At 58.2% G+C, this 56,742-nt stretch carries 55 protein-coding genes and 2 tRNA genes; 26 read left to right on the forward strand and 31 right to left on the reverse strand.

Features of this window, described 5'->3' with window-relative positions; all coding sequences use genetic code 11:
• Nucleotides 1–201: 201 nt before the first annotated feature.
• The 11 genes from EDD77_RS01125 to EDD77_RS01175 all read right to left on the reverse strand — a co-directional run bounded on the left by EDD77_RS01125 (nt 202) and on the right by EDD77_RS01175 (nt 8,867).
• Complete coding sequence (locus EDD77_RS01125) at nt 202–891, reverse strand: FadR/GntR family transcriptional regulator (RefSeq protein WP_058966042.1); 690 nt, start codon at nt 889–891, stop codon at nt 202–204.
• Nucleotides 866–1,474, reverse strand: coding sequence for a cytidylate kinase-like family protein (locus EDD77_RS01130; protein WP_058966044.1), 609 nt, complete (start codon nt 1,472–1,474; stop codon nt 866–868). Before EDD77_RS01130 ends, EDD77_RS01125 begins: the two co-directional genes overlap by 26 nt.
• 18 nt (nt 1,475–1,492) lie before the next feature.
• Complete coding sequence (locus EDD77_RS01135; RefSeq protein WP_058966046.1) at nt 1,493–2,185, reverse strand: LrgB family protein; 693 nt, start codon at nt 2,183–2,185, stop codon at nt 1,493–1,495.
• Complete coding sequence (locus EDD77_RS01140; protein ID WP_058966048.1) at nt 2,178–2,540, reverse strand: CidA/LrgA family protein; 363 nt, start codon at nt 2,538–2,540, stop codon at nt 2,178–2,180. Before EDD77_RS01140 ends, EDD77_RS01135 begins: the two co-directional genes overlap by 8 nt.
• 169 nt (nt 2,541–2,709) lie before the next feature.
• Nucleotides 2,710–3,051 carry a phenylpyruvate tautomerase MIF-related protein gene (locus tag EDD77_RS01145; RefSeq protein ID WP_058966050.1) on the reverse strand — a complete coding sequence of 114 codons (342 nt, stop codon included), beginning with the start codon at nt 3,049–3,051 and terminating at the stop codon, nt 2,710–2,712.
• 40 nt (nt 3,052–3,091) lie between these two features.
• Nucleotides 3,092–4,399 (reverse strand): alpha-amylase family glycosyl hydrolase, encoded by a 1,308-nt coding sequence (locus tag EDD77_RS01150; RefSeq protein WP_058966052.1) that lies wholly within the window; start codon nt 4,397–4,399, stop codon nt 3,092–3,094.
• Nucleotides 4,400–4,516: 117 nt separating this feature from the next.
• On the reverse strand, nt 4,517–5,683 hold the full coding sequence (locus EDD77_RS01155) for an AI-2E family transporter (protein ID WP_242868459.1): 1,167 nt from the start codon (nt 5,681–5,683) through the stop codon (nt 4,517–4,519).
• Between the two features lie 51 nt (nt 5,684–5,734).
• Nucleotides 5,735–6,277: a hypothetical protein gene (locus tag EDD77_RS01160; protein ID WP_058966056.1), complete on the reverse strand. Its 543-nt coding sequence runs from the start codon at nt 6,275–6,277 to the stop codon at nt 5,735–5,737.
• 1 nt (nt 6,278) lies between these two features.
• Complete coding sequence (locus EDD77_RS01165) at nt 6,279–6,929, reverse strand: J domain-containing protein (protein ID WP_058966058.1); 651 nt, start codon at nt 6,927–6,929, stop codon at nt 6,279–6,281.
• 20 nt (nt 6,930–6,949) lie between these two features.
• Nucleotides 6,950–7,816, reverse strand: a complete 867-nt coding sequence (locus EDD77_RS01170) for a DUF5685 family protein (protein ID WP_058966060.1) — start codon at nt 7,814–7,816, stop codon at nt 6,950–6,952.
• 244 nt (nt 7,817–8,060) lie between these two features.
• Nucleotides 8,061–8,867: a polysaccharide deacetylase family protein gene (locus EDD77_RS01175; RefSeq protein WP_058966062.1), complete on the reverse strand. Its 807-nt coding sequence runs from the start codon at nt 8,865–8,867 to the stop codon at nt 8,061–8,063.
• A gap of 105 nt (nt 8,868–8,972) precedes the next feature.
• On the opposite strand from EDD77_RS01175, the gene EDD77_RS01180 reads away from it, so the two are divergent.
• The gene (locus tag EDD77_RS01180; protein ID WP_058966064.1) at nt 8,973–10,157 is read left to right on the forward strand and encodes a DNA recombination protein RmuC; all 1,185 of its coding nucleotides are present in this window, start codon (nt 8,973–8,975) and stop codon (nt 10,155–10,157) included.
• Nucleotides 10,158–10,222: 65 nt separating this feature from the next.
• A tRNA-Leu gene (locus tag EDD77_RS01185) sits at nt 10,223–10,307 on the forward strand.
• 191 nt (nt 10,308–10,498) lie between these two features.
• Here the strand turns inward: EDD77_RS01185 and EDD77_RS01190 are convergent.
• Entirely contained in the window at nt 10,499–12,658 is a 2,160-nt protein-coding gene (locus EDD77_RS01190; protein ID WP_058966066.1) for a beta-galactosidase, read from the reverse strand.
• A 505-nt stretch (nt 12,659–13,163) separates the two neighbouring features.
• Between EDD77_RS01190 and EDD77_RS18250 the strand changes: the two genes are divergently transcribed.
• From EDD77_RS18250 to EDD77_RS17960, 3 genes are all read left to right on the forward strand, one after another.
• Nucleotides 13,164–14,030: a hypothetical protein gene (locus EDD77_RS18250; RefSeq protein ID WP_058966070.1), complete on the forward strand. Its 867-nt coding sequence runs from the start codon at nt 13,164–13,166 to the stop codon at nt 14,028–14,030.
• Between the two features lie 259 nt (nt 14,031–14,289).
• The gene (locus tag EDD77_RS01210) at nt 14,290–14,796 is read left to right on the forward strand and encodes a CarD family transcriptional regulator (protein WP_058966072.1); all 507 of its coding nucleotides are present in this window, start codon (nt 14,290–14,292) and stop codon (nt 14,794–14,796) included.
• A 208-nt stretch (nt 14,797–15,004) separates the two neighbouring features.
• Nucleotides 15,005–15,148 (forward strand): hypothetical protein, encoded by a 144-nt coding sequence (locus tag EDD77_RS17960; protein ID WP_156417385.1) that lies wholly within the window; start codon nt 15,005–15,007, stop codon nt 15,146–15,148.
• Nucleotides 15,149–15,229: 81 nt separating this feature from the next.
• Here the strand turns inward: EDD77_RS17960 and EDD77_RS01215 are convergent, their stop codons facing one another.
• Nucleotides 15,230–17,566 (reverse strand): bifunctional diguanylate cyclase/phosphodiesterase, encoded by a 2,337-nt coding sequence (locus EDD77_RS01215; protein WP_082669660.1) that lies wholly within the window; start codon nt 17,564–17,566, stop codon nt 15,230–15,232.
• Between the two features lie 340 nt (nt 17,567–17,906).
• Between EDD77_RS01215 and acpP the strand changes: the two genes are divergently transcribed.
• The 18 genes from acpP (at nt 17,907) to EDD77_RS01305 (ending at nt 35,322) form a co-directional block, all read left to right on the forward strand.
• Entirely contained in the window at nt 17,907–18,131 is a 225-nt protein-coding gene (gene acpP / locus EDD77_RS01220) for an acyl carrier protein (protein WP_370826156.1), read from the forward strand.
• A gap of 183 nt (nt 18,132–18,314) precedes the next feature.
• Nucleotides 18,315–18,758, forward strand: a complete 444-nt coding sequence (accB, locus tag EDD77_RS01225; RefSeq protein ID WP_058966077.1) for an acetyl-CoA carboxylase biotin carboxyl carrier protein — start codon at nt 18,315–18,317, stop codon at nt 18,756–18,758.
• 3 nt (nt 18,759–18,761) lie between these two features.
• Entirely contained in the window at nt 18,762–20,156 is a 1,395-nt protein-coding gene (gene accC / locus EDD77_RS01230) for an acetyl-CoA carboxylase biotin carboxylase subunit (RefSeq protein WP_058966079.1), read from the forward strand.
• Nucleotides 20,157–21,044, forward strand: coding sequence for an acetyl-CoA carboxylase, carboxyltransferase subunit beta (gene accD / locus EDD77_RS01235; protein ID WP_077138606.1), 888 nt, complete (start codon nt 20,157–20,159; stop codon nt 21,042–21,044).
• Nucleotides 21,028–21,861 carry an acetyl-CoA carboxylase carboxyltransferase subunit alpha gene (locus EDD77_RS01240; RefSeq protein ID WP_394326287.1) on the forward strand — a complete coding sequence of 278 codons (834 nt, stop codon included), beginning with the start codon at nt 21,028–21,030 and terminating at the stop codon, nt 21,859–21,861. The genes accD and EDD77_RS01240 overlap by 17 nt, the downstream gene beginning before the upstream one ends.
• A complete protein-coding gene (locus EDD77_RS01245; protein ID WP_058966083.1) occupies nt 21,861–22,805 on the forward strand; it encodes a beta-ketoacyl-ACP synthase III in 945 nt (314 codons plus the stop codon). Before EDD77_RS01240 ends, EDD77_RS01245 begins: the two co-directional genes overlap by 1 nt.
• 33 nt (nt 22,806–22,838) lie before the next feature.
• The gene (locus tag EDD77_RS01250) at nt 22,839–23,777 is read left to right on the forward strand and encodes a nitronate monooxygenase (protein ID WP_058966085.1); all 939 of its coding nucleotides are present in this window, start codon (nt 22,839–22,841) and stop codon (nt 23,775–23,777) included.
• A 4-nt stretch (nt 23,778–23,781) separates the two neighbouring features.
• A complete protein-coding gene (locus EDD77_RS01255; protein WP_058966086.1) occupies nt 23,782–24,858 on the forward strand; it encodes an NAD(P)H-dependent flavin oxidoreductase in 1,077 nt (358 codons plus the stop codon).
• On the forward strand, nt 24,855–25,799 hold the full coding sequence (fabD, locus tag EDD77_RS01260; protein WP_058966088.1) for an ACP S-malonyltransferase: 945 nt from the start codon (nt 24,855–24,857) through the stop codon (nt 25,797–25,799). Before EDD77_RS01255 ends, fabD begins: the two co-directional genes overlap by 4 nt.
• On the forward strand, nt 25,799–26,539 hold the full coding sequence (gene fabG / locus EDD77_RS01265) for a 3-oxoacyl-[acyl-carrier-protein] reductase (protein ID WP_058966090.1): 741 nt from the start codon (nt 25,799–25,801) through the stop codon (nt 26,537–26,539). The genes fabD and fabG overlap by 1 nt, the downstream gene beginning before the upstream one ends.
• A 29-nt stretch (nt 26,540–26,568) precedes the next feature.
• A complete protein-coding gene (gene fabF / locus EDD77_RS01270; protein WP_058966092.1) occupies nt 26,569–27,810 on the forward strand; it encodes a beta-ketoacyl-ACP synthase II in 1,242 nt (413 codons plus the stop codon).
• Nucleotides 27,811–27,814: 4 nt separating this feature from the next.
• A complete protein-coding gene (gene fabZ / locus EDD77_RS01275; RefSeq protein WP_058966095.1) occupies nt 27,815–28,240 on the forward strand; it encodes a 3-hydroxyacyl-ACP dehydratase FabZ in 426 nt (141 codons plus the stop codon).
• Between the two features lie 160 nt (nt 28,241–28,400).
• On the forward strand, nt 28,401–28,874 hold the full coding sequence (locus tag EDD77_RS01280) for a MarR family winged helix-turn-helix transcriptional regulator (RefSeq protein WP_058966097.1): 474 nt from the start codon (nt 28,401–28,403) through the stop codon (nt 28,872–28,874).
• Nucleotides 28,875–29,027: 153 nt separating this feature from the next.
• Nucleotides 29,028–30,590: a PucR family transcriptional regulator gene (locus tag EDD77_RS01285; RefSeq protein WP_058966099.1), complete on the forward strand. Its 1,563-nt coding sequence runs from the start codon at nt 29,028–29,030 to the stop codon at nt 30,588–30,590.
• A gap of 166 nt (nt 30,591–30,756) precedes the next feature.
• Nucleotides 30,757–31,422 (forward strand): phosphatase PAP2 family protein, encoded by a 666-nt coding sequence (locus tag EDD77_RS01290; RefSeq protein WP_058966101.1) that lies wholly within the window; start codon nt 30,757–30,759, stop codon nt 31,420–31,422.
• A gap of 201 nt (nt 31,423–31,623) precedes the next feature.
• Nucleotides 31,624–32,124, forward strand: a complete 501-nt coding sequence (locus EDD77_RS01295) for an HD domain-containing protein (RefSeq protein ID WP_058966103.1) — start codon at nt 31,624–31,626, stop codon at nt 32,122–32,124.
• A gap of 384 nt (nt 32,125–32,508) precedes the next feature.
• Nucleotides 32,509–33,510, forward strand: a complete 1,002-nt coding sequence (locus tag EDD77_RS01300) for an aromatic acid exporter family protein (RefSeq protein ID WP_058966105.1) — start codon at nt 32,509–32,511, stop codon at nt 33,508–33,510.
• Nucleotides 33,511–33,819: 309 nt separating this feature from the next.
• The gene (locus EDD77_RS01305; protein WP_058966107.1) at nt 33,820–35,322 is read left to right on the forward strand and encodes an IMP dehydrogenase; all 1,503 of its coding nucleotides are present in this window, start codon (nt 33,820–33,822) and stop codon (nt 35,320–35,322) included.
• A gap of 117 nt (nt 35,323–35,439) precedes the next feature.
• Here EDD77_RS01305 and EDD77_RS01310 read toward each other — a convergent pair whose 3' ends face one another.
• From EDD77_RS01310 to EDD77_RS01325, 4 genes are all read right to left on the reverse strand, one after another.
• The gene (locus EDD77_RS01310) at nt 35,440–36,753 is read right to left on the reverse strand and encodes a DUF1015 domain-containing protein (protein WP_058966109.1); all 1,314 of its coding nucleotides are present in this window, start codon (nt 36,751–36,753) and stop codon (nt 35,440–35,442) included.
• A gap of 25 nt (nt 36,754–36,778) precedes the next feature.
• Nucleotides 36,779–37,918 carry a 3-phosphoglycerate dehydrogenase gene (locus tag EDD77_RS01315; protein WP_058966111.1) on the reverse strand — a complete coding sequence of 380 codons (1,140 nt, stop codon included), beginning with the start codon at nt 37,916–37,918 and terminating at the stop codon, nt 36,779–36,781.
• 15 nt (nt 37,919–37,933) lie between these two features.
• Nucleotides 37,934–39,016 (reverse strand): 3-phosphoserine/phosphohydroxythreonine transaminase, encoded by a 1,083-nt coding sequence (gene serC / locus EDD77_RS01320; RefSeq protein ID WP_058966113.1) that lies wholly within the window; start codon nt 39,014–39,016, stop codon nt 37,934–37,936.
• 329 nt (nt 39,017–39,345) lie between these two features.
• Entirely contained in the window at nt 39,346–40,071 is a 726-nt protein-coding gene (locus EDD77_RS01325; protein ID WP_172733300.1) for an acyl-[acyl-carrier-protein] thioesterase, read from the reverse strand.
• A gap of 182 nt (nt 40,072–40,253) precedes the next feature.
• Here EDD77_RS01325 and EDD77_RS01330 point away from each other — a divergent pair, with 182 nt between their 5' ends.
• The gene (locus EDD77_RS01330) at nt 40,254–40,562 is read left to right on the forward strand and encodes a hypothetical protein (protein WP_058966117.1); all 309 of its coding nucleotides are present in this window, start codon (nt 40,254–40,256) and stop codon (nt 40,560–40,562) included.
• Nucleotides 40,563–40,640: 78 nt separating this feature from the next.
• On the opposite strand, the gene EDD77_RS01335 is transcribed toward EDD77_RS01330, so the two are convergent.
• The 12 genes from EDD77_RS01335 to EDD77_RS01390 all read right to left on the reverse strand — a co-directional run bounded on the left by EDD77_RS01335 (nt 40,641) and on the right by EDD77_RS01390 (nt 53,039).
• The gene (locus tag EDD77_RS01335) at nt 40,641–41,888 is read right to left on the reverse strand and encodes an ABC transporter substrate-binding protein (protein WP_058966119.1); all 1,248 of its coding nucleotides are present in this window, start codon (nt 41,886–41,888) and stop codon (nt 40,641–40,643) included.
• Between the two features lie 16 nt (nt 41,889–41,904).
• The gene (locus tag EDD77_RS01340) at nt 41,905–42,765 is read right to left on the reverse strand and encodes an ABC transporter permease (RefSeq protein ID WP_058966121.1); all 861 of its coding nucleotides are present in this window, start codon (nt 42,763–42,765) and stop codon (nt 41,905–41,907) included.
• Nucleotides 42,765–43,577: an ABC transporter permease gene (locus EDD77_RS01345; protein ID WP_058966123.1), complete on the reverse strand. Its 813-nt coding sequence runs from the start codon at nt 43,575–43,577 to the stop codon at nt 42,765–42,767. Before EDD77_RS01345 ends, EDD77_RS01340 begins: the two co-directional genes overlap by 1 nt.
• 4 nt (nt 43,578–43,581) lie before the next feature.
• Nucleotides 43,582–44,622 carry a spermidine/putrescine ABC transporter ATP-binding protein gene (potA, locus tag EDD77_RS01350; RefSeq protein WP_058966125.1) on the reverse strand — a complete coding sequence of 347 codons (1,041 nt, stop codon included), beginning with the start codon at nt 44,620–44,622 and terminating at the stop codon, nt 43,582–43,584.
• Between the two features lie 370 nt (nt 44,623–44,992).
• Complete coding sequence (gene larC / locus EDD77_RS01355) at nt 44,993–46,429, reverse strand: nickel pincer cofactor biosynthesis protein LarC (protein WP_058966126.1); 1,437 nt, start codon at nt 46,427–46,429, stop codon at nt 44,993–44,995.
• Nucleotides 46,429–47,187 carry a nickel pincer cofactor biosynthesis protein LarB gene (gene larB / locus EDD77_RS01360; RefSeq protein WP_058966128.1) on the reverse strand — a complete coding sequence of 253 codons (759 nt, stop codon included), beginning with the start codon at nt 47,185–47,187 and terminating at the stop codon, nt 46,429–46,431. Before larB ends, larC begins: the two co-directional genes overlap by 1 nt.
• A gap of 2 nt (nt 47,188–47,189) precedes the next feature.
• Nucleotides 47,190–47,942 (reverse strand): ATP-dependent sacrificial sulfur transferase LarE, encoded by a 753-nt coding sequence (larE, locus tag EDD77_RS01365; RefSeq protein WP_058966130.1) that lies wholly within the window; start codon nt 47,940–47,942, stop codon nt 47,190–47,192.
• 48 nt (nt 47,943–47,990) lie between these two features.
• Entirely contained in the window at nt 47,991–48,587 is a 597-nt protein-coding gene (locus tag EDD77_RS01370; RefSeq protein WP_058966132.1) for an ABC transporter ATP-binding protein, read from the reverse strand.
• Nucleotides 48,584–49,525, reverse strand: coding sequence for an ABC transporter ATP-binding protein (locus tag EDD77_RS01375; protein WP_058966134.1), 942 nt, complete (start codon nt 49,523–49,525; stop codon nt 48,584–48,586). Before EDD77_RS01375 ends, EDD77_RS01370 begins: the two co-directional genes overlap by 4 nt.
• On the reverse strand, nt 49,525–50,370 hold the full coding sequence (locus EDD77_RS01380) for an ABC transporter permease (RefSeq protein WP_058966136.1): 846 nt from the start codon (nt 50,368–50,370) through the stop codon (nt 49,525–49,527). Before EDD77_RS01380 ends, EDD77_RS01375 begins: the two co-directional genes overlap by 1 nt.
• The gene (locus EDD77_RS01385; RefSeq protein ID WP_341439637.1) at nt 50,367–51,362 is read right to left on the reverse strand and encodes an ABC transporter permease; all 996 of its coding nucleotides are present in this window, start codon (nt 51,360–51,362) and stop codon (nt 50,367–50,369) included. Before EDD77_RS01385 ends, EDD77_RS01380 begins: the two co-directional genes overlap by 4 nt.
• A 75-nt stretch (nt 51,363–51,437) precedes the next feature.
• Complete coding sequence (locus EDD77_RS01390; RefSeq protein ID WP_058966138.1) at nt 51,438–53,039, reverse strand: ABC transporter substrate-binding protein; 1,602 nt, start codon at nt 53,037–53,039, stop codon at nt 51,438–51,440.
• A gap of 404 nt (nt 53,040–53,443) precedes the next feature.
• On the opposite strand from EDD77_RS01390, the gene EDD77_RS01395 reads away from it, so the two are divergent.
• A complete protein-coding gene (locus EDD77_RS01395; protein ID WP_058966140.1) occupies nt 53,444–53,902 on the forward strand; it encodes a hypothetical protein in 459 nt (152 codons plus the stop codon).
• Nucleotides 53,903–54,064: 162 nt separating this feature from the next.
• Here EDD77_RS01395 and EDD77_RS01400 read toward each other — a convergent pair whose 3' ends face one another.
• Both EDD77_RS01400 and EDD77_RS01405 read right to left on the reverse strand, forming a co-directional pair.
• Nucleotides 54,065–55,723 (reverse strand): hypothetical protein, encoded by a 1,659-nt coding sequence (locus EDD77_RS01400; RefSeq protein WP_058966142.1) that lies wholly within the window; start codon nt 55,721–55,723, stop codon nt 54,065–54,067.
• A gap of 155 nt (nt 55,724–55,878) precedes the next feature.
• Nucleotides 55,879–56,133 carry a hypothetical protein gene (locus EDD77_RS01405; protein ID WP_058966144.1) on the reverse strand — a complete coding sequence of 85 codons (255 nt, stop codon included), beginning with the start codon at nt 56,131–56,133 and terminating at the stop codon, nt 55,879–55,881.
• Nucleotides 56,134–56,356: 223 nt separating this feature from the next.
• Here EDD77_RS01405 and EDD77_RS01410 point away from each other — a divergent pair.
• A tRNA-Pro gene (locus EDD77_RS01410) sits at nt 56,357–56,433 on the forward strand.
• The last annotated feature ends 309 nt before the right edge of the window (nt 56,434–56,742 follow it).

Below are 56,742 nucleotides of genomic sequence, written 5' to 3' on the forward strand. Positions count from 1 at the left end.
GCAAGTGATCCTGTGGGACCATATTTTCCAAACTTACAAATTCCAGCTGTCCTCGATTTTCTGCGTTCTTTACCAGCATTTTTATCCCCCCACACTATTATACCGCTTTCTTTTCCTCAATACGAGAAAAAGGCCACCTTTCGGTGACCTTTTTCGACAGGCTGACACCCTGAACCCGTTTTCACGGGATCAGGGTGTTTTTCATTGAATCAACTGGAAGTGTTCCGCCAGCGCGGCGCGGCCCAGAGAAGTGTCGTTGGTTTGAATCGCCTTCAGAATCCGGCGGTGGGTATCCAGCAGAGGGGTGCGGGTGGCCTCGTCCAGCTGGGCAAGCGTCTCCCGCCGGTAAAGATCCCCCTGGCTGGAAAGTGCCTCCATGATCGCGGCGATGAGTTGATTCTCCCCCGCCTCGATCAAGCTCCGGTGAAACCGGCTCTCGGCCTGCTCCAACTGACCCGGCTCCTGCGCCTGCTCCATTGCCTGCACCGCCTGTTCCATTTCCAGCAGCGGCTGCGGGGGTGCAAGGCGCACTGCCCGTTCATAAGCCGCCGCCTCCAGACTTTCGCGCAGGGTAAGAAATTCCCCCCGGTCGCTCTGGCGAAGCAGAAGCATCATGGAAAGAATGGAGGAGAACCCTTGCCCTGCCTCGTTCACAAGAAAACTGCCCTGCCCATGCACACTGCGCACAAAGCCCATGTTTTCCAGCTGGCGCAGCGCCTCCCGCACCGAGTTACGGCTAAGCCCCAGCTCCGCCATCAGGCTGCGTTCCGAGGGCAGCTTTGCCCCCAGCGTCAGCTTTCCCTCCAGAATCTGCCCCTTCAGATATTCCAGCACCAGATCATACGTACGAACCGTGGATTTTTCCTCATCTGCCGGCGGCTTCGTTTTCATCCAGCAATCCCCTCCAGCGCAGATAGTTGAGAATCATTTCCACACAGCCATCCACACCAAGGATGCCGCTGTCCAGGCAGAGCTCGTAGCCCTCGGCCTGACCCCACTGCTCACCGGTGAAATACTTGTGGAACTCGGTTCGCTCCTCGTCCACTTCCTGCATGCGCACCGCTGCTTTTTTCAGCGAGATATTCTCCAGCTGAGCGATACGCTGGCAGCGAATTTCGGGATCAGCATGGATAAACACACTCACGGCGTTTGCATCCGGGCGGAAGATCACGTTGCCGCACCGGCCAATCAGCACGCCGCTGTGATCCTGCATCAATGCGCGGATCCGGCGGAATACCGTTTCGCTTGTTACGGCTGGTTCCTCATTCATGGCAATGGCATAGAGCAGGCTGTTCACCGGGCGTTCTTCATAAAAAGACTTGACCTCGCTGTAATCCGGCGTGCTGCGGGCAATGGTCATCAGCTTTTCCTTGTCGTAAAAATCCACGCCAAGGCGTTCCGCCAGTTTCGCGCCCACCAGCCGGCCGCTGCTTCCGTATTGACGACCTACCGCCACAATCAATGGTTGTTTCATGGTTATCCCCTCCGCATGTTACATGAATTGCGCAAACACCGAGGCGCCTACCACAGTGAGCAGGCCTGCCACCGCAATGGCCAGACTGCTCATGGCGCCTTCCACCGCGCCCAGCTCCATGGCTCTGGCGGTGCCGATGGCATGGGCGGAATTGCCCAGCGCCAGACCCTTCGCCACAGGCTCCTGGATGCGGAACAGCTTGAACACGCCATCCGCGATCACATTGCCCAGAATACCGGTAATGATGATGGAGGCCACGGTAATGGTGACAATGCCGCCCAGCTCCTGCGATACACCCATACCAATGGCCGTGGTGATGGACTTGGGCAACAGCGTCACATACAGCTCGTGATCCAGCCCGAACAGCTTTGCGCAGACCAGAACGCCCAGAAGGCTGGCCAGAATGCCGGACACAATGCCACAGACCACCGCCTTCAGATTCTCTTTCAACAGGCTCAGCTGCTCATACAGGGGAACCGCCAGGCAGACCGTGGCGGGAGTGAGCAGGTAGGCCAGATACTGCCCGCTGGCGTTATAGCTCTGATAGTCCACGCCAAGCACCAGATTCACACCGATCACACAGATCACCGCGATCAGCAGCGGGTTAAGCACTGCAAGCCGGAACTTCTTTTTCAGCACAAGGCCCAGCTCATAGGCCAGCAGGCTGACTGCCGCGCCATAGAACATGGACGAAGCAAAAAACTCACGCATCCTTCTTCCCCCTTCCCCTTCGGATCACAAACTGGGTTGCCCGGCCGGTGACCGCCATCACCAGAACCGTGGTGAACACAACGGTAATCACCACCGGCCAGAACACCGGTGCAAGGCTGGGCCAGGCATCGGTAAGGCCCACCGCCGCGGGAATAAACATAACCGGCATGATCTCGATGAGAAACAGCGCCGCTTCCCGCACCTGGCTCACCCGAAGCAGACCGGTGCACAACAGCACCAACAGAATAACCAGTCCGTAAACACTGGCCGGGATCGGCAGCGGGATGACCGCTTTCAGCACCTCGCCCACAAAGGAGATGGCGAGAATGCGGGCCGTTTGTTTTAAAAACTTCATTCTACTTCCCCACTTTATTCAGGCATTGCGCAACTGGTAGGACCAGTTGCGTTTTTGATTATACGGCGGTGGGACGGCCTTGTCAAGACAGGCAAAAACAGAAAACCGCCCACGGAGAGATTTTCTTCTCCGCAGGCGGTCCATCCACTTTTATTCAAATGGTCGGCAATCAGAAATTACTGCCGTTCCAGCCCCAGAATTCCGTTTCCGCATATTTCACATAGATGCGGTCCGGCTGTACATCCAGTGTACTTTCCAGAATTTCAGTGATCCGGCTGGTCAGATCGTCGTATGCGTCATAACGGGCGCCACCGTACAGGCTCACCTCTGCCAGTGCCGCCGGAGCGTCGCTGCCGGCAAACCACAGATGCGCATCGCCGGTGAAATTCAGCATCAGCCAGTTTTCGTTTTTACCGGGCAGAATCTCGATGGCACGGCCCAGCTGGGTTTTCAGCATCTCTTCGGTATTATCCGGGATGGAAGCGTTGGTCACGATATGGATATAAGGCATGTGGGTTATTCCTTTCTGGTTATGAAATCAAGCGGAATGCTTACTCGGTGCGCCAGTAGGCCACGCTGTACGGCGGCATCTGGCTGCCGCCGCCAAAGTCGTGGTCTGTGCCGGTGATCAGATCCACCGCACGGCCTGCCTGAGCATCGAAATGGGCAGTGTAGGTGTCGCCGGAGGCATTCACCGCCACCAGAACCCGCTCATTCTCAAATTTGCGTTCAAAGATAATCTGGTGGTTGGTCAGCATCACATTGCGGTAGCTGCCGTAGCACAGGGCCTTGCTTGCCTTGTGCGCAGTCGCCAGTTTGGCAATCCATTCCGTAAGCTCATTTTCCTGAGGCAGCTCGATGGCCGGGCGCAGAGCGGCATCACCGTCGCTCTTTTTGCCCTCGATGCCCCACTCGCTGCCATAGTATACCGCCGGAGTGCCGGGCATACCGAACAGAAGGCCATAGGCCGGGCGCAGGTGCTCTTTGTTCTGCAAAATGCTGGCGATGCGCTCCACGTCGTGGTTGTCCAAAAAAGCCAGCAGGTGCTTGCCCTTGTAGAGGGTCCACTGTTCGGGGCCGAACTGGCGGGCCAGGCTGTGGCCGATCTCGAACATATTCATGCAGTTGAAGCTGGAATACAGCCCCTTGTAGCACTCATAGTTGGTGACGGAATGGCACATCTCGTCGTTCATCCAGCGGTTGTAGTCCCCGTGCAGGGTCTCGCCCATCAGCGCAAAATCCGCCTTCAGACCGGCAGTAAAGCTGCGCAGCTGCTTTAAGAACTCCGGAGCCAGACTGTAAGCCACGTCCAGACGCAGACCGTCGATGTCGAACTGCTCCACCCAGCCGCGGATGGAACGGAACAGATAATCCACCACCGCCGGGTTGTGCAGATTCAGCTTGACCAGCTCGTTGTGTCCTTCCCAGCCTTCATACCAGAATCCGTCGTTGTATTCGGTGTTGCCATCGAAGCTGACGTGGAACCAGTCTTTGTAGGGGCTGTCCCACTTTTTCTCCCGCACGTCCTGGAAGGCCCAGAAGCCCCGGCCCACGTGGTTGAACACGCCGTCCAGCATGACGCGCAGACCAGCCTCATGCAGCGCCGCGCAAACCTTTGCAAAGTCCTCATTGGTACCCAGGCGGCAATCTACCCGGGTCATATCGCGGGTATCGTAGCCATGCCGGTCACTCTCAAACAACGGGTTGAACAGCACGGTATCTGCCCCAAGAGCTTTGATGTGCTCCACCCAGTCCAGCACCCGGAGAATCCTGTGTTCCTGCACCCCGTCGTTCTCCGCGGGCGCACCGCACAGGCCCAACGGATAGATCTGGTAAATCACTGCTTCGTCAAACCACATATCGCGTTCTCTCCTTTATGCCCAAAAGGCATCCGTTTCTGCTTTCCAGTATACCATAGATTTGCCTAAAATTACACAAAAAACGCGCACAGAGCGAAAACTCTGTGCGCATTTTGTTTATTGGTTTTCCGGGAGCGTTTCCTCGCCGGGAGCAGCCGCTTCCGGCTCCAGGGGTTCACCGTTTGCGGTAATGCCCTTGGCCTTCAGCCGGTCAGCCAAAAAGTCGCTGGTGAGCGAATAGAGCACCGCGAAGGTGGGCACGCCCACCACCATACCGGCAAAGCCAAACAGGCCGCCGCCCACGATGATGGCCACCAGCACCCAGATGGCGGAAAGGCCGGTGGAATCGCCCAGGATCTTGGGACCCAGGATGTTGCCGTCGAACTGCTGGAGCGCCAGCACAAAGATGGCGAACTTGATGGCATCGATGGGACTTGCCATCAGCAGAATCATAACACTGGGAATCGCACCAATGAAGGGGCCAAAGAAAGGAATCACATTGGTCACACCCACGATCACGCTGATCAGCAGAGTGAAGGGCATCCCCAGCACACTCATTCCCACAAAACAGATCACACCAATGATGGCGCTGTCGATAATTTTTCCGGTGATAAAGCCGCTGAACACCTGGTTGGCATGGCTGCAGACCGTAAGCACCCGCCGGGCCTTGGGCAACGGCAGAAAGGCATAGGTAATCTTGTGCAGCTGGCCCAGCAGCTTGTGCTTGTCCATCAGCATGTAGACCGAAGCGATGAGGGCCGTGAGGGCGCTTACTACGCCGTTGCCCACCGCCATGCCGTAGTTGAGAATCTCCGGCATAAATCTTGTAGCCAGCTGGGTTGCCTGATTCATCAGATCCGCATAAGAGACCAGCATGCCGGAAGTGATCTCCGGATCAATGTTCAGCCGGTTTCCCCAGTTGTTCACCACTCCATTCAGATTGTCCAGATAGCCGGAAGCATTGTTGATGAGCATGGTTACGCTTTGTACCAGCTGCGGGATCACGAAGCTCAGCAGCAGCACCAGAACCGCCACCGCCAACAGGTAGCTGATGAGAATGCTCAGTATCCGCCGTCCGCCCAGCTTCTGTTCAAACCAGCGCACCGGCGCATCCAGCAGGTAAGCAATCACAAAGCCCCAGATAAATGGTGCCAGCACATCCATTACGGTTTTCAAGGCACCGTGGACCAGGTCCAGGTTGGACATGGCCAGATAAAAGGTAATTCCGATCAGAACCACCGCCAGGTTGGAAAAGAAGCGGTGATTCGGCCGCCATTTATTCACACTGTTTCCTCCGTTAAAATCGATTCCTCATTGTTTCACTTCTGCCGGGATTCACAGCATCCGCCGCAAACGGGGCTGCATTTTGAGCACGTACACGTGCAGCAGATTGTTCAGCGCCGCGTCGTAGATCCAGAAGCAGGCATTGCCCATGACCAAAAGCGCCGCCAGCATCCACCGTGCCGTCTGAGCGAATTCATCCACCAGGCTCGGCATCGGAAAAACGAACAGCAGAACGCTATACATTGCCAGCACCGCACCGTTAAAGAATGCCACCTTCACCAGCGCCTGCAGCGCCTTACCGGGAATTCTCTGGATGTACGCTTTTAGAAGCGGATAACACCCGAAGAAGAAGACGAAGATCGCCGCCATCTCCTTATCCGGCACAAAAAGCACCGAAAGCACACTGATGGCCCCGTAGCTCACCCAAGCCAGCCGCATTCCGCATTCCACGGCCACCGGCATCAGCAGAAGGCCGCTCATGGCCGGAGCACAGAAGGTGGCAAAGGGAATGATGCTGCCGCTGAGCATCAGCACAATGGAAAGTCCGCACATCACACCGCACAAAGCGACCCGACCGCTTTGCCGCCTGCGCATCTCAGCAGCACCCCTGCCCGCCGCAGCTGCAGCAAAGATCCATGCAATACATGGCCATGCACATATCGCAGCAGCTGCAGCCCACCGCATTGGCCTGCGCGCCGCCATAGGGTCCATAGGGGTTACCGGACATCTGGCCCTGAGCGCTGCTCTGCAGATTGTGCAGGGCAGCCGCATATTCCCGGTTGCCGGGATCCAGCCGGCAGGCCTGCTGGAAATAACGAAGGGCCTCGTTCATCCAGCCCTTGTAATAGTAGGCACTGCCCATCAAAAAGTTCCACTCGGCACTGGCGAGACCGTTGGGAATGCTCTGCAGCTGAGCCAGCGCCTCGTCCGCCCGGCCTGCACGAATCAGAGCACGGATCTCCGGATAGCTGCCGGTCGCGCCCTGGGGACCGCCGTTCTGCTGCTGGCCGGGATTCTGATTGCCATAGGGGTTCTGCGCGTTGCTACCGGCGGTACCGGTGCGCAGCTCGCTCATTACCGTATCAAACGCCTCGTTGATCTGGTTCATCTTGCGTTCGGCGTCCTCCCGCAGGGGGCCTGCCTCGTAATTCTCCGGGTTATACTTTTGCGCCAGCGCCCGGTAGGCCGCCTTTACTTCCTCTTCGCTTGCGCCCCGCGCAAGGCCTAATACCTGATATGCGTCCATTTCTTTTCTCCTTCTCCCATTCAGTTCAAACCGCCGCGCCGTGCGCCGCGGGCCGGCATTCCCGCCCGCTGGATGCTGCCGGGAATGCCAAGAAAAATAATATTATCCAAAATAGGGCGGTTCAGCCGCAGCTCCAGCAGATTATAGCAGCGGGCCACCTCGCCCGCTGCCAGCCTGCACTGCAGCCTGGCCTGCTCCACGGCCTGTTCTTTGCTCAGGCCGTTTTGCACGAACACATTGTACCGGTGCTTTTCCCGGTCCTCTTCATAGTCCTCCGCCGCGTCCAGCCAATAGAGAATCTTGCCCAGAAACAGACCCAATCGGCGCAGCACACGTTCCTGCTCCGGTGTTTCGGCGCAGGCGGCCAGAATCTGAGCCGTCATATTCCCGGTGGGCTCGGCTGCTTCGTCATAAAAGGTGGTCTGCTTTTTCTCCACCTGCTGCTGCAGCTCGGTCTGCCGCGCCAGCTCCGCGTCGATTGCGGGGTAGGCTGCCGCCGCCCGCTTGTAGGCTCGCCGCAGCAAAAGCCGTAGTGCACGGGCCGCCAGCCGCTTGAAAGAGGTCTCGTCCGCCTCGTCATCCACCAGCTTGTACCAGCTGAGCAGCACCAGCCCCGCAGCCGCCAGCCGCAGGCCCTGGGTACCCTTCTGCATACAGCGTTTCTGCAGAGGATTGGCGATGCACCGTTCCCGGCAGGGGCTGCCGGTCTCGCCGGAAAGGCCGTCGGCCAGAAGCGCCACTGTGACCAGATCGTAGTTCAGCAGCATCCGGGGCAAAAAGCCGTAATCTGCCTTAAGCTGCTTGCACAGCCCGCAGTACATGGCCCGGTAGCTCTCGAACTCCTTCACTTTCATCTCCGGTTTCTCCGGGGTGACATATCCGAACATCCTGCCGTTTCCTTTCCGCGTTTTGTGTGGAATCCTGGGCAAATATTTTGGCAGCACCGCATGCTCCCCTATTCTGGAATTATGCGGTATTGCACTAGGTTATCATACAATATTTTATCGCGCTTTACAACGAGAATGCGCCGTTTCCCGACAAAGTTCCAAAAAAATTTACAAAGAAAAACCCCGGATCTGGCCGGGGTTAAGAACAGGCGGCGAAACACTGACTGCTCCGCCCCTTCTGTTTTCAAATCTGCTGATCCAGTTCGCTGATGCCGCAAAACCGGTAGCCGTTTTCCGAAAACCAGTCAATGATATCCGGTAATGCCTTCACCGTATTTTTCGTGGCTTTGGTATCGTGCATCAGCACCACGCAGGTGGTCTTTCCTTCCGCTTCATTCACCACATTTTCATAGATTGTCCCGGCACTGGGGTGACCTCCCGCCGCATCTTCCGCGCAGACGTTCCAGTCCACATACCGGTAGCCCTTTTCCTCCGCCTGTTCCTTCAGAGCTTTCATGATCCCGCTGCCACCATATTTGTGGCTCACCGTGTTGGTGCTGCCGCCGGGAAACCGCAGCCAATGGATGGTATCCAGATTCACATAGGGTTCAATGGTCTGGCGCAGCTGCTTGATGTCTGCCCAAAAGGCGGTGGTGCTTTCGTAAATGGTCTTGTAGCTGTGGCTATAGCTGTGAAGGCCGATCTGGTGCCCCTCCTCGGTCATGCGCTGCAGCAGCGGAAGATATTTCTGGTTGTTCTCGGCCCCCACCACAAAAAACGTGGCGCACACGCCCTTTTCCTTTAAGATATCCAGCACCGATTCTGTGGTGGCGCTGGGGCCGTCGTCAAAGGTCAGAAATACCCGCTTTTCCTGTTCTGGTGTTTCGCTTTGCCCCGCTGCCGCCGGAACCACCGGCACGTTGGTCAGGTCCGCATTGCTGCATACCGCACTCTGCCCGGCAGCCCAGAGCATTGCCCCGGCCACTGCCGCGCAGCATACCCCCCATGCTGTCAGCCAGAAAATGCGCTTTCGTTTCATGGATGCTTTCATATCCGATCCCCTCGTTTTCCATTGTTGATTTGCCTCGGCAAACCTTTTATACTTATAGCTATGAAGTTCGGGGATGGGTTATCCCCTTTTTTGAAGGAGAAAAATATGGAAATCGCAACCCTTATATTGGCCGCCCTGGCCTGTATCTTCAGTCTGCTGGCTCTGCTGCGCCGCCCGCCGCAGAGCGATTTGTCCGGGGAGGATCTGGAAAAGGTTCGGCAGGATCTGCTGGCGGAAATCCGCCAGACCCGCCAGGAGCTGAGCGGCCGTGTAATGGCCGGCATGCAGGCGGGCGCCAACCAGACTGAGCAGAAGCTGGAAAGCATTCGCACCACCATGGAGGTCCGGCTGAACTCCATGCAGGCCAGCAACGACCGGCGCCTGAACGAGATGCGGCAGACTGTGGACGAAAAGCTGCAGAAAACGCTGGAGGACAAGCTGCAGAAGAGCTTTGGTCTGGTGAGTCAGCAGCTGGAAATGGTCTACAAGGGGCTGGGCGAGATGCGCACTCTGGCTGCCGGAGTGGGCGATTTGAAGAAGGTTCTGAGCAATGTTAAAACCCGGGGCATTCTGGGCGAGATTCAGCTGGGGGCCATTTTGAACGAGATTCTGGCCCCGGAGCAGTTTGCAGAGAACGTGGCCACTGTGCCCGGAAGTTCCGAGCGGGTGGAATTCGCTCTGCGGCTGCCCGGTGACGGAGACGGCCAGGTATGGCTGCCCATCGACGCCAAGTTTCCCTCGGACGCTTATTCCGCCCTGCTGGCCGCCTACGATCTGGGAGACCGGGCCGCAGTGGAGACTGCCGCCAAGGAGCTGGACAAACGCATCCGCAGCTTCGGCAAGGACATTCACGACAAATACATTGCTCCGCCTCACACCACCGACTTCGGCGTGATGTTCCTGCCGGTGGAAGGTCTTTACGCCGAGGTGGTGCGCCGCGGCATTGCCGAGCGGCTGCAGCGGGAATACAAAATCGTAGTGGCCGGCCCTACCACCATGGCCGCGCTGCTGAACAGCCTGCAGATGGGCTTCCGCACCCTGGCGATTCAGAAGCGGTCCAGCGAGGTCTGGAAGGTGCTTGCCAGCGTGAAAGCGGAGTTTGACACCTTTGGCCAGGCGCTGGCTCAGGCACAGAACCGGCTGAATCAGGCCAGCCATGAGCTGGAAAATCTGGTAGGCGTGCGCACCCGTCAGATTCAGCGCAAGCTGCGTCAGGTGACTGAACTTCCGGCAGACAGCGATGTCGCTGCCATGCTCGGCCAAGACAGCCTGGAAGAAAATGAAAGTTAAGTATTGACTTTTTGCTGTAAACCTGATAAACTATCTCTTGCGGTCGCAATCGGCCGCAGGATTATGCGAGGGTGGCGGAATCGGCATACGCGCATGTTTGAGGTGCATGTGGTTTTTACCTTGAGGGTTCAAGTCCCTTTCCTCGCACCAAAGTTGCTTATCAGCCCAGTTGGCAAACAGTTGTTGATTGCCTTTGGTTGTAAGCGTTGAAAAGAGCTCCGGGAAACCGGAGCTCTTTTCTTTTCCTGAACCATTATACGCAAACAGACAGAGCGCCCGGAGGAATTTCTCCCCGGGCGCTCTGTCTGTTATTTCGGAAGGAAGTTTCCAGAAGTTGTCTCTCACATGCAAGATTCATCACACGGGAATGTCTGCCGCTGAATTGAAGCTGCTCCTTCCAGCTGCAGCTCGATTCTGTCCCGCGGGATGGGGCATTCCAGATACACCGGATGATCCTTGTCAAGAGCAGAAACCACCAGCGTAATTTTCTGCCCCTGTTCAATCTGCTTGCGGAACCGTTTCAGGCCAATTTCCCAATGCTGGTCGTAATTGAACCAGTCAGCCATCAGGGTATCGCCGCAGTAAAGCTGCGCCACATTTCCGACAAGCCGGAATGCAACGCGGCAATCCTCACAGGCAGAGAAAATATCCCGGGGAACATGCAGGACATACTCTTTGGCAGGCTGTGCAGAGAACAGATAGTCGTCCCCTTCCATCGGGTGATGCGCCGGCATTTCTTCGAGCCGGATTCCTATGCAGTTCCCGGAAGCCGTTGCCCGATCCACCGTATAGTTCTGCCCGTCGCACGCAAGGACTGTATCATGGCAGAAGAACACCCGACCATTCATTTTCCACAGCGACTCCGCCTGTTGCTGGGTCAGCAGATACAGCTCGGTTTTCTCATTTCCTTTGCAGGCGGTAAATGCCGGAGTCTGCCCCTCATTGGCCACAAGCAACGTTTCTCCGTCGGCATTCTGCCCTGTCAGATGCGCCCCTTCCCCTGCAGCCAGTTTGCCCCGGCACGCAATGCCGTCGGGGACAAAGAAGTAGTAACGGGTTACTCCATCCGCCTTCTCATAGCAGATGGGCTGTGCCAGCAGATACTCCACCCGGATCAGTCCATACTCCCTCTTCATGGGGAACATGGCCGAAACTCCGGATGGAACATCCAGGCGGGGAATGCCGCAGGAGCCCTGTGCCGTGTGCACTGTAATCTCGGCGTTTTCGATAGGATCGTACGGCACAAGGCGCTGATGGTTGTTTACGAACAGATATCCACCGCCTTCGGGATGAATGCGAACCGACACCTTGCGATCAATCTGCCCGCCGGTCTTTTCGCAGAAGAAAGGCTGTGCAGCGGCAAATTCTTCCGCATAATCGGCCAGGAAAAGGTGAAGCAGCCGCAGGCGGTGGTAAGACCGCCGCAAGAAGCCGTATTCCGAAATGGGCGCCTGAAAGTCGTAGCTGGAAATGGGGCAATTGTTCGGGTATCCGGTAGAGCGGCTTTCCTGATAACGTCCCTGCGGATTGCGCCCACCGTGATACATATAATATCCCAGCACATTTACCCACTGTGCCAGATGCATCAGCCCAATGAAATAGGCATCCCGATCCGAAATGATCGGCCGCCGGTGCTCGTACACCTGCACCCCGCAGCCAAGCTCACAGGTTGCATACGGAAAATCGTCATAGGGAAGCTCTTCCCATACAACATCCTTAAGGATATCGACATCGATTCCCTTGTCGATTTTTTCGCTGCTGATGCAAAAGCGGTTGTGCACCGGAAGAGGCTGCGTGTTCTGTACCCAGGGTCGCTCGGGATAACGACCGAACATGGGCAGAAGATCCCCTTTCAGGCTGCCATTTGGCGGCCATGCGGTAATGGTGTACAGCGGCAGACGAAATCCGACTTCAACGGCCATTTTGCGCAGACTGGGAATGTAATCCCGATCCTTGCCGCCGTATTCATTTTCCAGCTGAATGCCGATAACGACCGAGCCATTCTGATAAAAGAAATCCTTCACCTGCTCGTAATAGGCGCGGTACAGATTCCGCACCTTTTCCAGATATTCCGGGCTGGATGTGCGCTTGTCCTGCCGCTCCTGAATAAACTCCGGGAAACCGCCGTACACAACCTCGCCGTGGCACCAGGGGCCAATGCGCAGCAGAACCAGCATTTCGTTTTTCTCACACAGGCTGAGGAATTTGCGGATGTCTCTGTCACCGGCAAAATTGAATTCCCCTTCCCGCTCTTCGTGCAGAATCCAGAACAGGTAGGTGGAGATTACCGTTACTCCGCCAGCCTTCATCTTCCGGATCTCGTCTTCCCAGCATTCCTGCGGACAGCGGCTAAAATGGAATTCGCCAACCACCGGAGCAATGGGTTTTCCTGCCCGTTCCAGATAAAGATTCGTTGCAACAAGATCCGATTCCACCTCTGACAGAGAAAGATGATGGGAATTCAGCGGTTTGAATCGCTGACACTCAAAATGGATGTTCATTTTTTCGTCCTCCCCTAAGGCACGATCCTTGCATTTATGCGAAGCACGCCCCGCATTTTCGAACTAATTCTAGCAAATCAACCGGTACAGTTCCATAGGCTCTTTTTGTCTTTTATCGTCATTAAAATCCTTTTTGGGATTTTCTGTTTTCCCTTGAAAAAACTCCCCCTGCAGTTTTTTTGGGGAGCCCTCGCGCAGCAGACGGTTTTCTCTGCAAATATGTGATCGACCCCATCCCCCATTGATTCAAAGAAAGCGCCGGGTCAGCGCAGATTGCGGCAAGCAAAAGATCAGCCGTGAAAGAACAGTTTCCGGAATTGAAAACAGTCATCCGATCTACCCGCCCACGCCGAACTGTAACGACTTTTGTTGTTTTCTCACTTAAAGAGGAATATAATGGCATTATATCCATATCCGGGAAATCTCTTCCTGCTTGCGGTTTTGGAAGGAAGAGCGGAAATCTTTGTGCCTTTTCTTGCGGGCACATCACAGGAGGAATTACGAGATGAAACGAATGCTGATTATTTTATCCGCACTTATGATATTACTGAGCGGATGTACATCTGCTCCCGTACAACAGGCCCCCGCAATAGAAATGCGGGTTTCCGAGGGCTGGATTGAATACACCAGCGACGGACAGACCTGGATCCAGCTTGTCGCTCTTGACGAGCTGAAGGGTCAGGATGGGCAGGATGGACAAGATGGAAGCAGTGGGCAGAATTCCCAATCCACAGATACGACTACTTCTGATGTGACCGTTATACAGGGCGAAAAAGGCGACAAGGGCGATAAAGGCAAGCCCGGCGCTGCGGGCCCGGCCGGTGCACAGGGAGAAAAGGGCGATACCGGTGCGCAGGGGCCTGCCGGTGAAACCATCGTTATCACACCACAGCCCACCAGTGCCCCCAGTGATCTGCAGCTGGAAAGTCTGAGCATCGGCGGAAAGCCGTTTGTGGGTACCAGCGGAGACTATGTAGTTCTTGTGGCCTGCTTCTCCCCTTCCGACTCTACTCCCGCATTTGAATGGAACTGCAGCGGTGGAGAAATTCTGGGCAACACGGAGACCGTGCTGTTTGTGGCCCCGCCCAACGAAGGATTTACAGACAAAACCTACACCATCACCGTAACTGCCGGCGGAAAAACCGCTTCCAAAGATATTGTGGTAAAAGGGCGACCGCTGCCCACCGAAGCTCCAACTCCGGCGCCTACCGAAGCTCCGTTGCGCACCCTGGCTCCGACGCCTCTGCCCACAGCTGCACCCACACCAGCACCTACTCCTGCACCCACTGCTGCACCCACTGCTGCACCCACTGCTGTACCTACCCCAGAGCCTACCCCAGTCCCCACAGAAGTCCCCTCTCCCCGTTGGTAAAACAGCTTTCTTGTGCAAAAACGCAGAAGAAGCAAAAGGCTCTGCACACAAAAATCTTTTCCAGACATGTCCGCCTTTGGCTTTTTTCGGAAAAAAGTGCTATACTATAATTAAAGAAATATTGCTCGCCCTGCCCGCAACGGAAAGCCCGGTTACGGGCAGGGTGCAGGCATTTTCCCGCGCTTTGCTGCTGATGAATCAGCGGCAAGGCGCTTTCTTACAGGCAAAAATCACACGGGCTTGAACTGCGAGGTGGAACATGTATCAAATCGGGCAATATATCGTTTATGGCAGCACCGGTGTATGCCGGGTGGAAGGACTGGTGGAAAAGCCTCCTCTTGGGCTTTATTATGTTTTAAAGCCCCTGTACGAAAGCGGAACCATTTATACTCCTGCGGAACACCCCAAAGTGTTCATGCGGCCGGTCATCAGTCGTGAGGATGCAGAAGCTCTGATCGACCAGATCCCCGGGATTGTCGTCCAGCCGGACCGCACCAAAAATCTGCAGGAACTGCGGGAACATTACCGCACTGCCACTTGCAGCCATAACTGCGCCGATTTGATCCGACTGACCATGTCGATCTACGCCAAAAAGAAGGAACAGGAACAGATGGGCCGCCGCTTCGGCCAGGTGGACGAGCGCTTCATGAAGCAGGCGGAGAGCATCCTGTTTGGTGAATTCGCAGTGGCGCTTGGTATTCCCCGGGAGGAAGTTCACGATTATATTTCCCGCCGGGTGGAGTGTCTGCGGGCTGTTCAGGTTTAATTTTTTGTGAGCCGCACTTGCATTTTGACCAAGGAGTCGATGCAAATGCGGCTCTTTTTCTACTTTTCATAAAACATGTTCATCATTCCGCCAGAATTTTGTACAATTGTTTGTTTAATTTATCAATTGAAACAATTGCGCAAAATATTTATACTATATACTATCAAATCAACCACTGAACAACAGATTTTAGAAGGGGGTGTACGGAATGAGCGAACCTACCGCACGTGAACTGTTGGTTCAGCTGACCCAGGAGGCAGAACGTCTCCGGCTGTTGGATTTGGCCGATCGCTGCCGTTCTTTGGATGAACTGAAGGACTGCCTGCGCGCCATGCTGAAAGGCGTTGTTTGATTATATCGTTTCTTTTGCTCTCTATCATCTCTACATAGCGAAAGCCCCGGGCCATTGGCCCGGGGCTTTCCTTTTGTCTTTTTATTCCGATTTTTGTGATCTGTCAGACGCTTTTTTCAGATAACGCTGTGCAAATTCCTCCGGCGGAATGGGGCAACTGTAGAAGAAGCCCTGACCGTACTCACAGCCGATGGAATGAACAAATTCCTCGTCCTGCTGCACCTCCACGCCCTCGGCAACGGTGGTAATCTGCAGATCCTTTGCCAGCTTGACCACATTTTTCAACGCCAGCTTGTTCTTTTCCTTTTTGTCCGGCGCGCTTTCCAGCAGGAAATCCTTATCGAATTTCACCTCGTCCACCTGAATCCCCGCCAGCACGTTCAGGGAAGAATAACCGCTGCCGAAATCGTCCAGCGACAGGCGGAAGCCTTTTTCGTGCAGCTGAGCCAGCGTTTTGTTCATCTGCTCGATGTTTTCAATGGCCAGCCCTTCCAGAATTTCCAGTTGGATGTATCCATGGGGAATGTGATAGCGATCCATTACCGCGCACAGACGCTCCACATAGTCCGACTGATAGAACAGCAGCCGGGACTGATTCACCGAAATGCAAATCGGCTCATAGCCGGCATCCATCCACTCCCGCAGCTGGCGGCAGGTTCTGTCCACCATATACAGATCCAGACGGGCACAGAACCCGTTTTTCTCAAACGCCGGGATAAACTCGTTGGGATAAACCAGCGTTTCATCCGGCCGAATCCAGCGCACAAGAGCCTCGGCGCCTTCCACCTGACCATTCTCCAGCCGCACCTTGGGCTGGAGGAACAGCTGAAACTCCTGTTTCGCCAGCGCGCTCTGCATGCTGCTTTCGATGCTGTTCTGGAAGTTTTCCTTCCGGTGCATGGCCCGGTCGTAAAATGCCAGCACATTCTGGTATTTTTTCACTGCATGCTTCTGGGCAAATTCCGCCTTGTGCAGAAGATCCCGCACCAGTTCCTCCGGCGGGGCGCTCTCCTGTACCATTGCGGCGCCCGCATACAGAATAACGGGGTAGCTCACATTCAGCTCCTGGGCGATGGTTCCCGCCTGCTCCATGATTGCCTCCACGCGGGCGCGAACCTGCTCCTCCTGGCTGGAATGCAAAAGCAGATAGAACTGATCCGCATTGGAGCGACAGAAGCACTCCTTCTCCCCTATCATCTGCCGCAGCAGGGCTGCCAGCTTTTTCAGCACCTGATCCGCCTGTGCCTTGCCCAGAATCTCGTTGATGTACTGGAACTGACGGATATTCATGGTAATGAGCGCATAGTTGCTGTCCTCTGCCAGAAGATCCTCTGCACATTGCGTGAACTTTTCAAAATTATAGGTGCCGGTCAGCCGGTCGTAGTAGGCCAGCTTCATAAGCTCTTTGTTGCTGCCCCACATGGCCCACCGCACATAATACAACAGGCCCAGGCAAAGCAGGATGATCATTCCGCTGAGCACATTGGACGTGATCAGAATGGAATAGATCGGGCTTTTGCCGGAATTGATCGTATCGGCATAGCACAGATACCAGCCATTCATACCAAATGGCTGCATATAAACCGTTTGCTCCTTGCCCTCCAGCTGAATGGTAAAATGCAACGCCTCATTATTTTCCATCTGCTGCAGCGCCGACTGAGCCACCTGCTCATCCACACCGGCCTGACTGAGAAAATTCTCCGTGCCCTGCGGTGCCAGCGGAGTGCTTTCCGAGGCAGCAATGATGCGGCCACTCTGATCCACCCACACCACATCCAGCTTGCTCTGAGAAACTGAAGGCTGCGTGAAGATTTTCTGAAAGGCACTCAGATCCTTGGATGCAGCCACCACACCGGTCACGCTTCCGTTGGCCGCCTGTACCGGTGCGGCATACATGATCAGCTGTTGCTGCATTCCTTCATCGTAATATACCTGCGACGCGGATTTTTTACCCTGCAGCGCATAATTGATCAGCTGCTGCACTTCCGGCTCCAGCGCCTCCATTGGGATATTCTCTTCCAGAGTACCATCTGCCCGTACCCGGCTCTGCATACCGGTTCGGGTGTAGTAGCCCATGCGCAGGAAGGAATTATCCTGGCGGGCATCCTGCAGATCCATCGCAAAATCGCGAAATTCCTCGCTGGATTTTCCCTGCATGTATTCCGCCATGATCTGCAGCGCTTCCCGGTCGGTCCCCATTCGATTGCGCATCTCAAGCCAGTATTCATTCATGGAGGTCTGCAGCTGTGTGTTATAAGATTTCCGGTTCGCCTGCTGAATGGATGCAATGCCCATACAGGAAACCACAATCAGTGAAATACCGATCAGCACCGTGGAAAGGGTAATCTGCAAGAAGCGCTGATGCATCCGGGGCCTGGACGCCCGTTTTTCTGCTTTATTTCGTTTTAAAAGCGCCATCTCCCGCCTCCTCTCCCGGCTTTTTGGGATAAAAATCCAGATGGTTCTATTTTACCGCATCCGGCACATTTCCCGCAAGAGTGTTCCTGCCATCCTGGCGAACCTTGCAGAATTTTGCCGGATATTTTTCTTTTATTATATAAGGTATCCCATATCTGCGCAACGCAGGCGCAGCAAAAAAAGATTCAATTTTTTTAAGTTTTCCTCTTGACAATTCCCGGATTCTTGCTAAAATGTACTTAAATAATTTTAGCTAAATTATTTTAATTAAAATTATAAAACCATTTTTCGACACATTTCAACACATCAAAAAATAACCCAAGAAAGTGAGAGTTTTATCATGTTTGAGAAAGTACGCGACATCATTGTGGACACCCTGAGCTGCGACGCTGACAAAGTTACCATGGAGGCCACCCTGGCCGACGATCTGGGCGCTGACAGCCTGGACGCTGTTGAGCTGAACATGGCTCTGGAGGACAACCTGGGCGTTGCCATCTCCGACGAGGAACTGGCCAACATGAAGACCGTTGGCGACATTGTGAATTACCTGGAGGCCAACGCCTGATTTTTGCGGCGTAAGGCAAGGCGCCCCTTCACCGGCGCTTTGCATCAGCTCTGGCAGGGGCGGCCGGGAAGGCGGCGATCCGCCGTTCCGGCTGCTTTTTGCCGGAGCTGATTTTCTTTCGGCACCGGGGCACGCATTGCGCGTCCCCTGCCGCCTATCACGATTTATAAGGAGGTTCCCGGCATGACCTTGGAACAAATCACCAGCCTGCTGAAGGCGTTTGACGAAAGCTCCGCCAGCCGTTTGAAGTACACCTGCGGCGAGGAGCAGATCACTTTGGAAAAAGCAGTCGCCCAGAGCGCCGTTGTTTGTGCGCCGGTCGTGGAGGCTGCCCCTGTTGCTGCCGCTCAGCCCGCAGCCGCACCCGCCGCTGCTGCCCCTGCTGCCGGGGCCACCATCGACGCTCCTCTGGTGGGCACCTTCTATGTGGCCAGCGCCCCGGGCGAAGCACCCTTTGTGAAGCCCGGCGACACTGTGCACAAGGGTCAGACCATCGGTCTGATCGAAGCTATGAAGATGATCAACGAGATCCCCGCTCCCTGCGACTGCGTGATCGAAAGCCTGGTCGCGCAGGACGGCGCTCTGGTGGGCTTTGGCGATCCGCTGTTCCAGATCCGGGAGCTGTGAGCCATGTTCAAACGTATTTTAATCGCCAACCGCGGCGAAATCGCGGTGCGCATCATCCGCGCCTGCCGTGAGCTTGGCATCGAGACTGTGGCGGTGTATTCCACTGCCGACGCCAGCGCCCTGCATGTGCAGCTGGCCACCCGGGCCGTATGCATCGGCCCTGCCAAGGCGGCCCAGAGTTACTTAAATCAGACCGCCATCCTGACCGCAGCGGTGGAAAGTGGCTGTGAGGCCATCCACCCCGGCTACGGTTTCCTTTCCGAAAACGACGAATTTGCGGATCTGTGCGCCCAGTGCGGGCTCAAGTTCATCGGCCCCAGCGGCGATGTGATCCGTAAGATGGGCAACAAGGCCGCCGCCCGTGAACTGATGATCAAGGCAGGAGTGCCGGTGGTGCCCGGCTCCGACGGCGTAATTGAAAGCGCCGAGGAGGCTTTGAAGGTGGCCGAGCGCATCGGCTACCCGGTGCTGCTGAAGGCCAGCGCCGGCGGCGGCGGTCGCGGCATGCGCCGGGTGTTCAGCCCGGAGGAGCTGCCTGCCGCCTTTGCCTCTGCACAGGCGGAGGCTGTGGCCTGCTTTGGTAACGGCGAGATGTATCTGGAAAAGCTGGTTCTTTCCCCCCGGCACATTGAATTCCAGATCATGGCCGACCAGCAGGGCCATGTGGTCCATCTGGGCGAGCGCGACTGCTCGATCCAGCGCAAGAACCAGAAGCTGATGGAGGAATCCCCCTCCAAGGCCCTTTCTCCCGAGCTGCGTCAGGCCATGGGCCGGGATGCGGTAAAGGCCGCCCAGAGCTGCGGCTATGAGGGTGCAGGCACCATTGAGTTCGTGCTGGACCCGGACGGCAACTATTACTTTATTGAGATGAATACCCGCATTCAGGTGGAGCACCCGGTCACCGAGATGGTCACCGGGCAGGATCTGGTCAAGGAGCAGATCCGTGTGGCCGCCGGACTGCCGCTCTCCTTCACGCAGGAGGATGTGAAGCTGAACGGCCACGCCATCGAGGTGCGGATCAACGCGGAGGACCCCGCCAGGAATTTTGCCCCCATGCCCGGCAAGACCGAGTTCGTACACTTCCCGGGCGGCTGCGGTGTTCGGGTGGATTCCGCTTTGTACAACGGCTACGAGCTGAGCCCCTTCTATGATTCCATGGTAGCCAAGCTCATCGTGCACGCCCCCACCCGCCTGGCCGCTATCCGCCGGATGCGCCGGGTGCTGGAGGAGTTCATCGTGGAGGGCTACCCCACCGGCGCGGATCTGGCCCATCTGATCCTGTATCACCCGGATTACCTGAAGGGCGACTACAACACCTCCTTCATCGAGAACAACCTGGACGAGGTGCTGAGCTGGATGGAGAAGGGCGCGCCTCTGGCCGACGAGGAGGAACGCTAAATGCTGAACGAACGATTTTCTGACCGGCGTCAGCGGCTGCTGCGCCTGAAGGTAATGCGGGAGGGCGGACGTCTGCCCTCCTCCAGCCGCATTGACGCGCCGGCCATTTTCGAGCAGTGCCCTGCCTGCGGCGAAGCCGTGAGCAAGCGGCAGTGGGCCGATCAGCTGTACGTCTGCCCCCACTGTGGCCATCACCGGCCCATCGGCGCATACCAGCGACTGGCTCTCACGCTGGATTCCGGCACCTTCCAGGAATTGAACGACGGCCTGTGCGGCGATAACCCCCTTGATTTTGAGGGTTATGACGCCAAGCTGGAGGGCCTGCGCCGCCGCACCGGACTGTCTGAGGCGGTGGTCACCGCCAAGGGACGCATCGGCGGCTGGCCCGCTGTTGTGGCTGTAATGGACGGCCGCTTCCTGATGGGCAGCATGGGCGTTGCGGTGGGTGAAAAGGTGGCGCTGGCCGCCGACACCGCCCGCAAGGCAAAGCTGCCTCTGGTGATCTTCTGCGCTTCCGGCGGCGCCCGGATGCAGGAAGGCATCCTCTCCCTGATGCAGATGGCCAAGACCGCCGAAGCCATCACCCGCTTTCAGCAGGCGGGCGGGCTGTACATTGCCTGCCTGACCCATCCCACCACCGGCGGCGTGACCGCCAGCTTTGCTTCCCTGGGTGACATCACCCTGGCCGAGCCCAAGGCCCTGATCGGCTTTGCCGGTCCCCGCGTGATCGAGCAGACCATCGGTCAGAAGCTGCCGGAGGGCTTCCAGCGCTCCGAGTATCTGGAGGAGCACGGCTTTGTGGACGCGGTGGTTCCCCGCGGTCGGATGAAATCCACATTGATGCAGCTGCTTCGGCTGCACGCCAAAGGAGGTGCCAGCCGTGGCTGAACTGCATACCCCCGCTGAAAAGGTGGCGCTGGCCCGGCATTCGGGCCGCCCCGGTACGGCGGATTACATCAAGGCCCTGTTCACCGATTTCTTTGAGCAGAAGGGCGACCGGCTGTGCGGCGAGGACGCGGGCATTCTGGGCGGCATCGCCATGTTTCATGGCCGCCCGGTCACAGTGATCGGCCACCGCAAGGGCCGCAATCTGGAGGAAAACACCCGCTGCAACTTCGGCATGCCCAGCCCGGAGGGCTACCGCAAGGCCCAGCGGCTGATGCGCCAGGCAGACAAGTTCGGCCGGCCAATCATCACCTTCATCGACACCCCCGGCGCCTACCCCGGTCTGGAGGCCGAGGCCCACGGTCAGGGCGAGGCCATTGCCCGCAGCCTGGCTGTGATGAGTGAGCTGAGCGTGCCCCTGATCGCGGTGGTTACCGGCGAGGGCGGCAGTGGCGGCGCGCTGGCGCTGGCCATGGGCAACACGGTGCTGATGCTGGAAAACGCCATCTACTCGGTGCTTTCCCCCGAGGGCTTTGCCAGCATTCTGTGGAAGGATTCCACCCGCAGCGCCGAAGCCTGTGACGTGATGAAGCTCACCGCACAGGATCTGGAGCAGCTGGGCGTGATCGACGGGATCATTCCCGAACCGCCGGAAGGCGCACACGCCAACCCCGCCGCTGTGTTTGACGCGGTGGACGCGGCCCTGCAGAAGGCCCTGCGCCAGGCGGACCGCATTTCCGATCCGGCGGCTCACCGGCACAAAAAATTCAGAACCATGGGTTCCGCATTCCTGCAAGAGCCCGGAAAGGACCTTTTCTGATGACGGGACTGGAAATTCTGGGCACCGGGCGCTGCCTGCCGCAGCGCTGTGTGACCAACGACGATATGGCCCGCATGGTGGACACCAGCGACGAGTGGATCTCCACCCGTACCGGCATCCGCCAGCGGTATTTCTGCGGGGAAGATGAGGGCGTTGTGAGCCTTTCCGCAGGGGCAGCCCGCAAGGCGCTGGAGAAGGCCGGCGTAAGCGCGGATCAGCTGGGACTGATCCTGACCGCCACCTTCACCCCGGACAGCTTCACCCCCTCGGTGGCCTGCCAGGTTCATGAGGCGCTGGGCTGCACCGCCGCCATCCCCTGCTTTGATTTGAACGCCGCCTGCACCGGCTTCATCTACGCGCTGGAAACCGCCCGCTCTCTTCTGATGGCGGGCAGTGCCGGAGAATACGCTCTGGTCATCGGCGCGGAGTGCATCTCCCGCGTACTGGATATGGCGGACCGCTCCACCTGCGTGCTGTTCGGCGACGGCGCGGCCGCCGCTGTGGTGCATCTGGCGGATGTTCCCTACGCCTGCGTACTGAGCGGCCGGGGCGAGGCGGCCGGGCTGCATGCCAACAGCCTTCTGCCCGGCCAGAACCGCACCCTGTTCATGGACGGACGGGCGATTTTCCGCTTCGCGGTGGACATCATCCCCAAGTGTCTGAACCAGCTGTTCGAGAAGAGCGGCACCAGTCTGGAGCAGGTGGACCATGTGGTCTGCCATCAGGCCAACAGCCGCATCATCGACCATGTGGTGAAAAAGCTGGGCGCACCGGCGGACAAATTTTACAAGAACATGCATCGCTACGGCAACACTTCCGCCGCCAGCATTCCCCTCGCTCTGGACGAGATGCTGGAATCCGGCGTGATCCGGCCCGGTCAGACCGTGGCCTGTGTGGGCTTTGGCGCGGGGCTGACCTGGGGCGCGGTACTGCTGCGTTTCTAAGCAAAGCCCCTCTGATAAAAAAGGAGTAACAATATGCGTTTGAACGAGATTCTCGGAACCGAATTTCCCTTCATCCAGGGCGGTATGGCCAACATCGCTACCGGCACCTTCGCCGCAGCGGTTTCCAACGCGGGTGCGCTGGGCCTGATCGGCGCGGGCGGCATGACCGCCGACATGCTGCGGGAGCAGATCCACATCTGCCGCAGCCTGACCGACAAGCCCTTCGGCGTGAACATCATGCTGATGAACCCGGATGCTGAGAAGATGGCTCACATCGTGGTGGAGGAAAAGGTTCCCGTTGTGACCACCGGTGCAGGCAACCCCGGCGCTTACGTTCCCATGTGGAAGGAAGCGGGCATCAAGGTGTTCCCCGTTGTGCCTGCCGTTGTGCTGGCCCGCCGCATGGCCGGTCTGGGTGTGGACGGCATCATTGCCGAGGGCACCGAGAGCGGCGGCCATGTGGGCGAGATGACCACCATGGCTCTGGTGCCTCAGGTGGTGGATGCCATGAAGGAGTACAACCTGCCCGTGATCGCCGCCGGCGGCATCGCTGACGGCCGCCAGCTGCTGGCTGCCTTTGCGCTGGGCGCCTGCGGCGCACAGCTGGGCACCTGCCTGCTGGTGAGTGAGGAGTGCCCCATTCACGAAAACTACAAGAACGCCGTGCTCAAGGCCAAGGACAACGACACCGTGGTCACCGGACGCATCGCCGGTACCCCCGTGCGTATCCTGAAGAACAAGATGGCCCGCAGCTACGTGGCTCAGGAGAAGGCCGGCGCCGACAAGATGGAGCTGGAAAAGTACACTCTGGGCTCTCTGCGCCGTGCTGTATTCGAGGGCGACACCGACACCGGCAGCCTGATGGCCGGTCAGGTGGCGGGCATGCTGCATGAAATCCGCCCCCTGCGCACCATTTTTGAAGAGCTGAACAACGGCTGCATCGAGCGGCTGCATCAGCTGGAACAGGAGTAAGTTTATGCAGGCTGTAACCATCCGCGGCCGCACGCTGCAGCTGCCCATTCTGCAGGGCGGCATGGGTGTGGGCGTTTCCCTGGGCGGTCTGGCCGGTGCCGTGGCTGCCTGCGGCGGCATGGGCACCATCAGCACCGCAGTGGCCGGTTTCAACGAGCCGGATTTCGACCGCGACCCGAACGGAGCCAACCTGCGTGCTCTGGAAAAGGAAATCAAAAAGGCCAAAGAGCTGGCCGGCGGTCTGGGCATGGTGGCCATCAATGCAATGGTTGCCACCACCCAGTACGCGGACAGCATCCGCACTGCCCTCAGGGCAGGTGTGGACGCAGTGGTCTGCGGCGCGGGCCTGGCGGTGGATCTTCCCGCCATTGCCGGTGACGCAGACGTGGCGCTGGCCCCCATTGTATCCAGCTCCCGTGCTGCGGCCACCCTGTGCAAGCTGTGGTACAAACGCTTCGGCGTTCTGCCCGACTTCATGGTGGTGGAGGGCCCCCTGGCGGGCGGTCATCTGGGCTTTGAGGAGCAGGACGTGAAAAACGGTTCTGCTCAGTGCCTGGAGACGCTGGTTCCGGCCATCACCGAGCAGCTGCGCCCCTTTGAGGAGCTGGCAGGCCGCCCCATTCCGCTGTTTGCGGCGGGCGGTGTTTACACCGGCGAGGATGCGGCCCGGCTGGAACAGCTGGGTGCGGCGGGTGTGCAGCTGGCCACCCGGTTCATCGGCACCTACGAGTGCGATGCCTCCCCTGCCTACAAGCAGGCCATGCTGGATGCAAAGCCGGAGGACGTGCGCATCGTGCACAGCCCGGTGGGCATGCCCGGCCGGGCGCTGAACAGTCCGCTGATTCAGCGGCTGGCTGCAGGCGAGACCTTCCCGCCCAAACGCTGCGTAAACTGCCTGGTCCCCTGCAAAAAAGCCGATACCATCTACTGCATTGCCAATGCGCTGATTGAAGCAGTGCGCGGCAACTGGCAGGAGGGACTTTTCTTCTGCGGCGCCAATGTGGGCCGCATGACCAAACTGGTTCATGTGCGGGAGCTGATGGATGAGCTTGCCGCCGAATGGAGGAAACAGACACAATGAAACTTGCGATTTTGTATGCCGGTCAGGGCGCTCAGCACGCCGGGATGGGCAAAGATCTTTACGAGAGTGAACCCTTGTTCCGCGCCGCGCTGGATGCCGCGGACGCTTCGGTGGATTTCGATCTGAAGCAGCTGTGCTTTGAGGGGCCGGACGAGACCCTGAGCCAGACCCAGTTCACCCAGCCCTGCATGGTAGCCTTCGCCGCCGGCCTGACCGCCGTGCTGAAGGATAAGGGCATCGAGCCTGCCGCTGTGGCGGGCCTGAGCCTGGGCGAGTATTCCGCCCTGTGCTGCGCCGGTGTGTTCGACGCAGCCACCGCCGTTTCCCTGGCTGCCTTCCGCGGCAAGGCCATGGAGCAGGCCGTAACCGGCCGCCCCTGCGGCATGGCCGCTATTCTGGGTCTGGACCGTGAGGCGCTGGGCGCCGCCTGCGCCCAGGCCGCTCAGACCACCGGCGGTGTGGTGGAGATTGCCAACTACAACTGCCCCGGCCAGATGGCCATTGCGGGCGACCAGGCCGCTGTGGATGCCGCCTGTGAGGCTGCCAAGGACGCCGGTGCAAAGCGCTGCGTGCCCCTGAAGGTCTCCGGCCCCTTCCACACCTCGCTGATGGCTCCCGCCGGTGACGCGCTGCGGGAGAAGTTCAAGGAGGTCTCCTTCGGCGAGATGAGCTGCCCCGTGTACTTCAACTGCCTGGGCGGCCCCAAGGCCGACAGCGACACCATCCCCGCTCTGCTGGAGAAGCAGGTGCAGTCCAGCGTATACATGGAGGACATCATCCGCCGCATGGCCGAGGACGGCGTGGACGCATTTTTGGAAGTAGGCCCCGGCAAGACGCTGGCCGGCCTTGTGAAGAAGACCGTGAAGGGCGCTGCTGTTCGCTCGGTGGAAACCGCTGAGGATCTGGCCGCCGCCCTGGAATGGCTGAAAGGAGAAGCCTGATGGAAGCAAAACAGAGTGCACTGGTAACCGGCGGCAGCCGGGGTATCGGCCGGGCCATCTGCCTGGCCCTGGCCGCACAGGGTGTGAACGTGGCCGTGAACTACGCGGGCAGCGCCGCTGCCGCCGAGGCAGTGGCCGAGGAGTGCCGCGCCCTGGGTGTGGAGGCCTTTGCCATTCAGGGCAACGTGGCCTGCGAGGCTGACGCCCAGAACCTGATTGCCCAGACCGTGGAGCGCTTCGGCCGCATCGACGTGCTGGTGAACAATGCGGGCATCACCCGCGACAACCTGATGATGCGCATGAGCGAAGAGGACTTCGACGCGGTGCTCGCCACCAACCTGAAGGGCGCCTTCCACTGCATGAAGGCCGCCTGCCGCCCCATGATGAAGCAGCGCAGCGGCCGCATCGTGAACGTTTCCAGCATCGTGGGCGTGCGCGGCAACGCAGGCCAGGCCAACTATGCGGCCAGCAAGGCCGGTCTGATCGGCATGAGCAAGAGCCTGGCCAAGGAGCTGGCTGCCCGCGGCGTGACCGTGAACTGCGTAGCCCCCGGCTTCATTGAGACCGATATGACCGACGTGCTGCCCCAGGCCGTGAAGGAGAAGCTGCTGAGCGAAATTCCCATGGCTCACCTGGGCAAGCCCGAAGATGTGGCCGCCGCTGTGGCGTTCCTGGCCAGCCCCGCCGCCGGTTATGTGACCGGTCAGGTGCTGTGCGTGGACGGCGGCATGGCTGTTTAAAAGCCCTGAATTGAAGGAGGAGCTTACAAATGGATAAACGACGCGTTGTAATCACCGGCATGGGCGCGGTGACTCCCCTGGGCCTGACCCTGGAGGAAAGCTGGTCCGCTGTAAAGGCCGACACCTGCGGCATCGGCCCCATTACCCAGTACGACACCACCAACCAGAAGGTAAAGCTGGCGGGCGAGGTGCGCGGCTTTAACCCCGAGCAGTACATCGACAAGCGCGAGGTGCGCAAGACCGACCGCTTCGTACAGTTCGCTCTGGCCAGCGCCGCCCAGGCCATGGAGCACAGCGGCCTGGTGATGGAAAATGAGAACAGCCAGCGCTGCGGCGTGGTATTCGCCAGCGGCATCGGCGGTTTCTCCACCGTTCAGAACGAATGCCTGAAGGGCAATGAAAAGGGCTACGACCGCGTGAGCCCCTACTTCATCCCCATGGCCATCTCCAACATGGCGGCGGGCAACATTGCCATCCGCTTCGGCTTCCACGGTATGTGCACCTGCCCGGTAACCGCCTGTGCCTCCGGCACCAACGCGGTGGGCGATGCCTTCCGGCAGATCCGCGACGGTTACGCCGACGTGATTCTGGCCGGCGGCAGCGAAGCCACCATCACCTCTCTGGCGGTGGGCGGCTTCACCTCCCTGCATGCTCTGCACACCGGCAGCGACCCCAAGCGCGCTTCCATCCCCTTCGATAAGGAGCGTTCCGGCTTCGTGATGGGCGAGGGTGCGGCCGCTCTGGTGCTGGAGGAGTACGAGCACGCCAAGGCCCGCGGCGCCAACATTCTGGCCGAGGTTGTGGGCTACGGCTGCACCTGCGACGCGCACCACATCACCGCTCCCCTGCCGGACGGCTCCGGCGCGGCGGGTGCCATGACCCAGGCTCTGGCCGACGCAGGCGTGAATGCCGCCAGCGTGGATTACATCAACGCCCACGGCACCTCCACCGCCATGAACGACGCGGGCGAGACCGCTGCCGTGAAGCTGGCCTTCGGCGAGCATGCCAAGGAGCTGGCCATCAGCTCCACCAAGTCCATGACCGGCCATCTGCTGGGCGCTTCCGGCGCTGTTGAAGCTGCCTTCACCGCCATGGCCCTGCACGACGGCTTCATTCCCGCCACCCTGGGCTACCAGGTGCCGGACGAGGCCTGCGATCTGGACGTTGTTCCCAACCATGGCCGCGAGGCTTCCATCCGGTACGCCATGTCCAACTCTCTGGGCTTCGGCGGCCACAACGCAAGCATCCTGTTGAAGAAGTGGGAGGAGTAAAGCAATGACTTTGAATTCCAACGAGATCATGGAGGTTCTGCCCCATCGTTTCCCCTTCCAGCTGGTGGACCGCATCACCGAATGCGTACCCGGCCAGATGGCGGTGGGCCGCAAGTGCGTGACCGTGAACGAGCAGTTCTTCTGCGGTCACTTTCCTCAGAAGCATGTGATGCCCGGCGTGCTCATCATTGAAGCTCTGGCCCAGGTGGGCGCGGTGGCTATTCTGACCGAAGAGGAGAACAAGGGCAAGATCGTGCTGTTCGGCGGTATCAAGAACGCCCGCTTCAAGCGGCAGGTTGTTCCCGGTGACGTGCTGGAGCTCAAATGTGAGCTGACTGCACGCCGCGGTCCGGTGGGCTTCGGCAAGGCGGTTGCCACCGTGGACGGCCAGATTGCCGCCATGGGCGAGCTGACCTTCGCCATCAGTTGATTTGCTGCAACACCGCACAATTTTGAACGGACGTGAATTGTGCGGTGTTGCCTTAACAGACGCATCTTGGTATAATATTATCACCGCAGCAGGCATACGGTTTTTTCACACCGTCCCATGCTCTTTTGCCTGGGCCGCGTAGTCAAGGAGGATCGAACGAATGCTGGAGCAAGCATTTGCAGATGTGTATTCGAAATTCAAATTACATTTCTATCAGAAGGTGTTCAGTCGTTTCCAGTCCCGGGAAGCCAGCCTGACCACGGTGGAGACCTTCTGCATGGAGATTATCCAGGCGCTGGGGAAACCCACCATCAATGAATTTGCCAGCTTTGTGCAGATCTCCCCGCCCAATGCGGCCTACAAGGTCAACAGCCTGATCAAAAAAGGCTACCTGAAAAAGGTGCAGTCGGAAAATGACCGCCGGGAGTATTTTCTGGTGGTAACTCAAAAATACGAGGATTACTACAACATCAGTTACAGCTATCTGTCCACCGTGATGAGCCGGATTAAGGATCGGTTCTCCCCGGAAGATGTGGCCAAGATCGAGGAGATGCTCACCATTATCTCCGATGAACTGATGCCGGAAATCCCGCTGAAATCGCCCAACGCCAGCCATTACGCCCCAGAGGCGTGATTCGACTGACCGTCAAGCCCTTTATTGCCCGGCAGGCCGATGCCCGCCGGCAGTAAGGGCTTTTTGTGCTTGTTTGCCTGCCTGTCCGGCACGGCCTGAGCACCACCGCGCGGAACCCCTGCGCATATCATTCCTATCCTGGAGGGACCCCTCATGAGCGTTACGTTAAAACAGGCGCTGGTACTGCCCAGCTTGCGCCAGGCCACCCTACTGGCCGGCTTCGACAATCTGGACCGGCCCATCACCTCGGTGAACGTGCTGGAATACATCGGCACGGAAACCCTGCACCAGCAGAATGAAACAGCGGGCCGGTTTGCCGGCGGCGAGCTGGTTCTCACCTGCTTTTCTTCCATCCCCACCAATGTGAACGCCCAGTGCGAATGTCTTCGCGCTCTGGCCCAGGTGGGACAGGCCGGTCTGGTGCTGTATTATGTGGGCACCGTGATGCCCCAGGTGGACCCCGCGCTGGTAACGCTTGCGCAGGAGCTGGATTTTCCGCTGCTGGTAATGCCGCCCCGCATGGAACTGCGCTACAGCGAAGTAATCGGCGACGTGATGGATGCCATCCTGCGGGATCAGGCGGACAACACTCATCTTCTGGGAGATATTCTGGAGCACATGACCCTGCTGCCGGAGCACCAGCGCACGGTGGACACCGTGCTTCAGCTGCTCAGTGACCGGCTGCGAGCCACCGTGCTTTTGCTGGACAGCACCGGCCAGCTGCTGGGCGCCTGCGCCTGGCCCCGGGGTTCCCAGACAGATATGACCGACCTGCTGATTCAGGCACGTCAGGGCAACGCAGACCAGTGCTGCCGCCTGACCATCGACCCCGGCGACGCGGCCCCCATGGAGCTGTGCCTGCTGAAGGCGGGCCAGCCGCTGAGCAACGAGGTGCAGCAGCAGGCCCAGGACGTGATGCAGCTGGCGCTGAATCTGTGGAGCCTGAAGCATGCCGAATTGGCCATTGAAGAGCTGGTACGGGCCATCCTTCGGGATGAGCCCATCAAGATGCGCCGTCTGGCCGCTCTGTTCCGGCTGAATGTGGCCTCCATCCACTGCATGTGGATGCTCAGCCCGCTGGATCCCGCCTGCCGGGAGGAGTTTCTGCGCCGGGTGCCCACCATTGCGTCCCAGCTGCTGGAGCCCCACTGTCAGGCAGCCATTGCGGGCAGCTATCAGGACTTTGTGATTGTGCTGGCGGACAACGGCGTGTTCGGCCCCGAGGGCGAGGCGCTGGCGGCCCGGCTGGACGAACAGTTGAAATCCGAAGGTCTGGGCGCCAGCTTTGTGTGCTGCCAGGGCCTGGAAAACACCGCTCAGGTGCGCGCTGCCTTCCTGCGCAGCAGCGAGGGGCTGCCCAGTGCACAGACCATCTGGCCCACCCGTACCGTGCACACGCTGGGTGAGATTGATTTTGCGCTGCACTGCAAAAACGATCTGGTGCAGGACGAGGCCAGTGTGACCCGCTGCCGGGCAGTGCTTGCTCCGCTGCACAGCTCCTCCGAGGAACTTCCTCTGGTGGATACGCTGGCGGTCTATCTGCTGGATGCGGATCAGAACATTGCCCGCTGTGCGCAACAGCTGTTTCTGCACAAAAACACGGTGAAATACCGTTACCAGCAGATCACTCACCGGCTGGGCCACACCCCGGACAAGCTGCCTGAGCTCACCGCCCTGTATGAAGCGGTGGCACTGTACCGGCTGCTGGAAAAGTAATGGAATCTGACCTTTGCGGGCGGCTTCGAGCCGCCCGTTTTTCGTGATTCATTTGCTGCAATTCATGCAACCGGTGCTTTGTTTTTCGACACGGTGTGCTATAATAGGAACGTTCGCCGGCTTTTTGCTGGCCGCTTTGATTTTATAATTTGTGAGGTAACTGCCCATGCATTCCGCCCTTTCCTGGCTGCGTAAAAACCCGCATGCCTGGCTGATGGGGTACTGGGCATTCTATCTGTTCGGCTTCTTCAGCCTGGAACAGCTGGACCCGGAATACACCATCATCCATTGCTTCATCGACGACTGGATTCCCTTCAACGAGTGGTTCGTAATCCCCTACTGCCTGTGGTATCTGTGGATGCCCGGCACCATGCTGTATCTGTTTTTCAAGGACAAAACCGATTACTGCCGCCTGTGCTTCATCATGTTTGTGGGCATGACCCTGGCCATGCTGACCTATCTGGTCTGGCCCAACGGCCTTGACCTGCGTGAGCCCATCCAGCGGCAGAACGTTCTGTGCCAGCTGGTGGAGCTGCTGCGCAGCATCGACACGCCCACCAACGTCTGCCCCTCCATCCACATTTCCAGCACTGCTTCCATTGCCATTGTGGGGCTGCGCTGCAAACAGTTCCGGGGCAATCTGCCGGTGAAGGCGCTGATCTGGACCATGACCATTCTGATCACCCTGTCCACCCTGTTTTTGCGCCAGCATTCGGTGATCGATGTGGTGGCCGGTGCGGCGCTGAGTCTGGTACTGATGATTCCCGCCTACCGGATCAACTGGGAAAAGCTCTTCCCGGAAATTGCTCCGTCTGCAAACAGTGCAGCCTGAAAGCCGGTGCGGTACAACACAATTTTTTGAAAGCGAGGGGGCTTCCCCTCGCTTTTTCTTTGCACACAGCGCTGTATTCTGGCGAATTGCGTGCATTTTTGTGTAAATTGCCCCTTGTTTCCTGTTTGTTCTGTGAATATGATAATAATAGAACAGGGTGCGAAGTATTTTCGCCGCCCATCAGAAAGGAGCGTGTTTCCAATGCACCAAACCATCGAATCGCTGCTGCTGGCCCACGGGCGTGCCATTTTGAATTCCCCGGGAATGCAGATGGAGCAGCAGTTCATTCAGCACGGCTCTGTGACCTGCTTCGACCATTCGCTTGCCGTGGCGTATCTGAGCCTGTGGATCGTTCTGCGGCTGGGCCTTCGTCTGGATCTGCGCAGCCTGGTGCGCGGCGCTTTGCTGCACGACTACTTTTTGTACGACTGGCACGAAAAGGACGCCAGCCACCGCTGGCATGGTTTCCATCACGCCCGCCGTGCGTTGGAAAACGCCAGCCGGGATTTTGAGCTGAACTGCATTGAGCAGGATATCATTGAAAAACACATGTTCCCGCTGAACTTCACACCACCCCGCTTTGCGGAAAGTGTTGTGGTCACCTGCGCAGACAAAATCTGCGCCTGCTTTGAGGTGTTTTCCATCCTGCTCTACCGCCCGGACTTTTCCCGTCTGGGTCTTGCCAGCGCAAACAGCAACTGAAAACAGCTGCCCCGGAGCAAAAAAGCTCCGGGGCAGCTGTTTTTCTTAATTCCTTGCAATCTTCTGTGAATTGTTTTCAAATTATTCACAATTACCCCATTGACAGAAGATGTCAAAAGGGTTACAATTTAGTTGCAAGAAAGTTACACCCCCTTTTTCATGTGTTGTGAGACGTCTCCGGTTCATCTCCTCCTTCCGCCCCCCTAGCGGTTCTTTGATCCGGCTGCGCAGGGCGTCTCGAAATTCCTGTGGCAAGCTCCACCGCTTTTCCTGTGGCGGTGGAGTTTGTTTTTTGTGTGTTTTTCTCTTGTGCTGCCGCATGGCAAACGGTATGATAAAGCCAAGGGGGCTTTTTGCCCGCAAAACACAAAAGGAGCGTTTGCCATGTCTGCTGCACTTTCCCGGCTGGCCCCGCTGCGGGTCGCAAAATTTGCCTTGGGCGGCCTGCTTGCCAGCCTTCTGGCGTCGCTGTTCGGGCTTTCTTACAACACATCCGCAGGGGTAATTGCCATTTTAAGCATTCAGACCACCCGCAAGCAGACCTTTGCACTGGTGGCCCGGCGCTTTGCCGCTTTTTTTGCCGCCATGCTTCTGGCCTTTGGCTGCTTTTCCCTTCTGGGGTATCATCTGGCCGCCTTCGGGCTGTTCCTTCTTCTGTTTGCGGCCTTCTGCCAGTGGTTTGGCCTGCAGGAAGCTCTGGTAATGAACACCGTGCTGGTGCTGCACCTGTATGCGGAACGTACCATCAACCTGTTCTGGCTGCGCAATGAGCTGCTTCTGCTGCTGACCGGTGCCGGAGTCGGCATTCTGGTAAACCTGTACATGCCCGGTGCGGCAAAAGCCATTCGCCGGAACCAGGCTCAGGTGGAACAGGCTTTCCGGGATATTCTTCAGCGAATGGCAGACCGGCTGCTGACCCGCAGCAAACAGGACTATTCCGACAGCTGCTTTGCCCCGCTGGAACAGCAGCTGGAAGGGCTGGCCCTGCGTGCCCGGGAAAATCAGGGCAATGCGCTGCTCAGCGACCAGTGGTATTTCGTAAACTATGTGACCATGCGCCAGCATCAGCTGACGGTGCTGCGCCGCATTTACGACAACATCCACCGGCTGGATCAGGTGCCGGAGCAGGCGCTGAGCATTGCTGCTCTGCTGGAGAACATCAGCCGCTCGTTCCACGAGCACAACAACGCCGCCGCCCTTCTGGAACAGCTGCACGGTATGCAGACTGCCATGCGCGACGAACCGCTTCCCCAGAGCCGTGCCGAGTTTGAAAACCGGGCGCTGCTTTATCGGATTCTCTATGATCTTGAAGATTTTCTGCAGCTGAAGGCGAACTTTTCCGCCTCTCTCACCGATCAGGAACGCAGCCGTTTCTGGAGCAATTGAATCGATTTTTTCATGGAATTTGGTGCAATTCCACCAAGATAAGTCATACTTCGCCCCGTTCTTTGACAAATTGCCAATTTTCCTGCCCTGCGGTTTGAAAAAGTTTGGCGGCGGTGCATTTTGTATTTTACGGCCAAATGTGATACACTTTTAAAAACCACCCGGCACGCAGGGCCAATGGCGCAAAGCTTTGTGCAAATTTGTGCCGCAAAAGCCCGCGTTGTTCTTGTTAGAAAGGCGATTCTGCCTTATAATAGAAGGAACGAAGCGTTTTGCTGGAGAATTGTAATTGCAAAGGAGACAAGGAATATGGCTTATTATTTTGAGGAACCTTCCCGCACGTTTGGCGAGTACCTGCTGGTACCCGGTTACTCTTCCTCCGCCTGTGTACCGGACGCTGTGAACCTGAAAACACCTCTGGTTAAGTATCGCAAAGGCGAGGAGGAATGCCCCCTCACCATGAACATCCCCATGGTAAGCGCCATCATGCAGTCGGTTTCCGGCGATCGCCTGGCCATTGCGCTGGCAAAGCAGGGCGGCGTATCCTTTATTTACGGTTCTCAGTCTGTGGAAGACGAGGCAGCCATGGTTGCCCGCGTTAAGAGCTACAAGAAGGGTTTTGTAACCAGCGACTCTAATCTGAAGCCCGCCGCTACCCTGGCGGACGTTCTGGAGCTGAAGGAAAAGACCGGCCACTCCACCGTTGCCATCACCGAGGATGGCACCCCCAACGGCAAGCTGCTGGGCATCGTGGCCAGCCGTGACTACCGTGTCAGCCGTATGTCCATGGATGAGCCCGTGGCCAACTTCATGACTCCTATGGAAAAGCTGGTCTACGCACCGGAGACCACCACCCTGAAGGAAGCCAACGACATCATCTGGGACAACAAGATCAATTCCCTGCCTCTGGTGGACGCTGAAGGCCATCTGAAGTACATGGTCTTCCGCAAGGACTACGACAGCCACAAGGAAAACGTGAACGAGCTGCTGGACGCCAACAAGAGCTATGTGGTGGGCGCCGGTATCAATACCCGTGACTACGCCGAGCGTGTTCCCGCTCTGATCGAGGCCGGTGTGGACGTGCTGTGCATCGACTCCTCCGAGGGCTTCTCCGAGTGGCAGAGCCGCACCATCGCCTGGATCCGTGAGCGCTACGGCGACAAGGTGAAGGTTGGCGCCGGCAACGTGGTTGACCGCGAAGGCTTCCGTTTCCTGGCTCAGGCCGGCGCGGACTTCATCAAGGTCGGCATCGGCGGCGGTTCCATCTGCATCACCCGCGAGACCAAGGGCATCGGCCGTGGTCAGGCCACTGCCGTAATCGAGGTTGCTGCGGCTCGCGACGAGTACTACAAGGAGACCGGCATCTACATTCCCATCTGCTCCGACGGCGGCATCGTGCACGACTATCACATGACCCTGGCTCTGGCCATGGGCGCCGACTTCGTGATGCTGGGCCGTTACTTCGCCCGCTTCGACGAGAGCCCCACCAACAAGCTGCGCATCAACGGCAGCTATGTGAAGGAGTACTGGGGCGAGGGTTCCAACCGCGCCCGCAACTGGCAGCGTTACGATCTGGGCGGTGCCACCAAGCTGAGCTTTGAGGAAGGCGTGGACAGCTACGTTCCCTACGCCGGCAGCCTGGCCGACGGTGTGGGCACTACCCTGTACAAGATCCGCAGCACCATGTGCAACTGCGGCGCTCTGACCATTCCCGAGCTGCAGGAGAAGGCCCGCCTGACTGTGGTTTCCTCCACCAGCATTGTGGAGGGCGGCAGCCACGACGTTATCCTGAAGAACAACCCCAACAACTAAGCTGAACAAACGAACAGGGCACCCGCCATGGCGGGTGCCCTGTTTTTCGTTTCTCACTTATTCCACATTCCCTTATGAATTACGCGGCTCAAAAATCCGAGCGGCGCGTTTCGCCGATCACGGCATAATACGGCGGGCCTCCATATAATAACGCTTGTCCTGCGCACGGCCCATGGAAAAAGTTTTTCGGGGCAGAACGCCATCCAGCACCACGCCCCGGAACAGATCCTCCTTGCGGAACTCCGGCAGCACGAAGCCGATGCTCTGGGCGCCGGCGCAAAGGTTGCACAGCGTCTCTTCCCCGTGGATGTAATCCGGTTTTGCTCCCTGCCAGTGAGGCAGGCAATCATCCAGAAAGGCCTGTAACGCCGCCACCGGCAGCGCCCAGCGTCCATTGGGCTTAATGCAAAGCCAGCCGGTTTTCTCCCCGGCCACCCAGCGGACGGCCCAGGGATCTTCCTTTGCCGGTACCTGCTCCAGAAGCTGTGCCTGTGCTCCCTGTGCGGTAAAATAATTTACCGCATCCTGCAGAACCGTTTGCGGATTTACCCCCGCCACAAGACGGTGAATGGGTTCAATCTCCAAGCTTTCATCCTGAAGATTCACCACCTCGGCCAGCGCCCAGCGGGCCGGATGCTCCAGCCGCTGTTGCGGGGTAAGGGTCTCGCGAATCTGCTCCCACCGGGCCCGGGCGGCTGCCATGGAATGGTTGCCGTCGCCGGTGGCAAACTGCAGAGCCGGGGCATCCGCCGGAGCGCCATAACGTTTGCTCGAATGTTCCGGTGCAGCCAGCGCCTCCAGCGCCTGTTGGATTTTCTCGGTGAGCGCCCCCTCCGGGATAAACCAACCGGTCAGCTGACCGCCTCCCAGCATGAGCGGTGTATCGTAGACTTGTTCCAGTTCATTGCAAACGGCCGCCACCGGCTCAATCACCGACTGCTGCGGGTCATCAATCAGAAGCAGGATGTGGGGCAACTCCAGCGTGGCCGCCTCCCGCACCGCCAGCCGGGCGGGAATACGCTGGGGCACCGTGCGCTCAGTGGGGCGAATCGGAGAGTTGGAGCCCTCCCGGTAATCGTAGGCTTCCAGATCCACCGCCATCATCAGACCCCAGCGGGGAGCGGTCACGCCTTCCATCTGGCGGCGTACCAGCATCATCCCGGGTGCGGTGGGCCGGAGCAGGCCGTTTGTCTGATATTCCTCCATGGTTCGGCCGATTGCTTTGATTCGCTCGGGTGCATCCGTCTCTTCCAGCCAGATCTCCGGCAGGGTCAGCCGCAAAGTGGAAGGGGCATCCCCTACCAGCTCCTGAACCTTGCACCAGTAATCCGGCTGAGAGGTGTATTGATCGCAGGCCACCACTGCCCATTTTTCCAGATCAATCTCCGGGGCGGGCAACAGCATGGCCGCAGGTTTTGTGCATCGCTGCATGGTCGTGTTCTCCTTTCCCCACCCGTCAAATCAGGCGTACTCGCAGAACACCGGGCTGTGCGGCAAGCTGCTCCAGCTGCTGGGGGGTGGGTTCGGTTTCCAGATCAGCCAGCAGGCAGCACCGTTCTCCCTTTTGGGCGGCGGCGCGGGCCAGCACCTTCCAGGGTGCCAGCAGCTGCTCTTCCTCCAGATTTTCGCCCAGCACGCAAAGACGGGGACCTGCAGTTTTTGCGCCCAGCGTGCAATCCGGGTAATTCACCGCATTGCGAAGGGTGCCTTCCTCCAGAAAAGCCTTCAGCTGATCCACTGCCATGCAGGCGCAATTGTCCTCCGATTCCTCGGTGGAAGCCCCCAGATGGGGAATCACCAGTGCGCCGGGCAGGTGGACCACTGCCGGGTTGGGGAAATCCGAAACATAGCGGCGCACAATCCCCTGCTCCATGGCTTGAGCCAGCGCCTCGTCGTCCACCAGTTTATCCCGGGAGAAGTTCAGCAGCACCGTACCGGGCTTCATTTTTGCGAACACCGCCCCATTGATCATCTGACGGGTGGCATCGTTCAACGGCAGGTGCAGCGTAATGTAATCGCAGGTTTCATAAATCTCGTCGGGGCCTTCCAGCAGGTGAACCTCCTGGGCCAAGCCGGGGATGGTGCCGTCGCCCTCCGGCAGGGTGTAGGCCCAGACCTCCATGCCCAGAGCAAGAGCGGCGTTCGCCACCTTTACTCCGATGTGGCCCAGACCGATGATTCCCAGACGCTTGCCCTGAATCTCACCACCGGCAAACTGCTTTTTGGCTTTTTCGGTGTCCTTGGCGATGTCCGGGTCGGCCTGATTGGCGCGAACCCACTCCACGCCGCCCACCACGTCACGGGCGGCCAGCAGCATTCCTGCCAGCACCAGTTCTTTCACGCCGTTGGCATTGGCGCCGGGGGTATTGAACACCACGGTGCCCTGTTTTGCCAGCGCGTCCAACGGAATGTTATTCACACCGGCTCCCGCCCGGGCCACGGCCAGTAACCCGGCAGGTGCTGTCATGGCGTGCATGTCGGCGCTGCGCACCAGCGCCAGCTGAGCTTCCTCCAGCGGGGCATCCAGCTGATATCCCGCGCCGAATCGTTCCAGTCCCACCTTGGCAATGGGGTTCAGGCATGTTACCTTTGTCATCGTTTCCGCCCCCCCTTAGCCGTTCTCGGTCTCAAACTGCTTCATGAAGTCCACCAGCGTCTGCACGCCTGCCAGCGGCATGGCGTTGTAGATGGAGGCGCGCATACCGCCCACGGTGCGGTGACCCTTCAGATTCACCAGGCCCTTGGCGGCCGCTTCCTTCACAAATTTTGCATCCAGATCCTTGTCGCCGGTCACAAAGGGAACGTTCATCAACGAACGATCCTTTTTGTCCACCGTGCCCCGGAACAGGCGGCTCTCATCCAGGAAATCATACAGCAGCTTTGCCTTTTCCAGGTTGCGCTGCTGCATCCCCTCCAGGCCACCCTGGGCTTTAATCCACTGGAACACCTTTCCGCAGATATAGATGCCGTAGCAGGGAGGTGTATTGTACAAAGAATTGTTGTCCGCATGGATTTTGTACTGCAGCATGGTGGGCACAAAAGCCGGAACCTCCTCCGGGATCAGATCCTCCCGGATGATAACCACCACCACGCCCGCCGGGCCGATGTTCTTCTGCGCTCCGGCGAAGATCAGCCCATAACGGCTCACATCCACCGGTTCGGACAAGAAGCAGGAGGACTGGTCCGCCACCAGCGGCTTGCCCTTGGTGTTGGGCAGGGTCTTGTATTTGGTGCCGTAGATGGTGTTGTTCTCGCAGATATATACGTAATCCGCATCCGGCGAAACCGGCAGATCGGTGCAATCCGGGATATAGGCGAAGGTGCGATCCTCACTGGTGGCCAGCTTGTTGGCCTTGCCGTATTTTCCGCCCTCCGCAAAAGCTTTCTTCGCCCACTGGCCGGTGACGATGTAATCCGCCACGCCGTTTTTCATCAGGTTCATGGGCACCATGGCAAACTGCTGGGATGCGCCGCCCTGCAAAAACAACACCTTGTAATTGCCCGGCAATGCCAGCAGATCCATCAGATCCTGCTGGGCCTGATCCAGAATGTTCTGAAAGGAACTGGATCGATGGCTCATCTCCATTACGCTCATGCCGCAGCCCTGATAGTCCAGCATTTCCGCAGAAGACTGGCGCAGCACCTCCTCGGGAAGCATCGCCGGTCCGGCGGAAAAGTTGTACACTCTGCTCATTCTCGATCCACTCCTTTTGTTTCAGATTTGCCAGCAACGGGCAGCATTCTTTGTCGCCGCATCAATTCATTGCTTTAGCTTACTAAATACATTATCACATCGGAATGGAAATAACAACTGCCGTTTTTCACAACTTTAACGGTCGATCCTTTGGAACTGTCCGTCATATAGCCAATTGTGTGTGCTGTACAAATACACTCTTGTGTTTTTCGCCCTGGAATAAACAAGGCGCCCTCATGCAGCATCACTACAAAGCCAGTGGGCTCTGAAAAAGCATCCTGCACAAAAGCGCCTTATCGTAACATTTATTGTATCGTGGAATGCGTGGCTTAGAGAATCAACTCTGCCTCAAAGCAACATTTTCCCTCACGGGTGCCGGATACATACCAGCCTTTTTCCGTGCTGCCCCGCTGGACCTGAAAGTGCTCGCCCGCCGGGACCTCATTGTGGTAGCTGATGCTGATGCGGCGAACCGGCCGCTGCTGCAGCTGTTCCAGCGGCAGTGCATCGCAGGCGATGTCTGCGTAGCGGGTATTGTTCAGGTGGCCGTTGATGTCGCAGAAGGTATAGTAGGCAGCAGCCTGGCCCACCTGCTCCACCTCCCGGGGCCGTTCGATGGTCATGTCCAGCTGCTCTTCCACATCGGCTCCAAAGGGAAGATTCTGAAAGGCTTCAGGCGGGCGGCGGATGATACGGCGGGCCTGCGGGTCCACCAGAACCCATCGGCTGTCGGTCAGACCCAGCGTGTTGCCCTGCTCATCCTTTGCCACAGTCACACGCTTATAGGTAGCCCGTTTGCAGTTTTCCGGCCTGGTGGTCAGGGTGATAACCTCGCCGCAGCGGGGAACCCGCTCCCACTGAAGGGCCATTTTCGCCATGAGAAAAATCGCATTGTTCTTTTCGTAAAATTCCTGATTCAGCCCGATTGCCTCGCAGTGATCGGTGGAAAGCTGCTGCACCATACGCAGAAATGCGCCGGGCATCAGGTATCCATTCAGATCGCAATCGGTGTCCTTCACCCGAAAGGTCTGGGTGTAGGTAGTCAGCTCCTGCATTTTCTTTTTCGCCTTCTTTTGCATTGAAATTTCCTTTTTATTATAGCACAAATTTCCGCCAGATAGGCCGCTGTTTTTACTCGGCGGCTTGCCGTTGCTTTCCCCGCGTGCTATACTAAAGAAGACCTGTTCTGACAAACATTCGGACCCGGTTTCCGGGCCGATAAAAGGAGGCATATGCAATGGTGCAAAAGCCCTGGGGGGCCGGTTCCCTGTCGGTTCCCCTCTGTCTTTTGGGTGTCCTGTTTTCCTGCAATCTTCCCGGCGGCTTCTGCCTGGGCGATGCGATCTTTTCTCTGGCGGGCCTTTCCGCCTGGTCTGCCGGCAGCAGCGGCCTGCACTATCCCCCCTACGCGGCGATTCTTCTGTTTGTACCTGCCGCGGTGCTGGGCTGGCGTTTTTCCAGCCATCGGCTGGCCGGTTGGGGCAAATGGGTCTCGACCCTGATTCTCGCCTTCCTTGCGCTCAGCCTGCTGTTCTGGGTTCTTTGAGCCCGGTTTTGTGACATGATAAAAAAGCCTGTTCCCCTTCCGGAAATCCGGAATCGGGAACAGGCTTTTTAATTTTGATTAATACATCTGACGGCGCTTTTTGCGGGCACGACGGCGCCACACGTTGAACACCGTCATGGCGATGGCCACCAGCAGGAACACCGGAACCAGCCACTGGTTGCCGGTATCGTCGAAGCTCTTCATCTGGCTCCAGGCCATATCCATGGCGCTGTTCAGCTCATCCGAGATAACGCTGGGATACTCGCTGCGCTCGATCAGCTCCGGATCGGGATACATCAGCTCACTGTCCCGCAGTTCGGCGGGCAGCAGCTCACGCACTGCCTCCACCGGGGAGGTATACTGGACGAACAGCGTGTTCTGCAGCGCCACATCCACCTCGCACATGTAGTTGATGAACATCTCCGCCGCTTCCTGGTTCTGGCTGGAAGCAGGAATGCACATGGCGTCCACGCACTGCAGAGTGCCCTCCTCGGGAATGAACATGCCCAGGCTGGGGTTCTCGGCAATCATGGTCAGGCCGTCGCCGGTGTAGTAGGGGGCCAGCGCAGCCTCGCCGCCCTCCATCTTGTCGAACACCTCATCCATCACATAGGCCTGCACCAGAGGCTTCTGCTCCTGCAGCTTGACCAGAGCATCGTCGATGTCCTGAGTGCTGGTGGGATTCATGCTGCGGCCAAGGGTCTTGAGGGCCATGGCAAAGCAGTCGCGGCTGTTGTTGAACTGCAGAATCTGGCCGGTGTAGCGGGGATCCCACAGCAGGTTCCAGCCCTGCTCCAGATCCGCTTCATCCACCATATCCTTGTTGTAGGTGATGCCCACCATACACCACATGTAAGGCACGCTGTACACATTGCCCGGGTCGTATTCCTTATCCAGATACAGCTCGGAAATGCCTGCCAGATTGGGAATGTTCTCCTTGTTCAGGGGCAGCAGCATCCCTTCGTTGGCCATCTTGCCCAGCATGTAGTCGCTGGGGAAGATCACATCGTAGCTGGCGCCGCCGCTTTTCAGCTTGGCGTACATGCTTTCGTTGGTGTCGAAGGTGGTGTAATTGACCTTGATGCCGGTCAGCTCTTCAAAGGCGGAGATTACATCCACGCTTTCATCCGAGCCGTCCGAGATATAAAGGCCCCAGTTGTAAACATTCAGGGAGACGTTCTGCCCCTTGAACCGGGTCCAGTCGTAGTCAGCGCTGACCGAGATATCCTCGGTGACCTGAATCTTGTCCTCCGCCGCAAAGGTGGGAAGGGCAAGACTTCCGGCCGCCAGCACCAGGGTCAGCAGCAGGCTGATTACTTTTTTCATCGCTCGCATCCTCCCCTTATTCTTTGATCCGCTTTTTGCGGTAGCTGCGGCTTTCCAGTGCGTTGCTCACCAGGATGATGCACAGAATGGCCACGAACATGATGGTGGACAGAGCGTTGATCTCCGGGCTGACCTTTTTGCGGGTCATGCTGTAGATGGCAATGGGCAGCGTCTGCAGCGTGCCGCAGCTGAAGTAAGAGATGATGAAATCATCGATGGAGTAGGTCAGGCTGATCAGGAAGGCGGAGAGGATGGCGGGCATCAGCTCCGGCAGGACCACCTTGAAGAAAGCCTGACGGGGATTGCAGCCCAGATCCAGCGCCGCCTCATACATGCGCACGTCCATGCGGCGCAGCTTGGGCGCCACATTGAAAATCACGTAGGGCACGCAGAAGGTGATGTGGGCGATGAGCAGGGTGCCGAAGCCGAAGATGTTCTCCGGCAGGAATTTCAGAAAGCCGGGCACCGACGGATTGGAGTTCAGCCAATGGGCGATGTTCACATACACCACGAACAGCATCATCAGCGAAACACCGGTGATGATCTCCGGGTTGACCACCGGCAGGTAGCTCACGGTATTGATCACACCCTGGGTGCGTTTTTTCATACCGCTGATACCAATGGAGGCCATCACGCCCAGAATAGTGGCCACGGTGGCGGCCAGGAAAGCCACCACCAGGCTGAGCCACAGGGCTTCCAGAATCATTTCGTTGTGCAGCAGGCTCTGGTACCACTTCAGGGTGAAGCCGGTGAACAGGGTGCGGCTTTTGCTCTCGTTGAAGCTGAACACCATCATCACCGCGATGGGCACATACAGGAACGAGAAAATCAGGCACAGATAAACCTTTTGCAGGGCGGCCAAATGTTGCTTTTTCATTACACCACGCCCTCCATATCCTCGTCGTCAAAGCCGTTGGTGAAGCTCATGCACAGCAGCACGATCACCATCAGCACCAGACTGAGCGCACTGCCCAGGTTGTAGTTGTAGCTGTTGCCCAGGAACTGCAGCTCAATCAGGTCACCGATGAGCATGTTGGAGCCACCGCCCAGCATCCGGCTGATGATAAAGGTGGAAACGCTGGGTACGAACACCATGGTGATGCCGGTGGCGATACCGGGGGCGGACAGAGGAATCAGCACCTTGGTCAGGGTCTTGAACATACCTGCGCCCAGATCCTGTGCGGCCTCGATGACGCTGTTGTCGATCTTGGTCATGGCGGTGTACAGCGGCAGAATCATGTAGGGCAAGAAGTTATACACCATGCCCAGCACAACCGCGCCGCTGGTGTAGATCATCTGGAAGGGTCCGATGCCGAAGAAGCCCAGAATCCGGTTGATGATGCCGTTGTTCTCCAGAAGGCTCATCCAGGCGTAGGTGCGCAGCAGAAAGTTCATCCACATGGGCAGCATGACCAGCATAAGGAAAATCTTCTGCTTGGCCGCACGCTGGCGGGAGAGAAAATAGCTGACCGGGAAGCTGAGCACCAGGCAGATCACGGTGGCTTCCGCCGCCAGCAGCAGACTGCGCACGAATACCGTGCTGTACTGCCCGATGATCATCAGGTTTTCCAGGGTAAAGTTGCCTGCCTTGTCGGTAAAGGCGAAATAAGTGACGATGGCCAGCGGCACCAGGATGAACACAACCATCCACACCAGGTAAGGCGCGGCCAGTTTACGGTTCTTGATCATGGCCTTAACCCTCCGTGCGGGTCATAATGTGGATCTCATCCGGCCCGATGCACATGCCGATCAGCTCGCCGGGAGCGCTGGCCTGGGTGGAATGGATAATCCACTCATAGCCGGCCTGCTCCACCCGCATCTCGTAGTGAACGCCCTTGAAGATCACTTCCTTGACCACGCCGGTGAGCTGGCCTTGAATGGCGGGCACCACCTGGATGTCCTCCGGGCGGATGACCACCTGCACCAGCTCGTTGTGGGCAAAGCCCTTGTCCACGCAGGCAAACTCATTGCCGGCAAATTCCACACAGAAGTCCCGCAGCATAATGCCGTCGATGATATTGCTCTCGCCGATGAAGGAGGCTACAAAGGCGTTCTCCGGCTCGTTGTAGATATCGATGGGGCTGCCGATCTGCTGGATGTTGCCGTCCTTCATGACCACCACCGTATCGGACATGGTGAGGGCCTCTTCCTGGTCGTGGGTAACATAAATGAAGGTGATGTTCATGGCCTGCTGCAGCCGCTTGAGCTCCAGCTGCATCTCCTTGCGCAGCTTCAGGTCCAGCGCGCCGAGAGGCTCGTCCAGCAAAAGCACCCGGGGATGATTCACCAAGCCGCGAGCGATGGCCACACGCTGCTGCTGACCGCCGGACAGGTTGGTGGTGTCGCGGCGCTCGAAGCCCTTCAGGCCCACCACTTCCAGCATTTCCAGCACGCGGCTGCGGATTTCCTTCTCGTCCATCTTCTTCAGCCGCAGGCCGAAGGCCACGTTCTCGTACACATTCAGGTGCGGGAACAGGGCGTATTTCTGGAACACGGTGTTCACCTGGCGCTTGTAGGGCGGCAGATTGGTGATGTCCTGCCCGTCAAAAAAAACATTGCCGGAGCTCGGCTGGACAAATCCGCCAATGACTCGGAGGGTCGTTGTCTTGCCGCAGCCGGAAGGGCCCAGGAAGGTAACGAACTCCTTGTCGTGAATGTCCAGCGAGAGACCGTTGAGCACGTTCTCCCCGTCGAAGCCAACAACAATGTTCTGCAGTGATACGATCTTACTCATTGTTTTATGATTCCCCCTTTGCGGAATTTCGCCGTGGTTTGCATACACAGGCGGCGCACATGGTACCACCCCGCAAAAGGTTTGTTACACCAGCCAAAACCCTGTTGGTTTTGGCGGTTGCAGCGGTACGTCCAGCGCCTATATGCCCGGCAAAAGAGCGCACTTCCCCCTTATAGAGTGCCGGGCACAACTGCTACTATACAAGCTGGACCTGGCAATGTCAAGCAGTTTTTCAAAAAATGCAGAAAAACGCTGGATTTCCTTGCCTGCAAGCGGAAATCCAGCGTTTTACCCGTTTATTTTTGGTTTACTCTTTCATCCTTGCGTTTTCTTTTATTCACAAGGATTTTTCTCAGGTTTTACACAGGGTTCAGCCCTGCTTTTTGAAGGCCTTGCGGGCGGCGCGCTCCACCTTGGCAAGCTCCACCCCGGCCTGTGCGGCGGCGGCAGCCATATCGACGTATTCCACCTTGCACTTTTTTACCCCGTAGCCGGTCCCCTGCTTGACGCGGACGACCCCGTACTTGGTCTTCACCGGCACCATGCGGGTGGTGAGCACGCTGCGATCCATCACGCTGGCGCGAACGCCCCAGGTGGTGGTGTGGCGCAGCATCAGCTGGGTGAGTTTATCCCGCTGGGGCGCATGACACAGGCAGCAGAGCATCACCGCCGGGCGGCTCTTTTTCATCTGGATGGGCACCGTGTACACATCCAGCGCGCCCTCTTCCAGCAGCAGCTCCGAAGCGTAGCCAATGGCCTCGCCGGTCATATCGTCCAGATTGCAGCGCAGTTCCACAATCTGGTCGCTCTCCTGCTGTGCCTGGCTGGCATCGCTGCCCCAGAACACCCGCAGCACGTTGGCGGCTTCAAAATCCTTGTTGCCCACACCGATGCCCACCTTTTCGGTGACCATGACCGGCATGGAGCCAAAGGACTGAGCAAAGGTCTTGAGCAATGCCGCGCCGGTGGGGGTGCACAGCTCCCCACGAATGGAACCGGTGTAGGCGGGAACTCCCTGCAGAATATAGGCTGTGGCAGGCGCAGGCACCGGCAGAATACCGTGGGCGCAGCGCACCTGACAGCTGCCCAGATGTACCGGGCTGACAACAATCTTTTCCGGCGCCAGCATGTGCATCAGCAGGCAGACAGCGGTCACATCCGCCACAGCATCCAGCGCACCTACTTCGTGGAAATGAACCTGGTCCACCGGGCAGCCGTGGGCAGCGCTTTCTGCCTGCGCAATGGCGTAGTAAACCTGCAGCGCCTGCTCCTTTACCTCCGGGGGCAAAGCAGTTTCCTGAATGGTATGTTCCACCCAGGCCATGGTGGCGTGATGATGGTGCTCATGGCCATGGTCGTGTTCATGGGGATGGTCGTGGCCGTGCTCGTGCATATGGTCATGACTATGCTCATGATGATCGTGGTCATGCTCATGTTCATGTTCGTGATCATGCTCATGAGGATGCTCGTGTACGTGATCATGGGGATGCTCATGGTCATGATGGTGGTCGTGTTCATGCGCATGCTCGTGGGGATGGTCATGAACGGCCGGAGCTGCATGCACCTCCGGATGAACCGGGCCATGATCGTGGCTGTGCTCCTCTTCCCCGTTCACCAGAACCTGCACATGCAGGCCCTGCACACCGCACTTCTGCGCCGGGGTTGCCTTGACCTGTACCCCGGGCAGCAACCGGTTCATCTGCTCCAGAAATGCCTGCTGCTCCTCCGGGCTCAGCAAATCCAGCAGCGCAGCGGTGAGCATATCCCCCGCCGCACCCATGGCACATTCGATGTATAAGGTTTTCATCACGCATTTCCTCCCATGTGATTGATCATGCTGGCCAGATAGCCTGCACCGAATCCGTTGTCGATGTTCACCACGCTCACCCCGCTGGCGCAGGAGTTAAGCATGGACAGCAGCGCCGACAGGCCGCCAAAGTTGGCCCCATAGCCTACGCTGGTGGGCACTGCGATCACCGGGCAGTCCACGAGACCGCCCACCACGCTGGCCAGTGCGCCCTCCATGCCTGCCACGGCAATCACCACACGGGCCTGCATCAGCACATCCAGCTTGGACAGCAGCCGGTGCAGCCCGGCCACGCCCACATCATACAGCCGCTCCACCTTATTGCCCATGGCGATGGCGGTGCGGGCAGCCTCCTCGCAGACCGCCATATCACTGGTACCTCCGGAGACCACGGCAATGTAGCCGGGTGCGGTGATTTTTCCGGTGGGGTGCACGATACCCAACCGGGACATGGGGTCGTAGTCCATCGGATGGCGCTGCGCCACATAATCCGCCGACTGCTGATTCATGCGGGTCACGATGATGTCGGTGGCATCCCGGCTTTCCATGGCTGTGAGGATGCCGTCGATCTGCTCGGCGGTCTTGCCCGCGCCGTAGATTACTTCCTGCGCGCCCTGACGCAGGCCCCGGTGGTGGTCCACCTTGGCATAGCCCAGGTCCTGAAAAGGTTGCAGCTTCATCTGAAGCAGCGCCTGCTCGGGCGTGAGCGCTCCCTGCTGCACCTGTTCCAGCAGGGCCAGCATTTCCTGTTTTTCCATTGTTATTCCTCCCCTCGGGGTTCCAGATCCAATACGACCGCCGCAAACTGCGGCTTCAATGCCTTCACAAGCTCTTTCCGCTGCTCCAGCGCCTTGCTGAACTGGGCGTCGGGCAGCTGCAGCTTGGCTGTGTCGCCTACGCAGCGCACCCGAAAATCGGAAAAGCCCAGCCGGAACAGCTCGTTTTCCGCCGCTTCCACCCGCTGCAACGCCTCGGTGGTAATGGCAGTACCGGTGGGAATGCGGGTGGCAAGGCAGGCATAGGCGGGCTTGTTCCAGGTGAACAGGCCCAGTTCCCGGGATGCCTGCCGCACCTGGGCCTTGGTCACGCCGCACAGCCGCAGCGGACTGTAGACCCGCATCTCTTCCAGAGCCCGCATGCCGGGGCGGTCGGATGCATCATCCGAGGCATTGGTTCCGTCGATAATCTCTTCGAAGCCGTCCGCTTTGGCAGCGGCCAGAATCGCTCCGAACACCTGCTTTTTGCAGTAATAGCAACGCAGCGGACCGTTCTGCCGCACGTTTTCGTCCGCCAGTGGCTGGGCGGGCAGTACCTTCAGTTCCACCCCCTGTTCTTCGCACAGGCGGCGGGCATGCTCCAGCTCAAAGCGGGGCTGAAAGGGGCTGTCCACAAAATAGGGCTGAATCCGGCAGCCACAGCGCACGGCCTCGGCCAGCAGATAGGCGGAATCCACGCCGCCGGAAAAGCCTAAAGCCAGACGGGGATGCCGGGTAAAGAACTCCTGCAGTGTCATGTGGGTGGTTTCTCCTTATTCTTTATTATACATCGTTTGAAACGGGTTTCACAGCTCGATCCGGCGGGTACACACCCGGTCCAGCAGGGGGGCGGAGTGGCTTACGGCCACCAGTCCAATGCCGCGGCGTGTGGTTTCCTCCACCAGAAAGCTCCACAGCTGTGCCTGGGTTGCCAGATCCAGCATGGCGCTGAGTTCATCCGCCAGCACAAATCGGGTGGCAGGACCCAGTGCCCGGGCGATGCAGAACCGCTGCAGTTCACCGCCGGACAGCTCTGCCGGATAACGGCTGAGCCATTCCGGCTGGATGCCCAGCGCCTGAACCAGCCGTTCTTCCGGCTCCCCTGCCTCCCGCAGGGTTTTCCCTAACGTCAGGCGGGGGTCCACCACCTGCTCCGGATGCTGCCAGATCAGCTGCACCGGGCAGTAGCCCCGATAGCTGGCAAGAGACTTGCCGTCCAGCAACACCTGGCCGGACTGGGGCTTCTCGTAGCCCGCCAGCAGCTTGCACAGGGTGGTCTTACCCCGTCCACTGGGGGCGAAAATACCCACTCGCTCGCCGCCTTCCACCCGCAGGGACAGGTTCTGCAGCACGCTTCTCCCGCAAGGATAGGTAAAGCAGAGATTCTTTGCTTCCAGCGTCATAGCTGTTCTCCTTCCGGGTGCAGGCAGCGCACATAGCCTGCACCCCGTTTTTCATAGGCGACCGCACCCTCATGACATTCCGGCCCCGCCTTGGGGCAGCGTGGTGCGAAAGCACAACCTGCCGGCAGCTGGCCCACCGGCTGAGTACCAGGCAGCGGAACAAAGCCATGGTTGGGGCTGGCCTGCCAGAGGGCCTGCGTATACGGGTGCTGCAGCAACTCCTTTGCTGCAAAGCTGGCCGCCGGAGCCTCCTCTACCGCTGCGCCCGCATAGAGCACGATCACCCGGTCCGCCACTTCCAGTGCGGCCTCCAGATCGTGGGTAATCAGCAGCACGCCCGCGCCTGCCTGGGCCAGCTCCTTAAAGTGGCCCAGCACCCGCCGGGCCGCTTCGGGATGCAGGCCGGGGGTGGGCTCGTCCGCCACCACCAGCTTCGGGGTGTGCTGTACCGCGGTGGCGATCAGCACCCGCCGGGCCATGCCGCCGGACAGCTGAAAGGGATACATTTTTTCCACCTCAGAACCAAGCCCGTAACGCCGCAGCGCCGCCGAAGCCTTTTGTGCATCGCCTTTTTCTCCCTTTACCTGCTCCCCCACCTGCATCAGCGGGTCCAGGTAGGACACATTCTGGGGAACCAGTACAATTTCATGTCCCCGCAGTTTCCCGGCCAGCCGGTCGTCCAGCGGCTGGTCCCGGTAGAGTACCTGCCCGCCCACCTGGGCATTGTGAGGCAGGATACCCAGCAGCCGATGGGCCAGCAGGCTCTTTCCGCTTCCGGAAGCACCGACCACCGCCACCAGCTCGCCTTCATCCAGCGAAAAGCTCAGATCCCGCACGCCGGGCAGCGTCACCCGCCGGAAGCCCTTTGCATACCGGGAAAAGGAAACGGTGAGCCCCTGCACCTGCAGCAGCGGGGCTTTTTGTCTGTTTTCTTCCATTATGCCGCCTCCTGTTCCGCGTTCACTGACCAAAGCGCGGCCAGGCTTTTGCCCGCCAGCTCAAACAGCAGCACCACCGCCACCAGACAGATGCCGGGCAACAGCGCCAGCCACCAGCGGCCGGTGGCTAGATACTGCATACTTTCCGAAAGAATCACGCCCACCGCGGGCTGTTCGCTGGTCAGACCGAAGCCCAGGAAGGTCACACTGGCCTCGTGGAGGATAGCGTGGGGAAACAGCAGCACCAGCCCGGTGAAGAACTGGGGCAGCACGCCGGGCAGAATGTGCCGGACCGCGATGGCTGCCGGGGATGCTCCCAGCTTGCGGGCCACTTGCACATAGCCGCTCTGCCGCAGCTGCATCACCTCACCCCGGATCAGCCGTGCAAGGCTCATCCAGTGGATGGCCACGATGCCGATGGTCACACCCCAGAACCCACGTCCGCAGGCGCAGGAAATAAGCACCAGCAGCAGAATGTGAGGAATTCCCATAAACAGATCAATCAGCCAGGTGAGGGCGCTGTCTGCCCAGCGGCCCAGCAATGCGGCGCTCACGCCCGCCGCCAGCGCCACCACTGCGCTCACCGCTGCGGTAACCACACCGATGCGGATGCTCAAAGAAAGTCCGCTCAGGGTGCGGGTAAGCATATCCCGGCCCATCCAGTCCGTACCGAACAGATATTCGGCACAGGGCGCCAGATTCTTGCGCGTGAAATCTGTGGCAAGGGCCTGCTCCCGGCATGCCATGCCGGCGATCATAACCGCCAGCAGAATTGCAGCGGCAAAAACCAGCCGGATCAGCGCAGCGGTTCGGGGCTGGCGTAAATTGTTCAAAATCCGCTTCATGTCCTGCCCGCCCCCTTTCGGATGCGGGGGTCCACCAGACCATACAGGCAGTCCGCCGCGAAGTTTGCACCGAAGACCATGGCGCTGCAGATTACCGTGATGCCCAGCAACAGCGGAAGATCTCCGCCAAGGCCTGCCGTCACTGTAGCCTGACCAAGGCCCGGATAGGAGAACACCTCTTCCACCAGCACCGAGCTGCCCAACAGCTCACCCAGGCTGGCAAACTGCAGGGTGATGGCAGGCAGCAGCACATGCCGCAGCACATGGCGCAGCAGAATGCCCTTCCCGCTCTCACCTCTGGCCCGGGCGAACAGCACAAAATCCGACTCCAGCGCCTGAATGGTCTTCTGCCGGGTGTGCAGGCAGACCGATGCGGTGCCGGTGATGCTGAGAGCCAGCGCCGGAAGGATTGCATGCCGCAGCCTGTCCGCCAGGGTAACGGCGGTGGCTTCCAGTCCGATGGGTACACTGAGGCCCACCGGCAAAAGTTTGAGCCAGACGCCGAAAATCATCAACAAGAGCAGTGCCACCCAGAAGGCGGGCGTGCTGGCAATGATCATGGACCAGCCCCGAATCAGCTTGTCCGGCCAGCGGCCCTGCGTCGCTCCGGCCAGTACGCCCAGGCCGAAGCCCAGCAGACCGGAAATCACCCAGGCCAACACCAGCAGCCAGAGGGAATTTGCCAGCTTTGCGCCAATCACCGTAAGCACTGGCTGGCGGTAAAGCAGCGAGACACCGAAATCTCCCTGCAGCATTCCGCTCACCCAGGCTGCGAACCGTTCCAGGGACGGGGTATCCACACCCCAGTAGGCCTGAAGGCGCTCGATTTGCTCCGCGCTCATGCTGCCCATCGCCGCCTGGCCCACATTCTGCTGCAGCGGGTCGATGGGAGACAGGCTCAGCAGCACAAAGGCTGCCAGACTGGCGCAGAAGATCAGCAGCAGCATCCGGATCAGCTGCCTGACCGCCATGCGGGCCATTCGTTTTGCCATAAAAACTTCTTCTCCTTTTTCCTAACGGGCAGCCGCACTGCTCCGTTCAAAGCAATGCGGCCGCTTTGTCTTCGGTCAGGCCTGGTTCCAGGTCCACTGGTCCACGTTGTTCACCAGCGACCAGCCGTGGCCATGGGGATGCAGCTTCTGCTGCGCCACTTCCAGATTCTGATTCACCCAGTACAGATGATCCACATTCACCATCCAGACCCAGGGCACGTCGTTCACGATCTCCTCCGACTGGGCCTGCTGCCACAGCGCGTAGGACTCTTCCAGATCGCTGCAGGCCAATGCCTGGTCCATCAGCTCATCCACCCGAGCATTGGCATAGGGAGAATACCGGGCCAGATCGCCCACCGTGTGGTAGATATTGTACATCTCCATGGGGCTGTGAGTTCCCCAGCCCCAGACCAGCGGAGTATTCTGAGCCCGGTCATAGGCGGTATCCCAGCCCACACCCTCGGTGCTGGTCTGGATGCCCAGCTCAGCCAGCTGGTTGGCCATGTCGGCCGCAAGTGCCTGGCGGGTGGAATCGCCCATGGGGTACAGCAGGTTCAGACTGGCGGTCTGGCCGTCCTTCTCCCGCACGCCGTCACTGTCCCGCACGCCGTCGCTGTTTAGAACCCAGCCCGCTTCCTCCAGCAGAGCGGCGGCCTTCTGAGGATCGTAGGTCACCTCGTCCGCCTCAGAGTACCAGGGCATGCCGTCACACACACTGTAAGCCGGGGTGCCGTAGCCGTTCAGCACATTGTCGATCATTTCCTGCCGGTCAAAGCCGATATTGATGGCCTGACGCACCCGCACATCGGCGGTGAAATCATTGCCGATGCCGTTTTCCTCTGCTACCGCGGGCAGGTTGATACCCCGGTTATCCACGGTTTTCACCGCCAGCAGATCAAAGCCATCAATGGTCTGGTCGGTGTAGGAGGCGGCAGTGTAGGCCACATCCACCTGACCGGCCTTGGCGGCGGCAAAGGCAGCATCCTCGCTCATGAAGAGGATCACCACCTTTTTCATCTTCACTTCCTCGCCGTAATAGTCCGGGTTGGCTTCCAGAATCACCTGCTGGCCCTTGTCCCACTGCTTGAGGATGTAGCGGCCGGAACCGATGGGATTCTGGCCGTAGTCCGGGCCGTAGGCATGCTCCGGCACGATGCCCACCACGGCCATGGAATAGGGCCAGGTGGAATAGGGCCGGTTCATGTGAAATACCACGGTGGTATCATCCACCGCCTCGGCACTGTCCAGCATGGTGAAATCGTTCACGGTGCTCTCTGCCTTCACCGTATTATAAGTAAAGGCCACATCCGACGCAGTGAGGGGCTCGCCGTCGGTGAACTTCACGTCATCCCGGATGATGACCGTCCAGGTCAGGCCATCCTCGCTGACCTGCATGTCGGTGGCAAGGTCATAGCCGATGCTCATATCCGCATTGGTAACCACCAGTGTGCTCTGGATCAGCGGCTCGTGCACATGCTCGCCCGCTCCCCAGCCATAGGCCGGGTCAAAGCCGGATGCCGGTTCGGATTCCACATTCATCGCCACCACCACGGTATCGGTCTGCTGCTGGCTGGCAGTGCTGGCCGAAGCTGTGGACTGGCTTACCTGACCGCAGCCCGCCGCGCCAATTGCCAGACACAGGGCCATGATCGCCGCAAGGATCTTGGTTTTCTTCATCGTCATTTCCTTTCTTTTGCTGAGCTTGCCGCGCAGACGCACCCCGGGCGGGCACAAAAAAACCACGCAGGCAAAGGGCCCCGGCCGAAAACCGCCGAAGCCTCATGCCTTCGTGGCATTGGTTCACTGTTGCAGAATCATACGCTTCTCCTTCGTGAAGAAGCAACAAAATGATATTAGCACAAATTCATTCTTCTGTAAAGGAGGGGAGGAAATGGAAGGCCTGGTTTCATCGGCTTCCGATTATGAAACCTTGATAAAGCGTCAACTCTCATCTAACACCAAAGGAATTCGGTAATTCATTCCATTCTTCTTTTGATCAAATCGTGCTATGGCTTTATTTATAAAGGTATGCTATGCTTAAAACAGGACGACGAATTCAATGTTGCAGGAGGTGTGACTTTATGAAAAAGGTGGTAACGCTCGTTTTAGCTTTTGTGTTTGCTGTGTCCATGACTGGCTGCGCCCAAACCGTACACGTCGACTTTCCGTTTGACCCCGCCGATCTTGATTTCATTGAGATGTTCTACTTTTATACCCCGGCAGAAGCAGAGAAAAAAGTCATCACAGAGCAAGCAGACATGAAAGACCTTTATGACCGGCTGGAAGGCATCTCTCTGAAGGACAAGAAAACCGAGCCCGTTGCCGGAGGATCTGTGACCAGCTTCCGGTTCCATTGCGCAGACGGTACAACTTATGAAGTAATCTATTCTTCAATTGCCGTAAAATCCGGAAGAATCAAAATGACCGGTGACGAAACAGATTATTTTACATCTGCTGATCTGGCTGCCTGCTGGAGCAACTATGACTATGAAGCAGTGACTGCCAGAGAAAACGAGCTTCCTGCATTATACGGCAAATGAGGTCGCAGATAACGTTCAGCCTTCGTGCAAAACCTCAGGAATGGCACGCTGTTTGACTGGTCTCCTCGTCACGTTGGGATTAAAACACAAAACAAATACAGAAAGGGCGTGCCGGAAGGCGCGCCCTTTTCTGGTTCTATTCTGATTTTGTCCTGCGCAAAATCACTGGGTTTCCTGCTCAAACTGGAGATTATCGAAGCTGGTCAGCTCCTGGGCCTGGCTGGTGCGGGGGTAATATTCCACCTTCACCTGATCTCCCGGCTGAGTAATGGCCAGCTCGGCGGAAAGGCTGCCCTGCACGCTGAACAGCAGCTCAGGATGCTCGTTCAGCACCAGATAATAGGTAGAGCCGCTGCTGTTGTACTCGCTGCCGATGCGCTGAACGGTACCGGTCAGGCTGGTAAGCTCGCTGTTCACATTGCCCACCATGGTGCTGCCGCCTGCACGCAGTGCCTTTTCATAGCTCAGGCGAGCCTCGTCGATGGTGTCGCCCACGCCCACGGTCTGATAGTCCTCCACCGATACATAGGCGTATTTCTTGATCAGACCTTCGTTGTCCTTCAGGGTCATGAAGTAGGTGGGCCGGCTGTTCAGATTGACAATCAGCGGGAAGGCCGCCTGGTAGCCGTACTGCTGCACCTCGCCCTGAGCCGACTGCTGAGCCGCCGTCTCGGTGGCGCCGCTGATGCGGTACAGATGCGGCTCCTTGGTGACCATGTCCACCATTACAAAACCGATGGCGCTCTCGTCGCCGCCCACACTGGTCAGGCCGGTGAACAGATAGCAGCTGCCGTCGTTGTAAATCAGGGTTTCGCCGGGGCTGGTACGGTACTTGTCCTTATCACTGAAGTTCAGGTAGCCATGCACGTACTCGCCCTTGTTGTTCAGCTGGGTTACAATGAAATCCTCCGGCTGAACGCGATCTACCCAGTCGGGAAGCTCGTCAATGTTGTAACGCTGGCTTTCGCCGGTGGAGCAGTTGAGTACCACCGCGCCGGTGGCCTCCGGCAGCGAGAAGCCCCGCAGATACTTATAGGTAGTGATGACCCAGTAGGGCTGGCCGGAATCGTCCAGCTCAAAGCTGTAATCGGTCAGGCCGGTGAAGGGTGCGGCCGTGAAGCGGGCATAGAACATCAGGTTCTGCCACAGATAGGCGCACGGCTGGTATTTGATGGTGTAGCCGTCCACATACTGCACGTCCTGAGGATTGATGGCGGATACCACCACATAACCGGGAGTGCCTTCCAGATTGGTAAGCCATTTGAATACACCGGAATGGTAGGTGGGTACCGCCCAGACCAGCTTTCCGTTCACCTGCTGCAGGGTGGGCTCGCCCAGCACCACCTGGCTGCCCAGGCTGGGACGCTCGCCCAGTTTTTTGTCCGCCAGCTTCTGAGCCATGGCCTTATCCACAATGGGCAGCTGGCTGGTATCGGTGGTGTCGAAGTCCTCAGCGAAGTCCATCTGAACCAGCTCCGGCATCTGATCCCGGAAGGCGTTCACCTGGAACAGAACGCTGGATCCGGCCCATACAATAAAGTACGCGCCCCAGAGCACTGCCACCAGAATCAGCGGCCAGCGGCTTCCGTTCTGGAAGCGTTCAAAACGCACACTGCCCGGCACGCCCTGTACCGGCCCCGGCTGTGCCACCACCCGGCCAATGCGGTCCAGAGTAAAGATGGCCACCAGCACCGTGATCAGCACACAATACATAAATGCCGATTCCGGATAAAGAGGATTCAGGTTAGGGTGCTGAAACACCACATACAGTGCGAATACCAGCAACGTGGCCAGCACTGCCTTCAATTTCCAATGTTTCATGGTTTCGGTTCCTTTCTCTCCTGTGCGGCTGCATGCCGCTGTTTACTGGTATTCTATCACTGATCCTGCCTGCTGCCAAGAAAGAAACGGTTAAAATTCCCCTGCACATAAAAACAGCCGGGAGAATCGCTTCGCCCGGATGTTTTCACGCCTTATTATTCACAGGGTTCCGGTTCGCAGCCGCCGCCCCGCTGATCCGGTGCGGGCTGGACCGCCTGCACCGAATCATCCTGAATCTTCTGTACCCCGCCGGGCAGGAGCATGGGATCCACCCAGGGCAGATACGCCCCAAACCCTTCGTCCGGGTCGGTCTGATGCTTTTTCCCGCCTTGTTTGCCGGGCTCGTTGCCCTGATCCACCTGCCCCACTGCGTTTTGTCCCTGATGATGAAAATTCATACCGCTTTCCATAGTTGATTTTATATCCTCCTTTTCAAGATTTGGCGCACGGAATGATCTTGGAATCCTGTTTTTTCTCTCCGCTTTTCGCCTTTTGCAGATAGTATGACCAATCAACTGTAAAATATTTGGAAAACTTTTGTAAAAAGGAGAAAACCGAAAATTCTCCGTTGACAAAACAGGTTGCATGGGCTATAATAAACAACGTCGCCGGTGAGAACACCGGGCCAGACGTCCGGGTGTAGCGCAGTTTGGTAGCGCGCTTGAATGGGGTTCAAGAGGCCGTGAGTTCGACTCTCGCCACTCGGACCAAAAGCCATCAGCTGAAAAGCTGGTGGCTTTTTTGTTGCTGTAATGCGGATTTGCGGGCGGTTCCGAGCTTCGGAACCGCCCGCAAACCCTTTCTTTTTTCCTGGCCGTTTTGCTCCTGTCCTGGGGGACATAATGAATGGATTCATTGCGCTGTGCTGGTCTTGCGATCAAAAATCCATAAAATGCGCCGCATCGCCAATACCACTGCCGATAGCACACACTTACATCGTAAAAGATGTCGCTGTCATGCTCAACATTATGCGTACACCGGCATACGTGCTGGTAAAGGAAGGTCCTCCAAAACCTCAT

This window comes from Allofournierella massiliensis (assembly GCF_004345265.1).
Taxonomy (GTDB): domain Bacteria; phylum Bacillota; class Clostridia; order Oscillospirales; family Ruminococcaceae; genus Allofournierella; species Allofournierella massiliensis.

Coding starts and splice junctions, on each gene's coding strand:
- EDD77_RS01390 (WP_058966138.1), bottom strand. CDS start 53,039: ATGAAGAAAACCAAGATCCTTGCGGCGATCATGGCCCTGTGTCTGGCA.
- EDD77_RS01290 (WP_058966101.1), top strand. CDS start 30,757: ATGCATTCCGCCCTTTCCTGGCTGCGTAAAAACCCGCATGCCTGGCTG.
- EDD77_RS01135 (WP_058966046.1), bottom strand. CDS start 2,185: ATGCGTGAGTTTTTTGCTTCGTCCATGTTCTATGGCGCGGCAGTCAGC.
- EDD77_RS01215 (WP_082669660.1), bottom strand. CDS start 17,566: ATGGCGCTTTTAAAACGAAATAAAGCAGAAAAACGGGCGTCCAGGCCC.
- EDD77_RS01300 (WP_058966105.1), top strand. CDS start 32,509: ATGTCTGCTGCACTTTCCCGGCTGGCCCCGCTGCGGGTCGCAAAATTT.
- EDD77_RS01405 (WP_058966144.1), bottom strand. CDS start 56,133: ATGGAAAGCGGTATGAATTTTCATCATCAGGGACAAAACGCAGTGGGG.
- EDD77_RS01170 (WP_058966060.1), bottom strand. CDS start 7,816: ATGTTCGGATATGTCACCCCGGAGAAACCGGAGATGAAAGTGAAGGAG.
- EDD77_RS01250 (WP_058966085.1), top strand. CDS start 22,839: ATGCGTTTGAACGAGATTCTCGGAACCGAATTTCCCTTCATCCAGGGC.
- EDD77_RS01175 (WP_058966062.1), bottom strand. CDS start 8,867: ATGAAAGCATCCATGAAACGAAAGCGCATTTTCTGGCTGACAGCATGG.
- EDD77_RS01280 (WP_058966097.1), top strand. CDS start 28,401: ATGCTGGAGCAAGCATTTGCAGATGTGTATTCGAAATTCAAATTACAT.
- fabG (WP_058966090.1), top strand. CDS start 25,799: ATGGAAGCAAAACAGAGTGCACTGGTAACCGGCGGCAGCCGGGGTATC.
- EDD77_RS01330 (WP_058966117.1), top strand. CDS start 40,254: ATGGTGCAAAAGCCCTGGGGGGCCGGTTCCCTGTCGGTTCCCCTCTGT.
- EDD77_RS01340 (WP_058966121.1), bottom strand. CDS start 42,765: ATGAAAAAGCAACATTTGGCCGCCCTGCAAAAGGTTTATCTGTGCCTG.
- EDD77_RS01400 (WP_058966142.1), bottom strand. CDS start 55,723: ATGAAACATTGGAAATTGAAGGCAGTGCTGGCCACGTTGCTGGTATTC.
- EDD77_RS01140 (WP_058966048.1), bottom strand. CDS start 2,540: ATGAAGTTTTTAAAACAAACGGCCCGCATTCTCGCCATCTCCTTTGTG.
- fabD (WP_058966088.1), top strand. CDS start 24,855: ATGAAACTTGCGATTTTGTATGCCGGTCAGGGCGCTCAGCACGCCGGG.
- EDD77_RS01255 (WP_058966086.1), top strand. CDS start 23,782: ATGCAGGCTGTAACCATCCGCGGCCGCACGCTGCAGCTGCCCATTCTG.
- EDD77_RS18250 (WP_058966070.1), top strand. CDS start 13,164: ATGAAACGAATGCTGATTATTTTATCCGCACTTATGATATTACTGAGC.
- EDD77_RS01285 (WP_058966099.1), top strand. CDS start 29,028: ATGAGCGTTACGTTAAAACAGGCGCTGGTACTGCCCAGCTTGCGCCAG.
- accD (WP_077138606.1), top strand. CDS start 20,157: ATGCTGAACGAACGATTTTCTGACCGGCGTCAGCGGCTGCTGCGCCTG.
- EDD77_RS01385 (WP_341439637.1), bottom strand. CDS start 51,362: ATGGCAAAACGAATGGCCCGCATGGCGGTCAGGCAGCTGATCCGGATG.
- fabF (WP_058966092.1), top strand. CDS start 26,569: ATGGATAAACGACGCGTTGTAATCACCGGCATGGGCGCGGTGACTCCC.
- EDD77_RS01245 (WP_058966083.1), top strand. CDS start 21,861: ATGACGGGACTGGAAATTCTGGGCACCGGGCGCTGCCTGCCGCAGCGC.
- accC (WP_058966079.1), top strand. CDS start 18,762: ATGTTCAAACGTATTTTAATCGCCAACCGCGGCGAAATCGCGGTGCGC.
- EDD77_RS01395 (WP_058966140.1), top strand. CDS start 53,444: ATGAAAAAGGTGGTAACGCTCGTTTTAGCTTTTGTGTTTGCTGTGTCC.
- EDD77_RS01145 (WP_058966050.1), bottom strand. CDS start 3,051: ATGCCTTATATCCATATCGTGACCAACGCTTCCATCCCGGATAATACC.
- larC (WP_058966126.1), bottom strand. CDS start 46,429: ATGAAAACCTTATACATCGAATGTGCCATGGGTGCGGCGGGGGATATG.
- EDD77_RS01210 (WP_058966072.1), top strand. CDS start 14,290: ATGTATCAAATCGGGCAATATATCGTTTATGGCAGCACCGGTGTATGC.
- EDD77_RS01165 (WP_058966058.1), bottom strand. CDS start 6,929: ATGGACGCATATCAGGTATTAGGCCTTGCGCGGGGCGCAAGCGAAGAG.
- larE (WP_058966130.1), bottom strand. CDS start 47,942: ATGACACTGCAGGAGTTCTTTACCCGGCATCCCCGTCTGGCTTTAGGC.
- EDD77_RS01380 (WP_058966136.1), bottom strand. CDS start 50,370: ATGAAGCGGATTTTGAACAATTTACGCCAGCCCCGAACCGCTGCGCTG.
- EDD77_RS01125 (WP_058966042.1), bottom strand. CDS start 891: ATGAAAACGAAGCCGCCGGCAGATGAGGAAAAATCCACGGTTCGTACG.
- EDD77_RS01180 (WP_058966064.1), top strand. CDS start 8,973: ATGGAAATCGCAACCCTTATATTGGCCGCCCTGGCCTGTATCTTCAGT.
- EDD77_RS01370 (WP_058966132.1), bottom strand. CDS start 48,587: ATGACGCTGGAAGCAAAGAATCTCTGCTTTACCTATCCTTGCGGGAGA.
- acpP (WP_370826156.1), top strand. CDS start 17,907: ATGTTTGAGAAAGTACGCGACATCATTGTGGACACCCTGAGCTGCGAC.
- larB (WP_058966128.1), bottom strand. CDS start 47,187: ATGGAAAAACAGGAAATGCTGGCCCTGCTGGAACAGGTGCAGCAGGGA.
- EDD77_RS01295 (WP_058966103.1), top strand. CDS start 31,624: ATGCACCAAACCATCGAATCGCTGCTGCTGGCCCACGGGCGTGCCATT.
- EDD77_RS01130 (WP_058966044.1), bottom strand. CDS start 1,474: ATGAAACAACCATTGATTGTGGCGGTAGGTCGTCAATACGGAAGCAGC.
- EDD77_RS01150 (WP_058966052.1), bottom strand. CDS start 4,399: ATGTGGTTTGACGAAGCAGTGATTTACCAGATCTATCCGTTGGGCCTG.
- EDD77_RS01305 (WP_058966107.1), top strand. CDS start 33,820: ATGGCTTATTATTTTGAGGAACCTTCCCGCACGTTTGGCGAGTACCTG.
- EDD77_RS01375 (WP_058966134.1), bottom strand. CDS start 49,525: ATGGAAGAAAACAGACAAAAAGCCCCGCTGCTGCAGGTGCAGGGGCTC.
- EDD77_RS01345 (WP_058966123.1), bottom strand. CDS start 43,577: ATGATCAAGAACCGTAAACTGGCCGCGCCTTACCTGGTGTGGATGGTT.
- EDD77_RS01190 (WP_058966066.1), bottom strand. CDS start 12,658: ATGAACATCCATTTTGAGTGTCAGCGATTCAAACCGCTGAATTCCCAT.
- fabZ (WP_058966095.1), top strand. CDS start 27,815: ATGACTTTGAATTCCAACGAGATCATGGAGGTTCTGCCCCATCGTTTC.
- serC (WP_058966113.1), bottom strand. CDS start 39,016: ATGAGCAGAGTGTACAACTTTTCCGCCGGACCGGCGATGCTTCCCGAG.
- EDD77_RS01325 (WP_172733300.1), bottom strand. CDS start 40,071: ATGCAGGAGCTGACTACCTACACCCAGACCTTTCGGGTGAAGGACACC.
- EDD77_RS01315 (WP_058966111.1), bottom strand. CDS start 37,918: ATGACAAAGGTAACATGCCTGAACCCCATTGCCAAGGTGGGACTGGAA.
- EDD77_RS01310 (WP_058966109.1), bottom strand. CDS start 36,753: ATGCAGCGATGCACAAAACCTGCGGCCATGCTGTTGCCCGCCCCGGAG.
- EDD77_RS01335 (WP_058966119.1), bottom strand. CDS start 41,888: ATGAAAAAAGTAATCAGCCTGCTGCTGACCCTGGTGCTGGCGGCCGGA.
- accB (WP_058966077.1), top strand. CDS start 18,315: ATGACCTTGGAACAAATCACCAGCCTGCTGAAGGCGTTTGACGAAAGC.
- potA (WP_058966125.1), bottom strand. CDS start 44,622: ATGAGTAAGATCGTATCACTGCAGAACATTGTTGTTGGCTTCGACGGG.
- EDD77_RS01160 (WP_058966056.1), bottom strand. CDS start 6,277: ATGCGCAGGCGGCAAAGCGGTCGGGTCGCTTTGTGCGGTGTGATGTGC.
- EDD77_RS17960 (WP_156417385.1), top strand. CDS start 15,005: ATGAGCGAACCTACCGCACGTGAACTGTTGGTTCAGCTGACCCAGGAG.